Source organism: Escherichia sp. WS1118 (genome assembly GCF_046487695.1).
Classification (GTDB): Bacteria; Pseudomonadota; Gammaproteobacteria; order Enterobacterales; family Enterobacteriaceae; genus Escherichia; species Escherichia coli.
The window spans coordinates 1-56,597 of record NZ_JBJQIZ010000011.1; the positions used below are offsets into that span (position 1 = coordinate 1).

The window sequence follows — 56,597 nt, forward strand, 5'->3', positions numbered from 1 at the left end:
ACCGCGTTCTACACGACCGGTAACAACGGTACCACGACCGGAGATGGAGAATACGTCTTCGATCGGCAGCAGGAACGGCTTGTCAATCGCACGCTCTGGTTCCGGAATGTAAGAATCCAGGAAGCCAGCCAGTTCCAGGATTTTCGCTTCCCACTCTGCGTCGCCTTCCAGCGCTTTCAGAGCAGAACCACGAACGATCGGAGTGTCGTCGCCCGGGAAGTCGTACTGAGACAGAAGTTCACGAACTTCCATTTCAACCAGTTCCAGCAGCTCTTCGTCATCAACCATGTCGCATTTGTTCAGGAACACGATGATGTACGGAACGCCTACCTGACGACCCAGCAGGATGTGCTCACGAGTCTGCGGCATCGGGCCGTCAGTCGCAGCAACTACCAGGATCGCGCCGTCCATCTGAGCAGCACCGGTGATCATGTTTTTAACATAGTCGGCGTGCCCCGGGCAGTCTACGTGCGCGTAGTGACGGGTCGGGGTGTCGTATTCAACGTGAGAAGTGTTGATGGTGATACCACGAGCTTTTTCTTCCGGCGCGTTATCGATCTGGTCGAATGCACGAGCAGCACCGCCGTAGGTTTTAGCCAGTACGGTGGTGATTGCAGCGGTCAGAGTAGTTTTACCGTGGTCAACGTGGCCGATAGTACCAACGTTAACGTGCGGTTTTGTACGTTCAAATTTTTCTTTAGACACGGCTATATTCCTTACTATAGTGCTCTCCCCTTCAGGAGAGAGCACGGGACTTTGGTATTAACCCTTAGGCTTATTTACCACGGGCTTCAATTACGGCCTGAGCAACGTTACTCGGCGCTTCATCATACTTCAGGAATTCCATAGTGTATGATGCGCGACCTTTGGTCAGAGAACGCAGCTGAGTTGCATATCCGAACATTTCAGACAGCGGTACTTCAGCGTGGATCTTAACGCCAGTAACTTCAGATTCCTGACCTTTGAGCATACCACGACGACGGCTCAAGTCACCGATAACGTCACCGGTGTTCTCTTCAGGAGTTTCTACTTCAACCTTCATGATCGGCTCAAGCAGAACTGGTTTCGCTTTCTTAAAGCCTTCTTTAAAGGCGATAGAAGCAGCCAGTTTAAACGCCAGTTCAGAGGAGTCAACGTCATGGTAAGAACCGAAGTGCAGACGAATACCCATGTCTACTACCGGGTAGCCTGCCAGCGGACCTGCTTTCAGCTGTTCCTGGATACCTTTATCAACGGCCGGGATGTATTCGCCAGGGATTACACCACCTTTAATGTCGTTGATGAACTCGTAGCCTTTCGGGTTTGAACCCGGCTCCAGCGGGTACATGTCGATAACAACATGACCATACTGACCACGACCACCAGACTGTTTCGCGTGTTTACCTTCAACATCGGTAACTTTCTGGCGGATAGTTTCACGGTAAGCAACCTGCGGTTTACCTACGTTCGCTTCAACGTTGAATTCACGCTTCATACGGTCAACGATGATGTCGAGGTGCAGTTCGCCCATACCCGCGATGATGGTCTGGTTAGATTCTTCGTCAGTCCATACACGGAAAGACGGGTCTTCTTTAGCCAGACGGCCCAGAGCCAGACCCATTTTTTCCTGGTCAGCTTTGGTTTTCGGTTCAACTGCGATGGAGATTACCGGCTCAGGGAATTCCATACGTTCCAGAATGATCGGCGCATCCGGGTCACACAGGGTGTCACCAGTGGTTACGTCTTTCAGACCGATTGCAGCTGCGATGTCGCCCGCGCGAACTTCTTTGATCTCTTCACGTTTGTTAGCGTGCATCTGAACGATACGACCGAAACGCTCACGTGCAGCTTTCACGGAGTTCAGTACGGTATCACCAGAGTTAACCACACCGGAGTACACACGGAAGAAGGTCAGGTTACCAACAAACGGGTCGGTAGCGATTTTGAACGCCAGTGCAGAGAACGGCTCGTCATCACTTGCGTGACGCTCAGCCGGAGTGTCTTTACCGTCGTCCAGGATACCGTTGATCGCAGGTACGTCAACCGGGGATGGCAGGTAATCAATTACCGCATCCAGCATCGCCTGAACACCTTTGTTCTTGAACGCAGAACCACAGGTTACCAGGATGATTTCGTTGTTCAGAACGCGCTGACGCAGAGCACCTTTGATTTCTGCTTCAGTCAGTTCTTCACCACCCAGGTATTTTTCCATCAGCTCTTCAGAAGCTTCAGCTGCGGATTCGATCAGGTTCTGGTGCCATTCGTTAGCCAGTTCAACCATGTCTGCCGGGATATCTTCGTATTCGAAGGTTACGCCCTGGTCAGCGTCGTTCCAGTTGATAGCTTTCATTTTCACCAGGTCAACAACACCGGTGAAATGTTCTTCAGCACCAATCGCCAGCTGCAGCGGAACCGGGTTCGCGCCCAGACGGGTTTTGATCTGGTTAACAACTTTCAGGAAGTTCGCACCCATGCGGTCCATTTTGTTAACGAACGCAATACGCGGAACTTTATATTTGTTTGCCTGACGCCATACGGTTTCAGACTGCGGCTGAACACCACCAACTGCGCAGTAAACCATTACCGCACCATCGAGAACACGCATGGAACGTTCTACTTCGATTGTGAAGTCAACGTGCCCCGGGGTGTCGATGATGTTGATGCGATGCGGCTCATACTGCTTAGCCATACCAGACCAGAATGCAGTAGTCGCAGCGGAAGTGATGGTAATACCACGTTCCTGCTCCTGCTCCATCCAGTCCATGGTTGCAGCGCCGTCATGAACTTCACCGATTTTATGGTTTACACCGGTGTAGAACAGAATACGTTCGGTAGTAGTGGTTTTACCGGCGTCGATGTGCGCACTGATACCGATGTTACGGTAGCGTGCGATGGGTGTTGTACGAGCCATTTGTTTCCTCGTTTATCTTTTAGGCGTTCAATTTAAGTAGCCCAAAGCGGGCTGCTTACTGGAAGCGCCCGCCTGGTGACTAAAACTCCGAAGGGATTACCAACGGTAGTGTGCGAACGCCTTGTTGGCTTCGGCCATACGGTGAACGTCTTCACGTTTCTTAACTGCAGTACCTTTGTTTTCTGCAGCATCAGAAAGTTCGTTCGCCAGGCGCAGAGCCATGGATTTATCACCGCGTTTACGAGCAGCTTCAACGATCCAACGCATTGCCAGAGCATTACGACGAACCGGACGGACTTCAACTGGTACCTGATAAGTAGAACCACCAACGCGGCGAGACTTAACTTCTACAGTCGGGCGCACGTTTTCGAGAGCTACTTCGAATGCTTCCAGTTCAGATTTACCAGAGCGCTGAGCCAGGGTCTCCAGCGCGCTGTATACGATAGATTCAGCAGTAGATTTTTTACCATCTACCATCAGGATATTTACAAATTTAGCCAGCAGTTCTGATCCGAACTTCGGATCCGGCAGAATTTTACGCTGACCAATGACGCGACGACGTGGCATGGAAATACTCCGTTGTTAATTCAGGATTGTCCAAAACTCTACGAGTTTAGTTTGACATTTAAGTTAAAACGTTTGGCCTTACTTAACGGAGAACCATTAAGCCTTAGGACGCTTCACGCCATACTTGGAACGAGCCTGCTTACGGTCTTTAACGCCGGAGCAGTCAAGCGCACCACGTACGGTGTGGTAACGAACACCCGGGAGGTCTTTAACACGACCACCACGGATCAGGATCACGGAGTGCTCCTGCAGGTTGTGACCTTCACCACCGATGTAGGAAGTCACTTCGAAACCGTTAGTCAGACGAACACGGCATACTTTACGCAGCGCGGAGTTCGGTTTTTTAGGAGTGGTAGTATATACACGAGTACATACGCCACGTTTTTGCGGGCATGCTTCCAGCGCAGGCACGTTGCTTTTCGCAACTTTGCGAGCACGTGGTTTGCGTACCAGCTGGTTAACTGTTGCCATTAAATAGCTCCTGGTTTTAGCTTTTGCTTCGTAAACACGTAATAAAACGTCCTCACACAATATGAGGACGCCGAATTTTAGGGCGATGCCGAAAAGGTGTCAAGAAATATACAACGATCCCGCCATCACCAGGCCATCTGGCTGGAGTGCTTAACCGTAAGTCTGACGAAATCAGTATAGTCAATGGGAATGATGTCGTTCGAAATTCGACCAGTCAAACCGCGGGCAATAAGGTCTTCGTTCAGAGCATAGACCTTAATGGGGGCATTACGCAGACTTTCAAGGTAGCGGTTGCCGTCAACTGCGGCAGTTACGCCATCTTGCAATAATAGCAGTTCGTCACCTTCACTGAGCAGACGCAGCAGCGCAGCAAAATCCGTCAGCCAGGGTGAACGATGTAATGTGTGCAGCATAACGCCTCAAAACCTCAAAATAACATCGTAGTTGGCGAGTTCGCGGCGTAAGGCATCTGCTTCGAGCGGCGTGGCTTCGACAACAAAAGGTGTCTGCGGATCTAACCCGCGTTCGCGCAGTGAAGCCGCACAAACCCAGCACTGTTCAATGTCATACAGACCCAACAATTTAAAAGTGGCAATGTAATCACGCGCCAGCACTGCATCGGGCTTTTGTCCTGGCAGCAGCTGAAAAACGCCATCAGCAATAAAGAAGACGGCCAGATCGTCAGTTAATGCGGAAGTTGCGAGTAAAGCATCTAATCCCTCGCGGCCAGCCGCGGTGCCATGAGGCACAGTAGAAAAAACAAACGCAATTCGTTTCATCAGAACTGTACCACCCTGTCACAGGTCAGCGAGGCTTCCGCCAGCGCGCCAAGTCCGCTTAAGGTAAATCCCGTCTGAAGGTTTGACGAAGCCAGCCCCAGTCTTCCGGCTTCCGTTTCATCAACAACGCCACGGCGTAATGCCGCCGCTACGCAGATATTCAGCGCCACACCATGTTGCATATTCAACTGTTGCCAGCTGCGCACAAGGTCAAATTCGTCGCTTGCCGGTGAGGTCAATTGGTTAGCGTTATAGACCCCTTCCCGATAGAAAAAAACGCTGCTTAACTCATGGCCTTCTGCTATTAGCGCCTGCGCAAACTGAAAAGCACTACTCGCCTGTTGCGTACCGTATGCTGGCCCGGTCACCACGATGGCAAAACGCATTACTTATCTTGCCCCTGGAAATCACCGCTCTTGAACTGGCGGATGTAGAGATAGACAGTGTGTTTGGAGATGTTCAGGCGGTCAGCAACCTGGTTGATCGCGTCTTTAATATCGAAGATCCCTTTCTCGTAGAGATTTAGCACGATCTGACGATTTTTGGCGTTATTAGAAACATTGCGATCGGCATTCACTTCTTCGATGGTAAACTCCAGCGTTTGGGTAACCAGATCTTCAACAGAAGAGGCAAAGTTGACGCTTGAACCGACATCCGGAGTTTCCGGCGGCACAAAAGTGCTCATAATCTGCGAGAAGGGAACATCAAGATTCATATTGATGCACAGCAGACCAATTACACGCTGTTCGCGGTTACGAATCGCGATAGTCAGGGACTTCATTAATACGCCGCTTTTGGCGCGAGTAAAGTAGCATTTAGAAACGCTGCTATCCGCTCCCGTCATATCGTGCAGCATACGTAGCGCCAGGTCAGTAATTGGCGAACCAATCTTCCGGCCTGTATGTTCACCGTTAGCAATGCGAATGGCTGAACATTTTAGATCCTGCAAAGAGTGCAAAACGATTTCACAGTGGGAGCCAATAAGCATCGCTAACCCGTCCACCACCGCTTCGTAGGATTTCAGAATATCAAAATCGGTCTGGTCAAAAGGACGTTGATCCAGTAAATCCAACTCACTGGTTTCGTTGGTTAAAAGCGACCTGGACATGAAAAAAAACACTCCTTTTCAGGAGCCTGTCGTTAACTTTTCAGGGCAGGCTCATTAATGATGCGGGTAACTAAATTAATACAGCGGAGGTTCCGCTTTCCAGCACTAATTATATCCGGCCTGTAATAAAAAAACCGCCGCCTGGTCAGGCGGCGGTTCTTAGTGCTTATTTTTTAGCAGAGTCTGCGGCTTTCGCATCAGCTTCCGGCTTTGCATCAGCCTTCGGCGCTGGTTTCACATCCAGCAGCTCTACGTCAAACACCAGGGTAGAATTCGGTGGGATCCCCGGAACACCCGCTTTGCCGTAAGCCAGTTCTGGTGGAATAACCAGTTTGATCTTACCGCCTTTCTTGATGTTCTTCAGACCTTCTGTCCAACCCGGGATAACACCGTCCAGACGGAAAGAGAGCGGTTCACCACGGGTGTAAGAGTTGTCGAACTCTTTACCGTCGATCAGCGTACCTTTGTAGTTCACTACAACAGTATCGCTGTCTTTCGGGGCTTCGCCTTTACCGGCTTCTACTACCTGATAAACCAGACCAGTGGAAGAGGTTTTCACACCTTTCTCTTTGGCAAATTTCTCGCGGTACTCTTTACCTTTTGCTTCGTTATCAGCCGCGTCTTTTTCCATCTTCGCCTGAGCAGAAGACTTCACGCGAGCTTCGAATGCTTGCAGAGTCTGTTCGATCTCTTGGTCGGAAAGTTTGCTCTTATCAGCAAATGCATCCTGAACACCAGCGATCAGCTGATCTTTATCCAGTTTGATGCCCAGTTTTTCTTGTTCTTTAAGAGAGTTTTCCATGTAACGACCCAGCGAAGCACCCAGTGCATAAGCTGATTTCTGATCGTCATTTTTGAACGCTGCTTTGCTGTCAGCAGTTGTAGCAGGTTTTGCAGCTTCAGCAGCAAAAGTGATTGGTGCATGCAGGGCAACGGCCATTGTGGTCGCCAGCAGCGTTACTTTAAACAGTGATTTCATCCATATCTCCAGGATCGGGGCATCTCACCCCAGGGTTAACTATTATCAGAAGGGTACTATAAAGCGTTGTCGAACAAATCTACATACAGACACGCCCTATTATCATCTATTTTCAGACTCTTTTTGTTTAAATTAGTTTCGATGACCGCGAAATGAGTGCTGTCTCGGGCAGCAAAGTTAAGTAGAATCCGCGGCGACCATTCGACAAAAGAGGTGAATCATGCAGGATTTATCATTGGAAGCACGCCTGGCAGAGCTGGAGAGCCGACTGGCTTTTCAGGAAATCACCATTGAAGAACTGAACGTCACGGTGACCGCTCATGAAATGGAGATGGCGAAACTGCGCGATCATCTGCGTCTGCTGACCGAGAAGTTAAAAGCCAGCCAGCCGTCGAACATCGCGTCGCAGGCTGAAGAAACGCCTCCGCCACATTATTGAGGCGTAAAAAAAGCGGGGATTCCCCGCTTTTTTGTCACCTTTTCGATATTAGTGGCAACCGCAACCGCCGTTGCCTTTACCGCCACAGCAGCCTTCGCCACCGTGTTCATGACCGTGATCGTGGCCATGACCACCGCAGCAACCGTCGTGGTCGTGATCGTGGTGGTGATCGTGCGCGCCGTGAACGTGACCATGAGCCAGTTCTTCTTCGGTCGCTTCGCGAATCGCCACAACTTCAACGTTGAATTTCAGGTTCTGACCAGCCAGCATGTGGTTACCATCAACCACTACGTGATCGTCTTCAACCGCAGTGATTTCAACCGGTACCGGACCCTGGTCGGTTTCAGCCAGGAAACGCATACCTACCTGCAGTTCATCAACGCCCATAAATACGTCTTTAGGAACGCGCTGCACCAGGTTTTCGTCGTACTGACCGTAAGCGTCGTTCGCGCCAACAGCGACATCAAATTTGTCGCCAACTTCATGACCTTCCAGCGCTGTTTCCAGGCCAGAGATCAGGGAACCGTGACCATGCAGGTAGTCCAGCGGCGCACTCACCGGAGACTCATCAACCAACACACCGTCTTCTGTACGTACCTGATAGGCCAGGCTGACCACCAGGTCTTTTGCTACTTTCATGATATCTCCTGAGCATGGGAAGAATAGTGGCGCAGATTGTAGCGGAATTCTGCAGCCGTGTACTCACTAGCTTAAAAAAACTCGGCGCATATCGCTAGTCCGGATGAAAAATCCCGATCACTTGCTCATCTTTGCGAACGTGATCGCGGGCTTCTTTGTCTGCTTCTCGCATCTGATGTCCACACTTAACACATTCAACGATATCAATATTATTTTCGCGCCACATCGCCATTGAATCCTGTGCCTGACAGGCCGGGCATTTTGCGCCCGCAATAAAACGTTTTCGGATTGCCATCTTTACCCTCTACTCAAATTCATCCCAGCCGTCCAGCTGGCGTCGTTCTTGTTGCATTTCACGCTGGAAAATCTCTTCCAGTTCGCGTCGGGCTTCCCTGGCGCGAGAAATTTGTACGGTATCAGCATGCATCGGGATTAACTCCCGCAGCATTCGCATATCCAGGCGGCGAAAATGCAGTTGCGCGCGCTGCGCCTGATGCGGATGCATGCCAAGCGTGACCAGCGTCTTGCGCCCCAGCTCTAACGCACTGGAGAATGTTTCACGGGAAAACTGCGTCACCCCTGCCTGTAATAACTCATGCGCTTCCACACGTCCGCGCGCTCGCGCAAGAATATGCAAATGCGGAAAGTGCTGCTGGCATATTTCCACCAGCTTCATAGTGTCTTCCGGCTCGTTACAGGTAATGACGATAGACTCAGCGGCCTCTGCACCCGCAGAACGTAAAAGATCTACCTGCGTGGCGTCGCCGTAATAAACTTTGTAGCCATATTTGCGCATCAGGTTAACGGCACTGATATCCCGCTCCAGTACAGTAATGCGCATTTTATTTGCCATCAGCAAACGACCAATCACCTGACCAAAACGCCCAAAGCCCACGACAATGACCTGCGGTTTATCATCGTTGACCCATGGTTTTTCGTCTTCTTCTTCCGGTCCGTTAAACTGGCGGGATAGCCATTTATCGACCAGCTTCATCAGCAGCGGCGTGGTCATCATGGAAAGCGTCACCGTCACCAGCAACAGCGCCATCTGGTCGCCCTGGAATAAGCGTTGTGAAGAAGCGGTAGAAAAGAGGACAAAGGCAAACTCACCGCCCTGACTCAACACGCCAGCAAACTGCATCCGCTCAGAACTGCGCACGCCATACAATCGCGCCAGCAGATACAGCACGAGAATTTTCACCGCCACCAGCACAACCACACTTATCACTACCCACAACAGATGGGTATAAAGCACCCCGAGGTTGAGCGACATGCCGACAGAGATAAAGAACAAACCAAGCAGCAAGCCTTTGAAGGGATCGATAGCCGTTTCCAGTTCATGGCGATATTCACTTTCCGCCAGTAGCACACCCGCAATAAACGTACCGAGCGCCATCGACAACCCCAGCGCATCCATAAACAATGCGGAACCCAACACCAGCAGCAGCGTCGCGGCGGTGAACACTTCCCGCACACCAGAAGCTGCAATAAAACGGAATACCGGACGCAGTAAATAGCGCCCGCCAATCAGCATGCCGACAAACGCCAGCACCTTCATGCCGATCTTCATCCAGTCGAAATGTTCGTCTGCCGAACCCGCCAACAACGGCACTAACGCCAGTGCCGGGATCACCGCCAGATCCTGAAACAGCAGTACCGAGAAACCTAACTGGCCGGATTCGCTGCGATTCATCCCTTTCTCACGCATCAATTGCAACGCCATTGCAGTTGAAGACATCGCAAGGCCAATGCCACCGACCACCGCCGCCTGCCATGAGAAATGGGTCAGCATCAATAATCCTGCCAGCAACGCCGCGCTTAACAGCACCTGTGCCGCGCCTACGCCAAAAATCGAACGCCGCAGTTGCCAAAGCTTGGAGGGATTCAACTCAAGGCCGATGATAAACATCAGGAATACCACGCCGAGTTCCGAAAAGTGGAGGATCTCATCGACGTCGCTAATAAACCCCAGCCCCCACGGGCCAATCGCAATCCCCGCCAGCAAATATCCCAACACTGCACCAATACCCAGCCGCGATGCCAGCGGCACCGCAGCCACCGCCGCGAAGAGAAACAGCACTCCTGCGAGTAAAAAATCAGAACCTTCCATCAGCAGCCTCCTGGAGACAGCGGATTTGCCAGCCAGTCACCGTAGGCTCTGGCGTGGCTCGCCAGCTCCTGTGCGCTTTGCCGTCTCGCCCAGTAAATAATGATGGGGCTTAACCAATGCATCCGGCACATGCCCGCCGCCAGTTCAAAGGGGCGCAGAACATCGCTCATCGGGTAGCGATTCAACGCGTCATAACGGTAAGCACTTTCCGGCTCCCCGGTGGTAATCACGCTACGCCAGTACTTTCCCGCCAGTTGGTTTCCCCCCGGTCCGCTGGCAAAACCACGGCTTAATACCCGGTCCAGCCACTCTTTCAGTAGCGCCGGGCAGCTATAGGTATAAAGAGGATGCTGAAAGACAATCACCTCGTGCTCGCGCAGTAATGCCTGCTCACGAGGGATATCAATAAAAAAGTCGGGATAGTGCGCGTAAAGGTCGTGCACGGTAACATTGCTGAGCTGCGTGGCCGGTTTAAGCAGAACCCGGTTTGCCACCGAGTCCTGAGATTCCGGATGGGCATACAGCAGCAAAACTTTCGCTGGCTGAGACATCATCCCCCTCCCGGTATGGTTTTTGTGTATAGTCGCTGTTTTGGGCTACCATTGCGCCCGGTGCGGCAGCTCGCCCATACATTACATTATCATAATGATAAGTTAACATAGTCTGAACATACGGCGCCTTATGATTGTTTTTTCCTCGTTACAAATTCGTCGCGGCGTGCGCGTCCTGCTGGATAATGCCACCGCCACCATCAACCCTGGGCAGAAAGTCGGCCTGGTGGGTAAAAACGGCTGTGGTAAATCTACCCTGCTGGCATTGCTGAAAAATGAAATCAGCGCCGACGGCGGCAGCTACACCTTTCCGGGAAGCTGGCAACTGGCGTGGGTGAATCAGGAAACACCGGCGTTACCGCAAGCGGCGCTGGAATATGTCATTGACGGCGACCGTGAATATCGTCAACTGGAAGCGCAGCTACACGACGCCAACGAACGTAACGACGGGCACGCCATTGCGACCATTCATGGCAAGCTGGATGCTATTGACGCATGGAGTATTCGCTCCCGTGCCGCCAGCCTGCTGCACGGCCTCGGTTTCAGCAATGAACAACTGGAGCGCCCGGTAAGTGATTTCTCCGGTGGCTGGCGTATGCGTCTTAACCTTGCCCAGGCGCTGATTTGCCGTTCAGACTTGCTGCTGCTCGACGAACCGACTAACCACCTCGATCTCGATGCCGTTATCTGGCTGGAAAAATGGCTGAAGAACTATCAGGGCACGCTGATCCTGATCTCTCACGATCGCGATTTCCTCGATCCGATCGTTGATAAAATTATTCATATCGAACAACAAAGCATGTTCGAGTACACCGGCAACTACAGTTCGTTTGAAGTACAGCGCGCCACCCGTCTGGCGCAGCAACAAGCGATGTATGAAAGCCAGCAGGAACGCGTAGCGCATCTGCAAAGTTATATCGACCGTTTCCGTGCCAAAGCCACCAAAGCGAAGCAGGCCCAGAGCCGCATTAAGATGCTTGAGCGTATGGAGCTGATTGCCCCCGCGCACGTCGACAACCCGTTCCGCTTTAGCTTCCGCGCGCCGGAAAGCCTGCCAAATCCGTTACTGAAGATGGAAAAAGTCAGCGCAGGCTATGGCGATCGCATTATTCTCGACTCGATTAAACTGAATCTGGTCCCCGGCTCGCGCATTGGTCTGCTAGGCCGCAACGGCGCGGGTAAATCGACATTAATCAAACTGTTAGCCGGCGAACTTGCGCCAGTCAGCGGTGAAATTGGTCTGGCGAAAGGGATCAAGCTCGGCTACTTCGCCCAGCATCAACTGGAATACCTGCGCGCCGACGAATCGCCTATTCAACATCTGGCACGTTTAGCGCCGCAGGAGCTGGAGCAAAAACTGCGTGACTACCTCGGCGGCTTTGGTTTCCAGGGCGATAAAGTAACCGAAGAAACGCGCCGCTTCTCCGGTGGGGAAAAAGCCCGCCTGGTGCTGGCATTAATTGTCTGGCAGCGTCCGAATCTGCTGCTGCTCGACGAACCGACCAACCACCTTGACCTCGACATGCGTCAGGCACTCACCGAAGCATTAATCGAGTTCGAAGGCGCGCTGGTTGTCGTCTCGCACGACCGTCATTTGCTGCGTTCCACCACTGACGATCTCTACCTGGTTCACGATCGTAAAGTCGAACCGTTCGACGGCGATCTGGAAGATTATCAACAGTGGTTGAGCGACGTACAAAAGCAGGAAAACCAGACCGACGAAGCGCCAAAAGAGAACGCGAACAGCGCCCAGGCACGTAAAGATCAGAAGCGTCGGGAAGCGGAGCTGCGTGCGCAAACCCAGCCACTGCGTAAAGAGATTGCCCGTCTGGAAAAAGAGATGGAGAAGCTGAACGCGCAACTGGCGCAGGCGGAAGAGAAACTCGGCGACAGCGAACTGTACGATCAAAGCCGTAAAGCGGAGTTGACCGCCTGCCTGCAACAGCAAGCCAGCGCCAAATCCGGCCTGGAAGAGTGCGAAATGGCATGGCTGGAAGCCCAGGAGCAGCTTGAGCAGATGCTGCTGGAAGGCCAAAGCAACTGATGGCGCAGATAACAACGACCGATGCCAATGAATTTAGCAGCAGTGCTAAATTCACCCCTATGCGCGGCTTTAGCAATTGTCATCTACAAACCATGCTGCCGCGTCTGTTCCGTCGCAAGGTGAAATTCACCCCGTACTGGCAGCGGCTGGAGTTGCCCGACGGCGATTTTGTCGATCTCGCGTGGAGTGAAGATCCTGCACAGGCGCGGCATAAACCGCGTTTAGTGGTATTTCACGGGCTGGAAGGCAGTCTCAATAGCCCTTACGCTCACGGTCTGGTTGAGGCGGCGCAAAAGCGCGGCTGGCTGGGCGTGGTGATGCATTTTCGCGGATGCAGCGGTGAACCAAACCGTATGCACCGCATTTACCATTCGGGCGAAACCGAAGACGCCAGTTGGTTTTTACGCTGGCTGCAACGCGAGTTTGGTCATGCGCCAACGGCTGCCGTCGGCTATTCGCTCGGCGGTAATATGCTGGCCTGTTTGCTGGCAAAAGAAGGCAATGATCTCCCGATTGATGCGGCAGTGATTGTCTCTGCGCCGTTTATGCTGGAGGCCTGTAGTTACCATATGGAAAAGGGCTTTTCCCGCATTTATCAGCGTTACTTGCTGAACCTGTTAAAAGCCAATGCCGCGCGCAAGCTGGCAGCCTACCCCGGAACACTGCCGATTAATCTCACGCAGTTAAAATCGGTACGTCGCATCCGTGAATTTGACGATCTCATCACCGCCAGAATTCACGGCTACGCTGACGCTATCGACTATTATCGTCAGTGTAGCGCCATGCCGATGCTCAATCGGATAGCCAAACCGACACTGATTATTCACGCCAAAGACGATCCGTTTATGGATCATCAGGTGATCCCGAAACCGGAAAGTCTCCCCCCGCAGGTGGAGTATCAGCTGACTGAACATGGCGGTCATGTTGGCTTTATTGGCGGTACATTACTTCATCCGCAAATGTGGCTGGAGTCACGCATTCCTGACTGGTTAACAACGTATCTGGAGGCGAAATCATGTTGATTCCGTGGCAAGACCTCTCCCCCGAAACGCTGGAAAATTTAATTGAAAGCTTTGTGTTACGTGAAGGCACCGATTATGGTGAACATGAGCGTACACTTGAACAGAAAGTCGCCGACGTCAAACGCCAGCTACAGTGCGGAGAAGCGGTGCTGGTATGGTCGGAGCTGCACGAAACGGTCAATATCATGCCGCGCAGTCAGTTTCGCGAATAACCTGCAACCGTCGGCGGACGAGATAATAATGATAGCTAAGTCATGGAGTTACTATGTCTGCCAAACATCCGGTCATTGCGGTAACAGGATCCAGCGGTGCGGGGACCACCACCACCAGCCTCGCGTTTCGTAAAATATTCGCACAGTTAAATCTGCATGCAGCCGAGGTGGAAGGCGACAGTTTTCACCGTTATACCCGCCCGGAAATGGACATGGCGATCCGCAAAGCGCGCGACGCCGGGCGGCATATCAGCTACTTCGGCCCCGAAGCGAACGACTTCGGCCTTCTGGAACAAACCTTCATTGAATACGGTCAGAGCGGCAAAGGGAAATCTCGCAAATATCTGCATACCTACGATGAAGCCGTACCGTGGAATCAGGTACCGGGGACATTCACCCCCTGGCAATCTTTACCGGAACCCACTGATGTACTGTTTTATGAAGGTTTACACGGCGGCGTAGTCACGCCACAGCATAACGTTGCGCAGCATGTGGACTTACTGGTCGGCGTGGTGCCTATCGTTAACCTTGAGTGGATTCAAAAACTGATCCGCGACACCAGCGAGCGCGGGCACTCACGAGAAGCAGTGATGGACTCGGTAGTGCGTTCAATGGAAGACTATATCAACTACATCACACCGCAGTTTTCCCGCACCCATCTTAACTTCCAGCGCGTTCCCACCGTCGACACCTCAAACCCGTTCGCGGCAAAAGGTATCCCGTCGCTGGATGAAAGCTTTGTGGTGATCCATTTTCGTAATCTGGAAGGGATCGATTTCCCCTGGCTGCTGGCGATGTTGCAAGGCTCATTCATTTCCCACATCAATACGTTAGTGGTGCCTGGCGGCAAAATGGGTCTGGCAATGGAATTAATTATGCTGCCGCTGGTGCAACGATTGATGGAAGGAAAGAAAATCGAGTAACGCTGCTATTACGCCGGATAAAATACTATCCGGCTTCACAACGGGATAGTTAAATCACGCGGCAACCACTTCATACGAGTGAGTAATATTCACCGCTTTTTCCAGCATCAGCGCCACTGAACAATATTTCTCGGCAGAGAGATCAACCGCACGCGCAACCGCTGCGTCTTTCAGGTCACGACCGGTGACGATAAAATGCAGATTAATGTGCGTAAACAGGCGTGGTGCCTCTTCGCGGCGCTCAGAGGTCAATTTTACTTCACAATCGACCACATCCTGACGCCCTTTTTGCAGGATAGAAACCACATCGATGGCACTGCAACCACCCGCTGCCATCAACACCATTTCCATCGGGCTTGGTGCTTTATCGCCTGAGTTGCCGTCCATTAAAATCTGGTGACCAGAGGCGGATTCGCCCAGAAAAGTTAACCCTTCGACCCACTTCACTCGCGCTTGCATTTTTGCTACTCCACTGCGTCAATTTTCCTGACAGAGTACGCGTACTAACCAAATCGCGCAACGGAAGGCGACCTGGGTCATGCTGAAGCGAGACACCAGGAGACACAAAGCGAAAGCTATGCTAAAACAGTCAGGATGCTACAGTAATATATTGATGTACTGCATGTATGCAAAGGACGCCACATTACCGTGCAGTACAGTTGATAGCCCCTTCCCAGGTAGCGGGAAGCATATTTCGGCAATCCAGAGACAGCGGCGTTATCTGGCTCTGGAGAAAGCTTATAACAGAGGATAACCGCGCATGGTGCTTGGCAAACCGCAAACAGACCCGACTCTCGAATGGTTCTTGTCTCATTGCCACATTCATAAGTACCCATCCAAGAGCACGCTTATTCACCAGGGTGAAAAAGCGGAAACGCTGTACTACATCGTTAAAGGCTCTGTGGCAGTGCTGATCAAAGACGAAGAGGGTAAAGAAATGATCCTCTCCTATCTGAATCAGGGTGATTTTATTGGCGAACTGGGCCTGTTTGAAGAGGGCCAGGAACGTAGCGCATGGGTACGTGCGAAAACCGCCTGTGAAGTGGCTGAAATTTCGTACAAAAAATTTCGCCAATTGATTCAGGTAAACCCGGACATTCTGATGCGTCTGTCTGCACAGATGGCGCGTCGTCTGCAAGTCACTTCAGAGAAAGTAGGCAACCTGGCGTTCCTCGACGTGACGGGCCGCATTGCACAGACTCTGCTGAATCTGGCAAAACAACCGGATGCTATGACTCACCCGGACGGTATGCAAATCAAAATTACCCGTCAGGAAATCGGTCAGATTGTCGGCTGTTCTCGTGAAACCGTGGGACGCATTCTGAAGATGCTGGAAGATCAGAACCTGATCTCCGCACACGGTAAAACCATCGTCGTTTACGGCACTCGTTAATCCCGTCAGAGTGGCGCGTTACCTGGTAGCGCGCCATTTTGTTTCCCCCGATGTGGCGCAGACTGATTTATCACCCCGATATCAACTATGCACTTCGACAAACGCTGGTGCTATGTTTGCCCGTGGCCGTTGGGTTAATGCTTGGCGAATTACGATTCGGCCTGCTCTTCTCCCTCGTTCCTGCCTGTTGCAATATTGCGGGCCTTGATACGCCTCATAAACGTTTTTTCAAACGCTTAATCATTGGTGCGTCGCTGTTTGCCACCTGTAGCTTGCTGACACAGGTGCTACTGGCAAAAGATGTTCCCCTGCCCTTTTTGCTGACCGGATTAACGCTGGTACTTGGCGTCACTGCTGAACTGGGGCCATTGCACGCAAAATTGCTTCCCGCATCGCTGCTCGCTGCCATTTTTACCCTCAGTCTGGCGGGATACATGCCGGTCTGGGAACCGTTGCTCATCTATGCGCTGGGCACTTTGTGGTACGGATTGTTTAACTGGTTTTGGTTCTGGATCTGGCGCGAACAACCGCTACGCGAGTCACTAAGTCTGCTGTACCGTGAACTGGCAGATTACTGTGAAGCCAAATACAGCCTGCTTACCCAGCACACCGACCCTGATAAAGCGCTGCCGCCGCTGCTGGTGCGCCAGCAAAAAGCGGTCGATCTAATTACCCAGTGCTATCAGCAAATGCATATGCTTTCCGCGCAAAATAATACCGATTACAAGCGGATGCTGCGTATTTTCCAGGAGGCGCTGGATTTGCAGGAACATATTTCGGTCAGTTTGCATCAGCCGGAAGAGGTGCAAAAGCTGGTCGAGCGTAGCCATGCGGAAGAAGTTATCCGCTGGAATGCGCAAACCGTCGCCGCTCGCCTGCGCGTGCTGGCTGATGACATTCTTTACCATCGCCTGCCAACGCGTTTTACGATGGAAAAGCAAATTGGCGCACTGGAAAAAATCGCCCGCCAACACCCGGATAATCCGGTTGGGCAATTCTGCTACTGGCATTTCAGCCGCATTGCTCGTGTGCTGCGCACCCAAAAACCGCTCTATGCCCGTGACTTACTGGCCGATAAACAGCGGCGAATGCCATTACTTCCGGCGCTGAAAAGTTATCTGTCACTAAAGTCTCCAGCGCTACGCAATGCCGGACGACTCAGTGTGATGTTAAGCGTTGCCAGCCTGATGGGCACCGCGCTTCATCTGCCGAAGTCGTACTGGATCCTGATGACAGTATTGCTGGTGACGCAAAATGGCTATGGCGCAACCCGTCTGAGGATTGTAAATCGCTCCGTGGGAACCGTGGTCGGGTTAATCATTGCAGGCGTGACGCTACACTTTAAAATTCCCGAAGGTTACACCCTGACCTTGATGCTGATTACCACCCTCGCCAGCTACCTGATATTGCGCAAAAACTACGGCTGGGCGACGGTCGGTTTTACTATTACCGCAGTGTATACCCTGCAACTGTTGTGGCTGAACGGTGAGCAGTACATCCTTCCGCGTCTTATCGATACCATTATTGGTTGTTTAATTGCTTTCGGCGGTACTGTCTGGCTGTGGCCGCAGTGGCAGAGCGGGTTATTGCGTAAGAACGCCCATGACGCTTTAGAAGCCTATCAGGACGCGATTCGCTTGATTCTGAGCGAGGACCCGCAACCTACGCCACTGGCCTGGCAGCGAATGCGGGTAAATCAGGCGCATAACACTCTGTATAACTCATTGAATCAGGCGATGCAGGAACCGGCGTTTAACAGCCATTATCTGGCAGATATGAAACTGTGGGTAACGCACAGCCAGTTTATTGTTGAGCATATTAATGCCATGACCACGCTGGCGCGGGAACACCGGGCATTGCCACCGGAACTGGCACAAGAGTATTTACAGTCTTGTGAAATCGCCATTCAGCGTTGTCAGCAGCGACTGGAGTATGACGAACCGGGTAGTTCTGGCGATGCCAATATCATGGATGCGCCGGAGATGCAGCCGCACGAAGGCGCGGCAGGTACGCTGGAGCAGCATTTACAACGGGTTATTGGTCATCTGAACACCATGCACACCATTTCGTCGATGGCATGGCGGCAGCGACCGCATCACGGGATTTGGCTGAGTCGCAAGTTGCGGGATTCGAAGGCGTAATGCAGGCTAAACCATCGGATACAGCGTTCACGCCGCATCCGACATCTTTTGCCTGATGCGTCTTATTTACCCCCAATCACCTTCGCCATCGCGTGGGCGAAACGATGCATCCCTTCATCGATATCCGCATCTTCCACCACCAGCGACGGCGCAAAACGCATCACATCAGGCCCGGCATTCAGCACCATTACGCCTTCCTCTGCACCCGCATACAGGAAATCACGCGCCTGACCTTTGTACTGTGGTTTCAGCTCTGCGCCAATCAACAGCCCCATACCGCGAATATCGCTAAACACATCGTACTGCTGATCGATCTTCTGCAAATGGTCAACAAAACGCTGGCGTTTCGCCTGAATGCCTTCCAGCACTTCAGGGGTATTGATGATATCAAACGCCGCGCCCGCTACTGCACAGGCCAGAGGATTACCGCCGTAGGTGGAACCGTGAGAACCAGGATGAAACGCGGAAGCAATCTCCGCCGTGGTCAGCATGGCGCTAATCGGGAAACCGCCACCTAACGCTTTCGCAGAGGTCAGAATATCCGGCGTCACGCCGTAGTGCATATAGGCAAACAGATCGCCGGTCCGCCCCATCCCGCACTGCACTTCATCAAACACCAATAATGCCTGATGTTGATCGCACAGCTCGCGCAAGCCCTGCAAAAACTCTGGCGTCGCTGCCGTCACGCCGCCCTCGCCCTGAATCGGCTCAACCACCACCGCACAGGTATGGTCATCCATCACGGCTTTTACTGCGTGAAGATCGTTAAAAGGCACGTGGATGATGTCTGCCGGTTTTGGCCCAAAGCCGTCGGAATATTTTGGCTGCCCACCCACCGAAACGGTAAACAGCGAGCGACCATGAAAAGCGTTATGGAAGGCAATAATTTTGGTTTTGAACGGGCTATGACGCACACAGGCGTAATGGCGTGCCAGTTTAAAGGCGGTTTCGTTAGCTTCCGTGCCGGAGTTCATAAACACCACGCGTTCGGCAAACGTTGCCTCAATCAGTTTACGACCAAGACGCAGCGCCGGTTCATTGGTGAAAACGTTACTGATATGCCACAGAGTTTCGCCCTGGGTTTTTAACGCGTTCACCAGCGCAGGATGGCAATGGCCCAACGCCGTAACTGCAATGCCACCCGCGAAATCGACATACTCCTTGCCTTGCTGATCCCAGATTCGGCTCCCCTGACCTTTTACCGGAATAAACTCTGCCGGAGCATAAATCGGCAGAATCACTTCATCGAAAGTCGCGCGTGTAATTGCTGTTTGTTCAATTGCCATCTCATGATCACCCTGTTACGCATAAATAAATATGAAATTATAATCACAAAATATGCATAAAAAATCACTGAATGGCAATCAGAAATCAGCGATGCAGAAAATTAGCCAGCAGTTGATGTCCTTGTTCGCTAAGAATACTTTCTGGATGGAATTGCACACCTTCCAGATCCCACTGGCGATGGCGAATCCCCATAATCTCGCGGGTTTCGCTCCAGGCCGTCACTTCAAAGCACTCCGGTAATGAGTCAGGTTCCACCACCAGCGAATGGTAGCGTGTCACGGTGAGTGGATTTGCCAGCCCCTTAAATACGCCCACACCATTATGTGTAATCGGCGAGGTTTTGCCGTGCATGACCTTTGCGGCGCGCACAACTTTGCCGCCAAATGCCTGCGCCATTGCCTGATGACCGAGGCAGACGCCAAGAATCGGCAAGCGTCCGGCATAGTGACGAATAACGTCAAGGGAGATCCCGGCTTCATCTGGCGTACAGGGGCCGGGTGAGATGACAATTTTTTGTGGTTTAAGGGCGTCGATATCCGCCAACGTCAACGCATCGTTGCGCTTAACCAACACATCCGCCCCCAGTTCACAAAAGTACTGGTAGAGGTTCCAGGTAAAAGAATCGTAGTTATCAATAAGCAGGATCATGGCGGCTCCGGTACGAAAGAACCGCGCTATTTTACTCAGATTCCCCGGCTTCGCTTACCACTTTGCTAAATATCATCTGCAGCGCGGTGAGATCCCCCATTGCCCCATTCTGATTTGCCTGATTCCAGGCCTCTTTTTCGATACCCTGCCAGCTCAGTTGATATCCGGCATGAATCGCCAGTTGCTCGAAGAAGATCCGCTGTGCCAAACCACTTCCCACCCGGAAGGGATGCAGCACGTTGATTTCACAATAGTAATGCGCCAGCCGCTCGACGAACTTCGCTTTCTCCAGGCCAACCAGATAACCTTCTTCCTCCAGATCCTGCATCAGGGCATTGCCCTCTTTTTCGATATAAGCAAAGTGGCAGAACGGCGTATCGCCCTGATAAATATCGACTTCGCGCAGTTGCCCCGCCCAGTCGAAAATATCCTGATACAGCTGGCGATGGATAGTGCGCAAATGCGGTAAACCCCGAACCAACGGGCCAAGTTCAATGGTCGCAGCACGCAGCGCCGTCATTTCGTAAGCGGCCTGTTCCAGCCGCTGCTGCTGGCGGATGTTCAGCCGGTTACGCATGATATCAAGGCCTGGATAAAGATACGGATCGCGCCCTTCGCCGAATTTATCGCTCATAGTGCCTCCTCAGCGCTTCAAGACGCGCTAAAGCCTCTGCGGCAGTAAGAGTGACTAAAGGCATCTCGACGCCTTCAAGACGGCGACTGGCCTGGAAATTACGATTACGCTGAAGCTCCCAGAGACGGGACTTTTGCTTATCGGTGAGTTTCTTCACTTGATGCCTCCCTGAACGTGTCCATTTGCCACAAGTATAAGCGGCAAATCCGGGTTACGCCGGGAGAGCAGAAGCGCGGGCAAGATTGCCCGCGCGAGAAATCATTACGGCAGGACTTTAGCGGAAAGGATAACTACCGGTTTTGACGGCACATTCTGGTACGGACCAACGTCATGAGTCGGCACCTGGGAAATCTTATCGGCAACGTCCATGCCTTTCACCACTTTACCAAATACCGCGTAACCGAAATCACGCTGACCGTGGTCAAGGAAGGCGTTATCGGCAACGTTGATAAAGAACTGGCTGGTGGCGCTGTCTTTGTCAGCGGTACGCGCCATCGCGATGGTGCCACGCGTGTTGCGCAGGCCGTTATCAGCTTCATTTTTGATTGGCGGGTTTGGTTTTTTCTGCTGCATCTGCTCGGTGAAACCGCCGCCCTGAATCATAAAGCCAGGAATGACGCGGTGAAAGGTCGTGTTGTTATAAAAACCACTGTTCACATAATCGACAAAGTTTTGCACAGACACTGGCGCTTTTTGTTTATCCAGCTCCAGTTCGATGTTACCAGCTGAGGTTGTCAACAATACGTGCGGGTCCCCTTTCGCTGCCATTGCTGCGGGAGAAAGAGCAGAAAGGGCGAAAACAGCAGCCATCGCCGCCAGGGTCGATTTGAACATGAGATTTCCTTAACAAACAGAGCAGAAAAAAAGCAAGTGAAGAGATTCTAAATAGCCTTCAAGAACAAGGCCATCCCTTTACCTAATTTTACGTATCTGAAATATATGTAACCTGAGGATAACTTTTTATTCCGTGACCAAAATCACCTCTTAAAATGCAATTTAGCAACCGATTGCAATAAAACATTTAATCAGATCACAAAATCGCCTAAAATCGCCCGCTCGCGGCATAGCCCGCTATGCCATTTTATTTTTGAACGCAGGCCAATCATGACTAACAGCAATCGCATCAAGCTCACATGGATTAGCTTTCTTTCCTACGCACTGACCGGTGCGTTGGTTATTGTCACCGGGATGGTGATGGGAAATATCGCCGATTATTTCAATCTGCCTGTTTCCAGCATGAGTAACACCTTCACCTTCCTCAATGCCGGCATTTTAATCTCTATCTTCCTCAACGCCTGGCTGATGGAAATCGTCCCGTTGAAAACGCAGTTACGTTTTGGCTTTCTCCTGATGGTGCTGGCGGTTGCCGGTTTGATGTTCAGCCACAGCCTGGCGCTGTTCTCGGCGGCGATGTTCATTCTCGGGGTGGTCAGCGGCATCACCATGTCGATTGGTACATTCCTGGTAACACAAATGTATGAAGGACGTCAGCGCGGTTCACGCCTGTTATTTACCGACTCCTTCTTCAGTATGGCCGGGATGATTTTCCCAATGATCGCCGCGTTTCTGCTGGCACGTAGCATTGAGTGGTACTGGGTTTATGCCTGCATCGGGCTGGTATATGTCGCTATTTTTATTCTGACCTTCGGCTGTGAGTTCCCGGCGCTGGGCAAACATGCGCCAAAAACGGATGCTCCGGTAGAGAAAGAAAAGTGGGGGATCGGCGTACTGTTTCTCTCTGTTGCGGCGCTGTGCTACATCCTCGGTCAGTTAGGTTTTATCTCCTGGGTGCCAGAATATGCCAAAGGTCTGGGTATGAGCCTGAATGACGCTGGCACGCTGGTAAGTAACTTCTGGATGTCGTACATGGTCGGCATGTGGGCGTTCAGCTTTATTCTTCGCTTCTTTGATTTGCAGCGCATTCTGACCGTACTGGCTGGTCTGGCTGCGATTCTGATGTACGTCTTTAACACCGGAACACCGGCACATATGGCGTGGTCAATTCTCGCCCTGGGCTTCTTCTCCAGCGCGATCTATACCACCATCATCACCCTGGGTTCACAGCAGACCAAAGTACCGTCGCCAAAACTGGTTAACTTTGTCCTGACCTGCGGGACCATCGGTACTATGTTGACCTTTGTGGTTACCGGCCCGATTGTTGAACATAGTGGTCCGCAGGCGGCGCTGCTGACGGCAAACGGTCTGTACGCTGTCGTCTTTGTGATGTGCTTCCTGTTAGGTTTCGTCAGCCGTCACCGTCAGCATAACACCCTGACCTCTCATTAATTGTTCATGCCGGGCGGCACTATCGTCGTCCGGCCTTTTCCTCTCTTACTCTGCTACGTACATCTATTTCTATAAATCCGTTCAATTTGTCTGTTTTTTGCACAAACATGAAATATCAGACAATTCCGTGACTTAAGAAAATTTATACAAATCAGCAATATACCCCTTAAGGAGTATATAAAGGTGAATTTGATTTACATCAATAAGCGGGGTTGCTGAATCGTTAAGGTAGGCGGTAATAGAAAAGAAATCGAGGCAAAAATGAGCAAAGTCAGACTCGCAATTATCGGTAACGGTATGGTCGGCCATCGCTTTATCGAAGATCTTCTTGATAAATCTGATGCGGCCAACTTTGATATTACCGTTTTCTGTGAAGAACCGCGCATCGCTTATGACCGCGTACACCTCTCGTCTTACTTCTCTCACCACACCGCCGAAGAGCTGTCGCTGGTGCGCGAAGGCTTCTACGAGAAACACGGCATCAAAGTTCTGGTCGGCGAACGCGCTATCACCATCAACCGTCAGGAGAAGGTGATTCACTCCAGCGCCGGACGTACCGTTTTTTATGACAAGCTGATCATGGCGACCGGTTCCTACCCGTGGATCCCGCCAATTAAAGGTTCTGATACTCAGGACTGCTTTGTCTATCGCACCATTGAAGACCTCAACGCCATTGAATCCTGCGCTCGTCGCAGCAAGCGCGGTGCCGTTGTTGGTGGCGGCCTGTTAGGTCTGGAAGCTGCTGGCGCGCTGAAAAACTTAGGCATTGAAACCCACGTTATCGAATTTGCCCCTATGCTGATGGCGGAACAGCTTGATCAGATGGGCGGCGAGCAGCTGCGTCGCAAAATCGAAAGTATGGGCGTGCGCGTTCACACCAGCAAAAACACTCTTGAGATTGTGCAGGAAGGTGTTGAAGCGCGTAAAACCATGCGTTTTGCCGACGGCAGCGAACTGGAAGTCGACTTTATCGTCTTCTCTACCGGTATCCGTCCGCGCGATAAGCTGGCAACCCAGTGTGGTCTGGACGTTGCTCCGCGTGGGGGTATCGTCATAAATGATTCCTGCCAGACTTCCGATCCGGATATCTACGCCATCGGTGAATGCGCAAGCTGGAACAACCGTGTATTTGGTCTGGTAGCACCAGGCTACAAAATGGCGCAGGTCGCCGTTGACCATATTCTTGGTAGCGAAAACGCCTTTGAAGGTGCAGACCTTAGCGCCAAGCTGAAACTGCTGGGCGTAGACGTAGGCGGTATTGGTGATGCGCACGGTCGCACGCCTGGCGCACGTAGCTACGTTTACCTCGACGAAAGCAAAGAGATCTACAAACGCCTGATTGTCAGCGAAGACAACAAAACCCTGCTCGGTGCGGTACTGGTGGGCGATACCAGCGACTACGGCAACCTGCTGCAACTGGTGCTGAACGCTATCGAGCTGCCGGAAAACCCGGATTCCCTGATCCTGCCAGCGCACTCGGGTAGCGGTAAGCCGTCTATCGGTGTTGATAAACTGCCGGACAGCGCGCAAATCTGCTCCTGCTTCGACGTCACCAAAGGCGACCTGATTGCTGCTATCAACAAAGGCTGCCACACCGTTGCGGCGCTGAAAGCCGAAACCAAAGCCGGTACGGGCTGCGGCGGTTGTATTCCGCTGGTCACTCAGGTACTGAACGCGGAACTGGCGAAACAGGGTATCGAAGTTAACAACAACCTGTGTGAACACTTTGCTTATTCGCGTCAGGAACTGTTCCATTTGATCCGCGTTGAAGGCATTAAAACCTTCGAAGAACTGCTGGCGAAACACGGCAAAGGTTACGGTTGTGAAGTTTGTAAACCGACCGTCGGTTCGCTGTTGGCCTCCTGCTGGAACGAATACATTCTGAAGCCGGAACATACTCCGCTGCAGGATTCTAACGACAACTTCCTCGCGAACATCCAGAAAGACGGCACCTACTCGGTGATCCCGCGTTCTCCGGGCGGTGAAATCACCCCGGAAGGGCTGATGGCAGTGGGTCGTATCGCGCGTGAATTTAATCTCTACACCAAAATCACCGGCTCTCAGCGCCTGGCGATGTTTGGCGCACAGAAAGACGATCTGCCAGAGATCTGGCGTCAACTGATTGAAGCCGGCTTCGAAACCGGTCATGCCTATGCGAAAGCACTGCGTATGGCGAAAACCTGCGTGGGAAGCACCTGGTGCCGCTACGGTGTTGGCGACAGCGTCGGCCTCGGCGTGGAACTGGAAAACCGTTACAAAGGCATCCGTACGCCGCACAAAATGAAGTTCGGTGTCTCCGGCTGTACCCGTGAATGTTCAGAAGCTCAGGGTAAAGACGTGGGTATTATCGCCACCGAAAAAGGCTGGAACCTGTACGTTTGCGGTAACGGCGGCATGAAACCGCGTCATGCGGATCTGCTGGCAGCGGATATCGATCGCGAAACGCTGATCAAATATCTCGACCGCTTCATGATGTTCTACATCCGTACTGCCGACAAACTGACGCGTACCGCGCCGTGGTTAGAAAACCTCGAAGGTGGCATCGATTACCTGAAAGCGGTGATCATTGACGACAAACTGGGGCTGAACGCTCATCTGGAAGAAGAGATGGCGCGCCTGCGGGAAGCGGTAGTGTGCGAATGGACTGAAACGGTCAATACGCCGTCTGCGCAGACTCGCTTCAAACACTTCATCAACAGCGACAAGCGTGACCCGAACGTGCAGATGGTGCCAGAGCGCGAACAGCACCGTCCGGCAACGCCGTATGAACGTATCCCGGTAACTCTGGTGGAGGACAACGCATGAGCCAGTGGAAAGACATCTGCAAAATCGATGACATCCTGCCTGAAACCGGCGTCTGCGCGCTGTTAGGTGACGAACAAGTAGCAATTTTCCGCCCGTATCACAGCGATCAGGTGTTTGCGATCAGCAACATCGACCCGTTCTTCGAGTCCAGCGTGCTGTCACGCGGGTTGATTGCGGAACACCAGGGCGAGCTGTGGGTCGCCAGTCCGCTGAAAAAGCAGCGTTTTCGCTTAAGCGACGGCTTGTGCATGGAAGACGAACAGTTTTCCGTCAAGCATTACGACGCGCGAGTGAAAGACGGCGTGGTACAGCTGCGCGGTTAATATTTTAACGGGAGGCGCAATGCCTCCCCTTTTTGCATGGTCCTGTAATAACCTTCGGTATATTGCAGGACATTTTTTAAACTTTTTGTTTTATTTTTTGTTTTTATTTTTTAAAGGATAATCAAATGTTTACAGACACTATTACTAAGTGTGCGGCTAACGCTGCGCGCATTGCACGCCTGTCGGCAAATAACCCGCTCGGCTTTTGGGTCAGCTCCGCCATGGCGGGCGCGTATGTGGGTCTTGGGATCATCCTGATTTTCACGCTCGGTAATTTGCTCGACCCGTCCGTACGTCCTCTGGTGATGGGCGCGACCTTTGGTATCGCCTTAACGCTGGTGATTATCGCCGGTTCTGAATTGTTCACCGGACACACCATGTTCCTCACCTTTGGGGTGAAAGCGGGCACCATCAGCCACGGGCAAATGTGGGCAATCCTGCCGCAAACCTGGCTGGGTAACCTGGTCGGTTCCGTCTTCGTTGCCATGCTTTATAGCTGGGGCGGCGGTAGCCTGCTGCCGGTAGATACCAGCATCGTTCACTCCGTCGCGCTGGCTAAAACCACCGCACCGGCAATGGTATTATTCTTCAAAGGCGCATTGTGTAACTGGCTGGTTTGTCTGGCTATCTGGATGGCATTGCGTACAGAAGGCGCGGCGAAATTTATCGCAATCTGGTGGTGTCTGCTGGCATTTATCGCGTCCGGCTACGAGCACTCCATCGCTAACATGACGCTGTTCGCACTCTCCTGGTTCGGCAACCACAGCGAAGCCTACACGCTGGCGGGCATTGGTCATAACCTGCTGTGGGTGACGCTGGGTAATACTTTATCGGGTGCCGTATTCATGGGATTGGGTTATTGGTATGCTACGCCGAAAGCGAATCGTCCGGTTGCGGACAAATTTAATCAAACTGAAACGGCTGCCGGTTAATTACTAAGGGGTTTTTACGTGGATCATTTGCCTATATTTTGCCAATTACGCGATCGCGACTGTCTGATTGTCGGCGGTGGTGATGTCGCGGAACGCAAAGCAAGGTTGCTGTTAGACGCAGGCGCTCGCTTAACGGTGAATGCATTAGCGTTTATTCCACAGTTCACCGCATGGGCAGATGCAGGCATGTTAACCCTCGTCGAAGGGCCATTTGATGAAAGCCTTCTCGACACCTGCTGGCTGGCGATTGCAGCGACAGATGATGACGCGCTTAACCAGCGCGTCAGCGAAGCCGCTGAAGCTCGTCGCATCTTCTGTAACGTGGTCGATGCGCCGAAAGCCGCCAGCTTTATTATGCCGTCGATTATTGACCGCTCGCCGCTCATGGTAGCGGTCTCCTCTGGCGGCACCTCTCCGGTTCTGGCGCGCCTGTTGCGCGAAAAACTCGAATCACTGCTGCCGTTACATCTGGGCCAGGTAGCGAAATACGCCGGGCAATTACGCGGGCGAGTGAAACAACAGTTCGCCACGATGGGTGAGCGTCGCCGTTTCTGGGAGAAATTGTTCGTTAACGACCGCCTGGCGCAGTCGCTGGCCAACAACGATCAGAAAGCCATTACTGAAACCACCGAACAGTTAATCAATGAACCGCTCGACCATCGCGGTGAAGTGGTGCTAGTTGGTGCAGGTCCGGGCGATGCCGGGCTGCTGACACTGAAAGGTCTGCAACAAATTCAGCAGGCAGATGTGGTGGTCTACGACCGTCTGGTTTCTGACGATATTATGAATCTGGTACGCCGCGATGCTGATCGCGTTTTCGTCGGCAAACGCGCGGGATACCACTGCGTACCGCAGGAAGAGATTAACCAGATCCTGCTGCGGGAAGCGCAAAAAGGTAAACGCGTGGTGCGTCTGAAAGGCGGCGATCCGTTTATTTTCGGGCGTGGCGGAGAAGAGCTGGAAACACTGTGCAACGCGGGTATTCCATTCTCGGTGGTTCCGGGTATTACCGCAGCTTCTGGTTGCTCTGCCTATTCGGGTATTCCGCTCACGCATCGCGATTATGCCCAGAGCGTACGCTTAATTACTGGACACTTAAAAACCGGTGGCGAGCTGGACTGGGAAAACCTGGCGGCAGAAAAACAGACGCTGGTGTTTTATATGGGGCTGAATCAGGCTGCAACTATTCAGCAAAAGCTGATTGAATACGGTATGCCTGGTGAAATGCCGGTGGCAATTGTCGAAAACGGAACGGCAGTCACGCAGCGCGTGATTGACGGTACGCTCACGCAGCTGGGCGAACTGGCGCAGCAAATGAACAGTCCATCGCTAATTATTATTGGTCGGGTTGTTGGCCTGCGCGATAAATTGAACTGGTTCTCTAACCATTAATTTAACCAAGGCCAGAGAAGTCTGGCCTTTTTCGTTTACAACTCTCTTTATATATTCAGCAGATAAAAACATAACCCCTTAATAAATATTGTCTGCTAATGGGTTATATTCACCGTTACAGCGACTTACAAAATTAAATCAATCGCTCACTGACGCTAATTGAATATTCCTGTATCGTTCTTAATGAGCAGTCTGCTTATATTCATATAATCAATGAATATTAATTAATATATAATACATAGGGAATGTAAATGAACAAATTTATTAAAGTTGCACTGGTAGGCGCAGTACTGGCTACGTTAACTGCATGTACTGGTCATATTGAAAACCGTGATAAGAACTGCTCTTACGACTACCTGCTGCACCCGGCTATTTCTATTTCTAAAATCATTGGCGGTTGCGGTCCGACTGCACAGTAAGCCATTGACAGAAATCGGCTAACGCCGGTTTAATTGCCTGACGCCCTCGAGATTACCCGAGGGCGTATTTGTTTCTGCATTCTTTTCAAAAATATCGTTTACAACGATTAAATGCTGGCAATACTTTCACGCAAGATCCGCAATATCGTCTCTTCACCGCTGCGATTTGGGTTAATGCGAATCGCGCAATGTTCTAACTGCGGATTCGCCTGGCGAAACGTTCCGGAAAGTCGATAAAAGAGCGGCGGGATTTCATATTTCGACTCTGCACCAACCGGGTAAGGCAAGGCACCGAGTTTCTGCGCCTCTTCCAGCACTCTGGCGGCAATCGGCTGATGAAACTCCACAATCAATACCTTCGACTGTGCATTGGCAATGACGGCGCTTTTCACTTCCGCCACCGCGCCGCCGTTAAGCAAAGCCAGCAACCGTTCAGATACCCCCGCCTGCACCGCGTGCATCACTGGCGCGAGCACCAGACCACGCAACACCTCTAATGCCTGCGCCCCCTGAATCTGACTGCCGCCGGAATAGAGCGTGGCGCGAATCCGGCTAATAACATCGGCATCGCCTACCACCGCACCAACGCCCTCTGGCCCAAACAGCTTGAAGCAGGAAAATGTCGACACATTCGCCCCGCATTCGCAGCCGATTCGCGCTACCTTCATCACCGCATAGTTGTCATCGGTTAACGCTGGAACACCTGCCGCGCGCAACGTTGCCAGCACGTCTGCCAGCACATAGCGGTCCTGCGGCTGCTGGCGCGTATGCTGCACCAGCGCGGCATCAGGTTGTTGCTCGTCAACAACCTGCTTCAGTGCCGACAGATCATTGAAATCAGCCGTAATGAGCGTTAGCCCCATCTGCTCAATAATAACCCGTGTCGTCGGGTAAACAGGCGCATCATGCACCAGAAGACGCTGCCCCGATTTGAGCAAAGCCGCCAGTGCCGCACGGATCGCGCCAGTACCCGCGCCCTGTACCAGCGCCGCGGCCTGTGCGTGAAACGCGTCAGCCAGCACCTGTTCCACACGCTGGGTAATGCGGGGCTGATTTAGCCCCGGCGTTAAGCCCAAATCACCGCAGGTAAGAAACTCGCAGCCAGGAAAATGACGGCAAATCGTGTCCACCAGCGCAAACTGCTTTTGCTGCGCCTCAATAAGCGTCAGGCTTTGCAGAGGAAACGTCTTCATAGGTGCCTTCCTTAAGCCGGAACGAACAGGCCAAGCCAGTAAAGAACATTCAGCAGGATGCCGGTGATCATTACTGCTACGACCGGTGCCGCCATTTTCTGTACCGGACGGCCCAGGGATTCGTTGAGGAAGTAAATGGCAACCGCGATAGAGAATCCGGTATAGCCCGCCATTTTGATTGCTGCAAAGATCGAACCGACCAGCAACGCCACTTCCATCAGCATATTCATGGCGTTACGGATGTTATCCGACGCATTACGTACCGACGGGTAGCGCCCCAACCATTTGCCGATCGAACGAAGCAGCAAGACTTCCGCCGAAATAACCACTGCGCCTAATACCGCTGCAACCATCGGATTCGGCGAGAGATAGCCCACCGCATAAACAAAGGTAAAGCCCGCAACTGCATACACACCGGTGGCTAACGCGGTGGTGGCAATCAACGGCACAAAACCCAGCCCGCGCATAAATTCTGCCAGTGCCGCCTGGTTGATTAGTGTTTGCGATTGTTCCGGCGTTACGCCTGCGGAGTACGCTTTCTCCAGTGTGAAGATCGACACTTCACTACCGGCGAAAATCTTCATGCTGGCAACGGCAGCAATCAATGCACCCACGATGGCGATATACGGTAAGTTTTTGATAATCCGTGATGTACGCTCTTCAAACACCGACATACCGCTGGCATCGATATCATTTTCATCACGATGGCGCAGGTCATGAGTTATTGCGATCCCCAGCAGCATCACCATGCCAATAAAGATTTCGATGGATTCAGGGTTAAGATGTGGGAAATAGCGCACTACCACCACACGAGTCATCAGTACCACCACGGCGGCGATCAGACTTTGCTTCCAGCCAAACTGGTAGAAAATCGCCACCAACGGGAACAGTGCAAAAGCTGAAACCACCGGCGAGCTTAATTCCCCCAGGCTACCTAATACATCCACCGGTAGCGCGGTCAGCAGCTGGTTTACTGGCAACAGACAGGTGAGGATCAATATTCCCCAGATAGCACCAAGACCAAACGCCATCAGGCTGTTTATCGCCAGTACGCCGAGGATATCGGTAGGAAGAAAGAGTAACCATGCGTTGAGCAGCCCGGTTTTCAGGGTAAAAGAGATCCCCACCGAGGCCACAAAACCAATGCTCAGACCAAAAGCGATACTCCCCGCCTCGCGACGGTTCATATAGCCTTCAATCAGTTGTGGCAGGATCGGGCGGATACCGTCATGAAAAACGGCCGCCGAGCGATGCGCCAGAAGCGATGTCATACCCGTCAGGCACGCCACCACGATAATCTGAATATACAGATCCATAGTCGTGCCTTTTATTTCAGATGGTTAATCAGCATCGGAATCGCGTGTTCAACGTGCTCAACGGAAAGGCCAAACGCCACTTTTCCTTCAGCGATCATTTTGGCGATATGTTCGTCTTTCGCTTTAATGCCCGGCTTGGCAATGGTGCAACTTTTGTTATAGCCAATCACCGCGATAGCAATCGACAAGGCCGCGCCCGCACCGGTATTACACGCGCCGATGTAGTAATCCAGTTGCCCGGATTTCACTTTCATTGCCGCTTCCATGTCGTTGTGAATGAAAACTTCAAAACAGCCAGGAGCCGTCGCTTCAATGGTTTTTTTAATCTGCTCACGCTGTAAGCCTGCAACGCCAATCTTTTTCATGAGTCTGTCCTTATTGGAAAAATTGAGAGGGATTTTCACGTAACATCACATCCACATCGGCCTGACTGAATCCTGACTGGCGCAATTGCGGAATAAAGGTGGTCAATAAAAAGTCATAGCCATAACCACCGTTGGCTTTTAAATGAGAGCGCCGCGTAATATCCATCGACAGCATGACGCGGTTCAGCAACCCACGGTCACGTAGCGCATGGAGCATCGCAATGCGCTTTTCGTCCGGGTAGTAACTGTTCTTGCCGATGGTGTCGAACTGCACATACGCGCCGAGATCGATCATCTTCAAAATGTTGTCGAGATTGTCTTTCAGATCGCAGTGGCCGACGGTGACGCGCGAAAGATCAACTCCGTGGGCTTGCAACAGAGCCAGTTGCTCTAGCCCCATCGTGCTGAACGACGTATGCGTGGAGATCGGGCGTCCGGTCTGGTTATGTGCCAGCGCGGCGGCAATAAACACCTTCTCTTCCAGCGGCGTAATCTTCCCTTCGCTGGAGCCAATCTCCGCGATGATCCCGGCTTTCAGGTCAGTGCCATCGATACCCTGCTCAATTTCATCGACCATCTCCTGCGCCAGTTCCTGCACGCTGCGGGTCGCCACATGTTCCGGGAAAAACGCGTCCTGGTAATAACCGGTACAGGCCACCACGTTGATCCCGGTTTCGCGCATTACATCGAGCATAAATTGCGCATTGCGCCCCATGTAACGGTTGGTCATCTCAATCACATTACGCACGCCCCGGGCCATCAGGTCGTTCATCTCCTGGCAAATGAACGCATACTGATCAAGGCGGCAGTCCACGTTGTTTTTAAAGCCGGAAAGATCAATATGCAGATGCTCATGGGCGAGCGTGTAGCCCGTCGGATCAAAACTCATAGGGTGTCTCCTGCAAACCGGAAGGAGGAAAGAAAAGAGCGACCATTTTGTGGTGGTGGCGCACGGAAAAATTCACACACGGTAGCCCCCACATCAGAAAGCGTGGTGCGCACACCGAGCTGCGTAGCGACCAGTCCTTGCTGATAAACCAGCACTGGCACCACTTCGCGGGTATGGTGGCTGTGACCAATGGTCGGATCGTTACCGTGATCCGCCATCACGACCAGGCAATCATCTGGCTGCATCGCCTCAACAAGCCGGGCAAGGTTACGGTCAACGACCTGCAAACGTTCGGCATAACGTGCGACGTCTTCTGCATGACCAGCGAGGTCGGTTTCCTGGATATTGGTACAAATAAACGCCGTCGGATAGGTGTTAAATTCGTTGAGGGTGATATCCATAATCCGCTGGCTATCCACCAGGTTTTGCCAGCTCACGCCATAAGGATTGCTGACGATATCTGCCACCTTACCCACCAGCACGGTTGGCACGCCCGCTTCATACAGTTTTTGCGGTACCTGCACTTTTTCATCGACACCGTAGCCCATATGTACGACCTGGAAACCGTTGTCATAGGCGCCAGAACGCGGCGCATTGATGCCAATAAAGCGCCCTTCTTTGCTTTCTGCGGCATCGAGGATGCACTGGCTGTCGGTTAACAGGCCACCAAATGTAATGACCCGACCGACCTGTACCTGCTCACGCACGATACGACCCATTTTGATTGCGTCGTCAAAAGAGATCACAGAGAGATTGGCGGTGATGTTATAGACCTGGCCTAAATCCGCCTCGAGATTATCGCCAATCGCAACCGCCTGATTGACCCACAGAAATTGCAGATCATCGCCACGACGCTCAACCTGCCAGCCAGCGGAAACTAATGCCTGCTCAACACGGTCAATCACATCACGAAAGGGCATCCGCAGCGGCGGTAATGGGCGCGTACCTAAAATCTCCTGATGCCCCATAAAGGTATCGCCACCTTCATGTTGCAGCTCTGCCACGCCCCAGGTTGCGGAGTCTGACGGCTGCATATCGCCAGGCGCATAACCCAATGCGTTGATTAGCCCCAGCGTCTCCAGCGTTGGTAGCTGCAAATGCGGCAACTGGCTCAGGATATGACCACAGGTATTCGCCCCGGCATCCTGCGGACGCACCAACGTGACATCTTTCATTGCCCCTACGCCAAAGCTATCAATCACTAACACCACAAATCGCGCCATTTACGCCTCCAGAGGGTTGCCAAGGCTGTCATAACGACCAACTATTTCTGGTTCGCCATGGTGAATACCGGACACCAGCACCACATCGCTACGGGTGATAAAAATCTGCGTGCGAAAACAGAGCACCACTGCACTACTTACCGGATGCTCGCCTGCCAGCGGCAGGGTGTAGTCGATACTGCTGTCATCCACGGCGTTGAGATATGTTTCAGTAATTCTTTGATTTTCTGGCGTAAACACCAGCGCATGTTGCGCGTGACCACGACGGTAGTAACCGCCGCCGTAGCAGTAGCTGTCGCCACGGAAATGATGGGAGATTTCACTTAACCAGAGCATCGCGATACGTTCAGGCTGATCGCCCTGTTGATTTGCCGGAATAGTGCCCGTCAGCGCATGACCGGGTTCGGTATGAGTCACACCGTATTCCGCCAGCAATGGCAGCGACGTGCAGCTGGTCGCTGAAGGTGCGTTCAGTTGCTCAATCGCAATACCAGATTTCGCCAGTTGATCCCGTGCTTGTACCAGCGTGTGAAGATTCGGTGTCGGCAAAACTTTCCCGGCAGCCTCATCCCAAAGCAGGCAAGGGAAATGGGTAAGTCCCGCCAAATGTAGCCCCGGCAGATTCTGGATTTCAGCAACCACCTCGTGCAGCGAATGCTGTACAAAACCGCTCTCCTGCCCCGGATAAAGAAAATCATCGTCGCTATAAACTTTGAGCAGCACAGACTGCACACGTCCGGCCTCCACCGCTGCCGCAGAAACTTCCCGCGCTTTGTCGAGAGTAAACACGGTGATGACGTCGGTTCCCTGTGCAACGGCGTCAACCACCTGATGACAAGGGATTTGTACCAAATGCCCCTGATGCGCTACCGGCAAACAGGCGCGGCGCATGACTCGCGCCTCTTTGTAATCCACCGCCACAATGCCGCTGTAGCCCAGAGCCAACAGTTTTTCTGCCAGCCACGGATTACGACCGAATTGTTTGGTCATCAGATACAGTTCAATGCCGTAAAGCCGCGCCGTCTCAATCAGCCGCTTGCCGTTTTCCAGAACTTGATCCACGTCGATCACCCAACTGTCCGGGGCGATCTTGCCCTGCTGCCACAAACTTAGTGCGGCGGAAATCAGCGCCGGGTTCTGGCGTTTCAATGCTTCTACAAACATCTTGTTGCCTCGTTTCTGTTCCTTGAATTAAATATTCATTTTTTTGAATATTTAGGTTGTACGACGTGGATTTATCGGGAGCTTCAAACCTCTTCGTTAGCAGCCATCCATAATCCATAAAGGTTGGCCAGCAAATAGCCTTCTTCACACGGGTTAACTTCCAGTGCAAATTCCTTCAACAACACCTGATGCAATTGCACAACGGCTTGCCAGTGGCTGGATTGCGCCAGTTCCGCCAGCAATTCGTCATCCAGCGGCTCTATTTCTTCACCACGGCGACTGCGCATCAGTGCACTCGCCATATGTGTCATCGCCATCGTTCCTTGCTCACTGCGCACCGGTAGATGGCACTCTGTTTCCAGTACATTGACGACCTGCATCATGCCTTTGCAGATGTCCTTATCAATAACGCCTGCATCGCAAAGCAGGTTGAGTCTGGTTTCCATATCAGATGCCTTTCGTTTAATAACTGGGTTCCTGTTCCCCACTGACTACTCGCTGTTGATGAGCAAGCAGGGCATGTTTATCAACAACTGCACGCAGCAGTTGTTGCATTGGGTAATCATCGACTCGCGTCAGGACCACGGCTTCGGTGGCCTGTAAAAATCGCGGATCGTCTGTGAGCGGCGTCGCTTCTAATCCCAGCATGGTCAGTTCGTTTTCCGCCACTACGTTCCAGATAACCGCATCAACATCGCCTTTAACAATGCGTTGTAAACTCTCGTGATAAGAGAGATCGACTCGTTCCACATCACTATCGCCAAAAAAGACATCGGTCATGATTTTCTGATCTGCCGAACGGTTATCCAGCCCCACGCGCTTCACGTTTGCGGACTCGCCTTTACGGCAAATCAACTGGTGCTCGCCAACGTAGGTATGCGGTCCCAACTCCAGCGCGAGGCATAATCCTTTTTGCGTGAGATAACTTTCCGCCGCCAGTCGCGAAACCACCGCCATGTCATACACGCCGTTAAGTAAACACTCCACGCGAATATCCGCGCCGCGCATATGCGCATAGTAAAAAGGAATGCCATCAAACTGGGCTTTCAATCCGCTCGCCAGGCCTTCGTACAAACGGGTATAGGGCAAGGGCATCGCACATACCACGTTGTTGATATCCACATGAGTCAGCAATGCTTTGTTATCCATCTCGACCAGATAACTGCCATTGCGCCCACGGCGTTCAATCCGTATCGCTCCGCTTGATTCCAGCGTTTTCAACGCGGCCTGCGTCAGGCCAACCGATGAACGGCATTCAGTTGCCAGCTCATCTATGGTTTTCAGTCGATTACCGCACTTTTCACCCAACAAATAACGGGCCAGTGTCGTGATAACGACGCCTTCTTTTTTGATAAACGTTCGACGCATAATATATTTTCAATAAAATGAATGTTTATATCTTCAGGAATTTGAAGATAAGGCGCAACAACGAGATGTGGAAACGGCGAGGCGCTTCACATTTTTTCGGATTATTGCAAATGAGGATAAAAAAACCGGGTTTCCCCGGTTTTTGGCATTAATGTTAAATTACGGCTTCGCCACAAAACCAATCGCTTCGTACACCGCTTTTAGCGTACGGGAAGCGTGTGCGCTGGCTTTTTCTGCGCCGTCTTTCATCACCTGTTGCAGGAAGGCTTCATCGTTGCGGAAACGGTGGTAACGTTCCTGCAATTCAGTCAGCATACCGGAAACGGCATCAGCCACTTCACCTTTCAGATGACCATACATCTTGCCTTCGAACTGTTTTTCCAGTTCCGGGATGCTCTGGCCCGTTACCGCAGAAAGGATATCCAGCAGGTTGGAAACGCCCGCTTTGTTCTGCACATCGTAGCGAACTACCGGCGGCTCGTCGGAGTCAGTGACCGCGCGTTTGATTTTCTTCACTACCGATTTCGGATCTTCCAGCAGGCCGATAACGTTATTGCGGTTATCGTCAGACTTGGACATTTTCTTGGTCGGCTCCAGTAGCGACATTACGCGCGCGCCAGATTTCGGAATAAACGGCTCTGGCACCTTAAAGATATCGCCGTACAACGCGTTGAAACGCTGGGCGATATCGCGGCTCAGTTCCAGGTGCTGTTTCTGGTCTTCACCCACCGGCACCAGATTAGTTTGATACAGCAGGATGTCCGCAGCCATCAGCACCGGATAGTCAAACAGACCAGCGTTGATGTTCTCGGCATAACGCGCAGATTTATCTTTAAACTGCGTCATGCGGCTCAGTTCGCCGAAGTAGGTATAGCAGTTCAGTGCCCAGCCTAACTGCGCATGTTCCGGCACGTGGGACTGAACAAAAATGGTGCTTTTCTCAGGATCGATACCACAAGCCAGATACAACGCCAGCGTATCCAGCGTCGCTTTACGCAGCTTCTGCGCATCCTGGCGCACGGTGATCGCGTGTTGGTCAACGATACAGTAAATGCAATGGTAGTCATCCTGCATGTTTACCCACTGACGCAGCGCACCCATGTAGTTACCAATGGTCAATTCACCTGAGGGCTGTGCGCCACTAAAAACGATGGGCTTAGTCATTTTTCGATTCCTGATTTTCGCTATGCGGAAGCCCTAATGCGGGCAGAAGGTCATTTAGAGACTGATAAATTACATCAGGCTGGCTGAGATCGATAGCCTCGCCGTAGTTATATCCGTAGGTTAAGCCAACTGATGGACAACCTGCCGCTTTTGCCGCCTGAATATCATTGCGTGAGTCGCCGACAAACAGCATCTGTTGTGGAGCAATGCCCATCCGCTCAGCCACCAGTAGCAGCGGGTCCGGGTGCGGTTTTTTATTTTGCACATCATCACCACCAATCACCACGCTGAAGTATTTGGCGATATCTAAGGCTTCGAGCAGCGGCGCGACGAACGGCGTCGGTTTGTTGGTGACCAGGCCTAGCGGCAGGCCTTTAGCCTGCAACGCGCCCAACGTATCGGCAACGTGCGGGAACAAAAACGTCCCCTCTTCGGCAACCTCGCCATAGTAGCGATCGAACAGTTTACGCAGGATACGTACCTGTTCTTCTGCCGGAATGTCGTCATCAACGGGCGGTTTACCCATTGTTTTACGCAGAGTCGCACGTTCCTGACGCGCCCAGGTCAATGCGCGCTCCATCAGAATATCTGCGCCGTTACCAATCCAGGTAATAACGCGTTCTTCACCTGCGACAGGCAACTCCAGCGCATACAGCGCCATATCTACCGCAGCAGCAAGACCGGGAGCACTGTCAACCAGCGTACCGTCGAGATCAAAAGCGACGCCGCGAATATCTTCAAACTTATTCATGACTTACCTTTGCCAGTTCACTGCGCATTTCATCAATGACTTTTTTGTAGTCTGGCTGGTCGAAGATTGCCGAACCAGCAACAAACATATCCGCGCCCGCCGCAGCGATTTCGCCAATGTTGTTCACCTTCACGCCACCGTCCACTTCCAGTCGAATGTCAAAGCCAGACTCGTCGATACGACGACGTACTTCGCGCAGTTTATCCAGTGTTTGAGGAATGAAAGACTGACCGCCGAAACCAGGATTGACGGACATCAGCAGGATCACATCCAGCTTATCCATCACGTAATCCAGATAACTCAGAGGTGTCGCCGGGTTAAATACCAAACCCGCTTTACAGCCATTTTCTTTAATCAGTTGCAGCGTGCGGTCAACATGCTCGGAGGCTTCTGGATGAAAGGTAATGATGCTGGCACCAGCGGCAGCGAAATCAGGCACAATGCGATCGACGGGTTTCACCATCAGATGTACGTCGATAGGGGCGGTAATGCCGTAGTTACGCAAGGATTTCAGCACCATTGGCCCAATCGTCAGATTGGGAACATAGTGGTTATCCATGACGTCAAAATGCACGACATCAGCGCCAGCTGCCAGGGCTTTTGCGGTATCTTCACCCAGGCGGGCAAAATCAGCCGACAGAATTGAGGGGGCAATCAAATACTGTTTCATCCGCTTCTCCTTGAGAATTATTTTTTCGCGGGTGAAACGACTCCTGGTTTGTACAAAGCCAGCAGTTCGTCCACCTTTTTACGTGTGCCGCCGTTGCTGCTTATACTGCGTCGAACTTTGACGACATGCAATTTTGCGCGCTGATACCACTCACGCGTTAACATCGTATCGTGATTGGAGATCAGCACCGGAATATGGCGATCAACCAGACCTTCAGCGATCTCCGCCAGATGCGCTTGTTGTTCAAGCGTAAAACTGTTTGTGTGATACGCCGTAAAGTTGGCAGTCGCAGACAGCGGCGCATAAGGCGGATCGCAATAGACGACAGATGCATCATCTGCGCGCGCCATGCTATCGGCGTAAGACTCACAATAGAAAAAGGCATTCTGCGCTTTTTCAGCGAAGTGATACAACTCTGCTTCCGGGAAATAGGGTTTTTTGTAGCGGCCAAACGGCACGTTAAACTCACCGCGCAGATTGTAACGACACAGGCCGTTGTAACCGTAGCGGTTCAAATATAAAAACAGTACCGCCCGACGGAACGGATCTTGGCTTTTGTTGAACTCTTCGCGGAACTGATAGTAAACCTCAGCGCAATTTGTTTCGGGAACAAACAGCTCGCGTGCGGCCTGTACGTACTCATCAGTACGCATCTTCACAATGTTATAGAGACTGATCAGGTCGCTATTGATATCGGCAAGGATATAACGAGAAAAGTCGGTGTTGAGAAACACCGACCCGGCACCTACAAAAGGCTCAACCAGACATTCGCCCTTGGGCAAATGCCGTTTAATATCATCAAGCAGGGGATACTTGCCCCCTGCCCACTTCAAAAAAGCGCGATTTTTCTTCATGCTGACTAACTAATTACACCTTCTCCGGCTGTGGAGAAAGCTCCGACAGCATCCAGCGCTTCAGGCAACGCCCGCAATGATAAACCATTGCGGGAGATAACCTTGATTACTTCAGGTCGGCCTGTACCTGACGCAGCGGTTTCGCCCACGGGTTTTTGGCCTGGACATCTGCTGGCAATGTAGATACCGCTTTTTTCGCCTCTTCTTTCGAAGCATACACGCCAGAAACCAGGACATACCACGGCTGACCATTACGCGTCGTTTCATAGACAACGTAGTTTTTCAGATTCTCTTTCTTCGCCCAACCGTTCAGGTTGTCGTAGTTAGAGGAACTGCTCAGCTGCAGAGTGTAATGGCTGGACGGTGCCGATTTCAACGAACCAACATTACCTGCGGTCTTCCCTCCAGCGGCTGGTGTTGCCGTGGTTTGCGCCGGGGATGCCGTCTGTACTGGAGCCGTAGTCGCCGTCTCTTTTGGTGCTGGCGTAGAAGTCGCAGCCGGTGCCTTTGTGCTCGCCACAGGGGCAGCTGGTTCAGTTCGCTTCGGCGTCTGTGCGACTGGCTTCGGTTCCGTTTTCACGGTTGCTTGCGGTTTTTTCGGTTCAATCACCGCCTGCTGACGAGCCGGGCGCGTAGTGGCCGGACGTTCAGCGGTTTGCGTTTTCGCCGTGTCACGCGATGCATTGCCATTGCGAACAGGCGCGACAGTCGCGGGTTCAGTCGGCAATGTAGAATTGACCGCCACATTGTTCAACTGTTGCTGATTTTGTGGCTGGGTCAGCGCATTGTTCAGGTCACCCTGCACTTCAACACGTTGTTGACCATCCGTTGCCGCCGGGGTTTGCCCTTGAGTCGGCGTAGAAGAGATCGGCGGCAGAGAAACATCCTGCTGAGTATTTTCCGCAGACGTGGTTCCCGGCGCTGGCTGCACGCCATTGGCCTGATCGGTCGCATTGCCTGCAAGATCAATACTCTTCTCGCCAGACGCGGTTTGATCGCTGGAAGAGGTCGAGGGGGCTTTTAGCGCAGAACCGATACCGATGATCAACAGCAGGAGAACCAGAATGCCGACACCCATCATCATATACTGACGAGAAGCGGGTTTACTGGCTGCTTTTTTGCGCTTACGCGGACGACGCTCTACGCGCTCTTCATCCACGGTTTCATCTTCGGATTCGTCAATTTCTTCTTCGATTTCCGGTTCCTCATTACGCGCTTTTTGCGCACGAGTCGGACGGCGATCGTCAGTGTCATCAAGTTCAATATCATCAAAATTGATCTGCGGTTCGCCACGTTCAGTACGCTCAGAACGTTCAGAAGATTGACGAGAACGACCAGTACGACGATCGCTGGGATCGGGTTTCAGCTCGTCTTCTGGTTTGAATTCATCCATTTAACACCCCACTAAAAGGTTAATGCTTACCACGTTGCAATTAACCTGAAGCTAATAGACCGCTTGATAAGCGGCCTGACCTTTCTTGTTGTTACGCTGATTGACAATCGGCAATGGCGTTAAGAACAAGCTCGTGCGAAACGCCGCTGCGAACTTCACTCTTACCAATTGCCAACGGAAGAATTAAGCGCATCTCTCCCGCAAGGACTTTCTTGTCACGCAGCATATGCGGTAAATACGCCTGCGCGGACATTTCGCGCGGCCCATTGACCGGTAACCCAGCCCGCGTGAGCAGGGTTATAATACGCTGCGTTTCGGCAGAACTAAACTGCCCGAGACGTTCCGACGTCCGCGCCGCCATCACCATACCCGCAGCGACCGCTTCACCATGTAACCAATTGCCATACCCCATTTCAGCTTCAATGGCATGACCAAAGGTGTGTCCCAGATTCAGTAAAGCACGTAACCCGGTTTCGCGCTCGTCGGCGGCGACAACTTCTGCTTTCAGCTCACAACAACGGCGAATACAGTACGCCATTGCCGGACCGTCCAGACGCAACAACGCATCCAGATTCTCTTCCAGCCAGTTAAAAAACGCACCGTCAAGAATAATGCCGTATTTGATGACTTCTGCCAGCCCCGACGCTAACTCACGCGGGGGAAGCGTTTTCAGACAGTCGAGATCCACCACCACTGAAGCGGGCTGGTAGAACGCGCCAATCATGTTTTTACCGAGGGGATGGTTGACCGCAGTTTTGCCGCCAACGGAGGAGTCGACCTGAGACAGTAACGTCGTCGGGACTTGAATGAAACGTACACCGCGCTGATAACTCGCCGCCGCGAAGCCGGTCAGATCACCCACTACGCCGCCGCCAAGCGCCACCAGAGTAGTATCGCGACCATGCGGCTTTTGTAACAATGCCGTAAAGACGGTATCGAGTACAGCCAGGCTTTTATACTGCTCGCCGTCAGGGAGGATAACGCTATCGACGTTAACACCCGCCTGTTCAAGTACGCCGCGGACCTTATCGAGATACAGAGGAGCCAGGGTTTCGTTGGTGACCAACATGACCTGCTCGCCCGATTTCAGCGGTAAGAATGAAGCTGGTTCATTAAACAAACCAGATGCGATGGTAATTGGGTAACTACGTTCCCCGAGAGTAACGACAATCCTCTCCATAACGCGACATCCACCTTAATTACTGTACCCGCAGACGAGTGTATATAAAGCCAGAATTAGTTGCTTTCCAGCATGTGAATAATCTGGTTTGCAACCACTTTAGCGCTTTGATCATCAGTACGAATGGTCACGTCGGCAATCTCTTCATACAGCGGATTGCGTTCATTGGCCAACGCTTCCAGAACTTCACGCGGCGGTGTTTCAACGTGCAGCAACGGGCGTTTTTTATCACGCTGCGTGCGTGCAAGTTGCTTTTCGATGGTCGTTTCAAGATAAACGACAACGCCACGAGCGGAAAGACGGTTACGCGTTTCACGGGATTTCACAGAGCCGCCGCCAGTAGCCAGCACAATACCCTGTTTCTCGGTCAACTCATTGATGACCTTTTCTTCGCGATCGCGGAAGCCTTCTTCGCCTTCTAAATCGAAAACCCAGCCCACATCAGCTCCGGTTCGTTTCTCAATCTCTTGATCGGAATCGTAAAATTCCATATTGAGTTGTTGAGCTAACTGGCGCCCAATAGTGCTTTTTCCGGCACCCATAGGCCCAACCAGAAAGATATTGCGTTTCTCTGCCATTTTTTCGGTACTACTAAGACTATTCGTTAATGATAAACCCGCTTCGCTCAGAGAGCGCCGCAGGACATGAACTGAAACCTCATAAGATATTGCGAGAGTCAGACTGAAAATTATCTCAATACTCCAGCGGGTTTGGCAACTGAATAAATCACCCATCCCTCTGCATATCTGGTCGCTGCAAGCGCGCTGCCTTGCTACCACCGCTCTGGCGATAAATCACCGGGTAAGATTAGCGTAAAAAAGACAGCAAAATGCCGCCTGAATGATAAATCATCATCATGGAACGCAGGCAGCGAAGAGCACCAACTCTCAAATCGGTACTCCTTGTATGCTAAATACCTGCGCGCGTCAAATAGATGAAACACGTTCAGCGTAAAAACATTACCGCTTTTACGGCTGTTTACTCACTGGAAACCAGTCGTGGCGTGATAAACACCACTAACTCGCGTCGTTCATCTTCTTTTCCGTCATGACGAAATAATTGCCCGAACCAGGGAATGTCGCCAAGCAACGGTACGCTATCCTGACCCGATTTATTTTTACGGGTAAAAATGCCGCCCAGCGCCAACGTTTCTCCGCTTTTGACCTCGACCTGCGTTTCGATCTCCTGCTTATCAATCGCCAGCACTTCGCCATCTGCCTGCTGTAGCACCTGCCCCGGAACGTTCTGGCTGATGTGTAATTTCAGCCGGATGCGACCTTTTTGTAACACCGTGGGCGTGACTTCCATCCCCAGGACGGCCTCTTTAAATTCTACCGACGTCGCGCCACTTTCCCCGCTGGAAACCTGATATGGAATTTCGCTCCCTTGTTTAATGCTGGCAGGCTGAAGATGTGAGGCCAGCAGACGCGGACTGGCGATAATATCCAGCTGCTGTTTTTGTTCGAGCGCGGAAAGCTCAAGATCCAGTAAACGTCCGTTGATGCGTCCAATGTTAAAACCGATATGCGTTGTCGCCGTCGCTACGGAGAGGTCGCTGCCAAGCGTAGTGACTTGCCCAACGCCACCACCTTGTTGCGCATCGGCCAACGTCCATTTCACACCTAACTCACGCAAACTTTTTTCATTAATGGTGACAATATGCGCCGACAGCTCAACCTGCCCGACCGGCAGATCCATTTGCGATACCCACTGTTCAAGCGTGCTTAACGCCGTTTTGTTATCTCGCAGCAAAAGGCGATTGGTGCGTTTATCGACGGTCATACTCCCTTTGGCACTCAGTAGCTTCTCCCCCGCTTTCGCCAGCTCTCCGGCGTCGGCGTATTGCAGAGTAATATTGCGATTTTCCAGCGGCAGATTTGCCTGCGCCCGCGTCTGCTCCGCCTCCTGGCGGGCGATATTGTCATTCTGCCAGGCAACGGAATGCACCGAGAGAATGTTGCCCTCCTGGCGCGTTATCAATCCGGCGCTTTTCACTACAGTTTGTAGTGCCTGCTTCCAGGGAACGTCAGTTAAATGTAACGACACCGTACCGCTGACGTCTGGCGAAACCACCAGGTTCAACTTCTCCTGTTCAGCCAGCGCCTGCAACACCTGAGCTACCGGAACGTCATCCACCATCAGCGTCACTTTTTGCGGCTTTGCCGCCTGTACGCCGGGTATAAGCATCAACAGTAGTGCGGCTATCCATTGCTTCATTTGTATCTCCTTGCCGTTGCCACAACCAGTGTGGCGGTTCGCAGTTTGTCCCGGTTCCCAGCGTTAGTGCGTCTGGCGTCAGCTGTAAGATCGTCCAGCCGTTTTCCAGCACATCGTTTTGCTGCACCCGTCGCCATTTTTTTTGCCCATCTTTTATTACACCGATGATGCGCTCGCCTCGCCCTACCATCCCCTGATAGCGCCACTGGCTAAGTTCGCTAATCCGGCATAGATCTTCCGGCGGTTTAAAAGGGTCACGCATACCGGTTAAAAGGCACAATGCAATGCCTGCTAACAACCAGCGTTTAACCCTCATGCGGCGTCTCCAGTTGTAGCGTGAACAAAAGGTCATCACCTTCCACGCTTAACAAAAAACGGCTCACGCTGACGTTGCGCTCTGCCAGCCGTGTAAATGCCGACGGCACTGCTTCCCACAGCGTTTTCAACGCCAACTCACCTCCCTGCGCGGATGGATGCCAGTAAACCAGTTGCGCGCCGGATAACTGAAAATCCAGTGGCGAAAAGGGCAGCGTTTTTTCCTCGCTGAAGGGAGTGGTGTCTACCAGGCGATACAGTGCAGCCCACTGCTGGTGATGATTTGCCCGTAGTCGAATTAATGCGTCGCTCTCTTCATGGTGTGTCAATGACAGAAAAATGAGCGTAACTAACACCAGCAACCAGACTGCCCAGCAAAACTGGCGGAGGCGGAGTGATGTGGCGAACCACCAGTCAAAGAACATGTTCATCGCTAACCTTCCTTGTTAACTGATACTCAAATTGCCAGCGTCCCTGCGCATCCTGCTGCGTGGCCCCCCGCTGATTGAGATGAAAAGAAGCATCCTGGCGGAGTGACGTTTCCAGCGCGTTTAACGCGGCAATGCTTGTTGTCAGCCCCTTGATCTCCAGCGTTCCCTGCTGCCAGCTTATCGTTGTCAGCCAGGCATGTTCGGGTAAAAGCGCCGCCAGTGCTTCCAGAGCAGATTGCCAGTCGCGGGTAAATTGTCGTTGGCGCTGCCGTTGCAAACGCTGTTCGCGTAACTGCTGGCGTTCCAGCAAACGTGGTTTCGTTATCTGTAAGCTGCGGGCGAGTTGTTGTTCCGCCTGAAGCAAAACGGCGTTTACGCGTGCTTCGGCATTGCTTGTCAGACGCAGTATTAGCGTTATCCCGATGGCCAGCAGCAGAGGCGCAACGAACATCAGCAACCAGAAACGAAGAAAAGCGGTCCGGCGTTGCTGTCGCCAGGGCAAAAAATTAATTGGCGGGTTCATCAGTACACCTTCCCAAGCGCCAGCCCCAGCGCGATGGCAAAGTCTCCACCTGGTGGCGGTAGCGGCGGCTGACGAACAGAAACCGCCTCCCAGGGGTCAAATCCGCCTTCGCCACATAGCGCGACGCTTTCGGGATCAACAGATAACGCTGCCGCCAGCTCCTTCGCGCTAGTCATCCCCACCGCCAGTTTGCGCCCCCAGCTATAGCGCGTCGCCCACAGCCACTGTTCGTTATCACGCCAGGCCAGACATTGCTGATGAGAAGGTAAAAAAGGCAGGAATCGCTGTAATGCACTGGCATCCGGAGTGATCGCGCTAACATGAACACGCAACCTTTCTGCCAGAGTAAGCAGCGTTGCCAGCTCTTTGCTTTGCGCGGCAGTCACGTTATAGGCGGGACTGAGTGAGTCTTCGCTGTAATCGAAGCGCAGGGAGTCCGGATCCATATCCAGCTCACGGGCCATCGTCCCGGACAGCCAGGCCATTTGCTCCCGCTCACCGAGGGACATCGACGGGCGTGGAAATGACCGCTGTAATGTGCGACTGGCGGGAAACGCCAACATAATGTGATGACGCTGCGGCAGTTCACGACTCCACGGTAACAACGTGTTAGCCAGCCGCTGCACATCAACAATCCGCCCATCTTTGATAATGTCGTTCTCCAGTGGCAACCGCCACCAGCGGTGCAATAAGCATTCTTTTGCGCTCCGCACGATAGCAACCGCTACCGCTTCTTGCTGTTGTAAATGCAAACCAATTTGCCAGTTCTTAAATGCCATTGTGATGATCTCCTTATCACCCGTCACTCTGACGGGTATATCAATGCGTCTGGCTTGCCTTTATACTACCGCGCGTTTGTTTATAAACTGCCCAAATGAAACTAAATGGGAAATTTCCAGTGAAGTTCGTAAAGTATTTTTTGATCCTTGCAGTCTGTTGCATTCTGCTGGGAGCAGGCTCGATTTATGGCCTATACCGCTACATCGAGCCACAACTGCCGGATGTGGCGACATTAAAAGATGTTCGCCTGCAAATTCCGATGCAGATTTACAGCGCCGATGGCGAGCTGATTGCTCAATACGGTGAGAAACGTCGTATTCCGGTTACGTTGGATCAAATCCCGCCGGAGATGGTTAAAGCCTTTATCGCGACGGAAGACAGCCGCTTCTACGAGCATCACGGCGTTGACCCGGTGGGGATCTTCCGTGCGGCAAGCGTGGCGCTGTTCTCCGGTCACGCGTCACAAGGGGCGAGTACCATTACCCAGCAGCTGGCGAGAAACTTCTTCCTCAGTCCAGAACGCACGCTGATGCGCAAGATTAAGGAAGTCTTCCTCGCGATTCGCATTGAACAGTTGCTGACGAAAGACGAGATCCTCGAGCTTTATCTGAACAAGATTTACCTCGGTTACCGCGCCTATGGTGTCGGTGCTGCGGCACAAGTCTATTTCGGTAAAACTGTCGACCAACTGACGTTGAACGAAATGGCGGTGATAGCCGGGCTGCCGAAAGCGCCTTCCACCTTCAACCCGCTCTACTCAATGGATCGTGCCGTCGCGCGGCGTAACGTCGTGCTGTCGCGGATGCTGGATGAAGGGTATATCACCCAACAACAGTTCGATCAGACACGCACTGAGGCGATTAACGCTAACTATCACGCGCCGGAGATTGCTTTCTCTGCGCCATACCTGAGCGAAATGGTGCGCCAGGAGATGTATAACCGTTATGGCGAAAGTGCCTATGAAGACGGTTATCGCATTTACACCACCATCACCCGCAAAGTGCAGCAGGCCGCACAGCAGGCGGTACGTAATAACGTGCTGGACTACGACATGCGCCACGGCTATCGCGGCCCGGCAAATGTGCTGTGGAAAGTGGGCGAATCGGCGTGGGACAACAACAAAATTACCGATACGCTGAAGGCGCTGCCGACCTATGGTCCGCTGCTGCCTGCCGCAGTCACCAGCGCCAATCCTCAGGAAGCAACGGCGATGCTGGCAGACGGGTCGACCGTCGTATTGAGTATGGAAGGTGTTCGCTGGGCGCGTCCTTACCGTTCGGATACTCAGCAGGGACCGACGCCGCGTAAAGTGACCGATGTTCTGCAAACGGGTCAGCAAATCTGGGTTCGTCAAGTTGGCGATGCATGGTGGCTGGCGCAAGTGCCGGAAGTGAACTCGGCGCTGGTGTCGATCAATCCGCAAAACGGTGCCGTTATGGCGCTGGTCGGTGGCTTTGATTTCAATCAGAGCAAGTTTAACCGCGCCACCCAGGCACTGCGTCAGGTGGGTTCCAACATCAAACCGTTCCTCTACACCGCGGCGATGGATAAAGGTCTAACGCTGGCAAGTATGTTGAACGATGTGCCAATTTCCCGCTGGGATGCAGGTGCCGGTTCTGACTGGCAGCCGAAGAACTCACCACCGCAGTATGCCGGTCCAATTCGCTTACGTCAGGGGCTGGGTCAGTCGAAAAACGTGGTGATGGTACGCGCAATGCGGGCGATGGGCGTCGACTACGCTGCAGAATATCTGCAACGCTTCGGCTTCCCGGCACAAAACATTGTCCACACCGAATCGCTGGCGCTGGGTTCAGCTTCCTTCACCCCAATGCAGGTGGCGCGCGGCTACGCGGTCATGGCGAACGGCGGCTTCCTGGTGGACCCGTGGTTTATCAGCAAAATTGAAAACGATCAGGGCGGCGTAATTTTCGAAGCGAAACCGAAAGTAGCCTGCCCGGAATGCGATATTCCGGTGATTTACGGTGATACGCAGAAATCGAACGTGCTGGAAAATAACGATGTTGAAGATGTCGCTATCTCCCGCGAGCAGCAGAATGTTTCTGTACCAATGCCGCAGCTGGAGCAGGCAAATCAGGCGTTAGTGGCGAAGACCGGCGCGCAGGAGTACGCACCGCACGTCATCAACACTCCGCTGGCATTCCTGATTAAGAGTGCCTTGAACACCAATATTTTTGGTGAACCAGGCTGGCAGGGTACTGGCTGGCGAGCAGGTCGTGATTTACAACGGCATGATATAGGCGGAAAAACGGGTACCACTAACAGTTCGAAAGATGCGTGGTTCTCGGGTTACGGTCCGGGCGTTGTGACCTCGGTCTGGATTGGCTTTGATGATCACCGTCGTAATCTCGGTCATACAACGGCTTCCGGAGCGATTAAAGATCAGATCTCAGGTTACGAAGGCGGTGCCAAGAGTGCCCAGCCTGCATGGGACGCTTATATGAAAGCCGTTCTTGAAGGTGTACCGGAACAGCCGCTGACGCCGCCACCGGGTATTGTGACGGTGAATATCGATCGCAGCACCGGGCAATTAGCTAATGGTGGCAACAGCCGCGAAGAGTATTTCATCGAAGGTACGCAGCCGACACAACAGGCGGTGCACGAGGTGGGAACGACCATTATCGATAATGGCGAGGCACAGGAATTGTTCTGATTAAAAAGGCGCTTCGGCGCCTTTTTCAGTTTGCTGACAAAGTGCACTTGTTTATGCCGGATGCGGGTGAACGTTATCCGGCCAACAAAAATTGAAAATTCAATAAATTGCAGGAACTTCGTAAGCCTGATAAGCATTATGCATCAGGCAAACTTCACGCATTTACACTCGCCCCTGCCCTTTCAACCATTCGCGCACGAGGAACAGCGCGCTGACATTACGCGCTTCGTTGAAGTCAGGGGCTTCCAGCAAATCCATCATATGCGCCAGCGGCCAGCGCACCTGTGGTAGCGGCTCTGGCTCATCGCCTTCCAGTGATTCCGGGTAGAGATCTTGCGCTACCACGATATTCATTTTGCTGGAAAAGTAAGACGGTGCCATGCTGATCTTCTTCAAAAAAGTCAGATCGTTCGCACCAAATCCAACCTCTTCTTTTAGCTCGCGGTTAGCGGCTTCAAAGACGCTTTCACCCGGATCAATTAATCCTTTCGAAAAACCTAATTCGTAGGATTCAGTTCCCACTGCGTATTCGCGGATCAGGATCAGGTGATCGTCCACAATCGGCACAATCATCACTGCTTCCCGGTTGGTTGGACGCATTCGTTCATAAACACGCCGCACGCCATTGCTGAACTCCAGATCCACGCTTTCGACGGTAAACAGTCGGGAACGGGCTACAGTTTCAACATTCAGAATGGTGGGTTTTTGTAATGATTTGCTCATCGTGGGATCTATGCTGTGAAATCAGCGGTTATTGTGCGATATCGGACACGCTTTCGGCAATGTGAATTGCATGTTATTTACATTTATGTAACTTAATAAATAATCGTCCTCAAATCAAATTAAAAGTCAATAGGTTGAAATAACTCCAGGAATTTGCTGATATTCCGCCTTCAGAGGGTTTGCTATGATCAGCGGTTACTGTGATGTGCTTAATGATGCTCAAGTTAAACTCCACGCTTGCCGATAGCCAACCGCAGAATCATGTATTGTGTCCGGTGCGACTGACCACGCCTGACAGACTAAGTAAGATGGGGAAAGCATGAGCACCATTGTGATTTTTTTAGCTGCTTTGCTGGCCTGCTCACTACTTGCGGGATGGCTGATAAAAGTGCGATCCAGACGGCGTCAGCTGCCCTGGACCAACGCCTTCGTGGATGCGCAAACGCGTAAACTCACATCTGAAGAACGTAGCGCCGTTGAAAATTATCTTGAGAGCCTGACGCAGGTATTACAGGTGCCTGGCCCAACGGGAGCCAGCGCGGCACCGATCTCTCTGGCGCTGAATGCCGAAAGCAACAACGTCATGATGCTGACACACGCTATCACGCGTTATGGCATCTCTACCGACGATCCGAATAAATGGCGTTACTACCTCGATTCGGTAGAAGTCCACCTGCCGCCTTTCTGGGAACAGTACATCAACGATGAGAATACCGTTGAACTGATTCATACCGATTCGCTGCCGCTGGTTATTTCACTCAACGGTCATACGCTGCAGGAGTACATGCAGGAAATTCGCGGCTATGCTTTGCAACCTGTTCCGTCAACGCAGGCGTCGATTCGCGGGGAAGAGAGCGAGCAAATAGAGCTGCTCAATATTCGCAAAGAAACGCACGAAGAGTATGCGCTGAGTCGTCCGCGCGGGCTGCGCGAAGCGTTGCTGATTGTCGCCTCCTTCCTGATGTTCTTTTTCTGCCTGATTACCCCGGATGTCTTTGTTCCGTGGCTGGCAGGCGGCGCGTTACTGCTGCTGGGCGCAGGTCTGTGGGGGCTATTCGCGCCCCCGGCAAAATCCTCCCTGCGGGAAATTCATTGTCTGCGCGGTACACCCCGTCGTTGGGGATTGTTTGGCGAAAACGATCAGGAACAGATCAACAATATTTCACTCGGTATTATCGACCTGGTCTATCCCGCACACTGGCAGCCATACATTGCTCAGGATCTTGGTCAACAAACCGATATCGATATCTATCTCGACCGCCACGTAGTGCGTCAGGGGCGATATCTTTCGCTGCATGATGAAGTAAAAAACTTTCCGTTACAGCACTGGCTGCGCAGTACGATTATTGCTGCGGGCTCGCTATTGGTGCTGTTTATGCTGTTATTCTGGATCCCGCTGGATATGCCGCTGAAATTCACCCTCTCGTGGATGAAAGGCGCACAGACCATTGAAGCCACTAGCGTAAAACAACTGGCTGACGCTGGCGTGCGGGTTGGCGATACATTGCGTATTAGCGGTACGGGAATGTGTAATATTCGCACTTCCGGTACCTGGAGCGCGAAAACCAACTCACCTTTTTTACCGTTTGACTGCTCGCAGATCATCTGGAATGACGCCCGCTCATTGCCATTACCAGAATCTGAATTGGTCAACAAAGCGACGGCATTGACCGAAGCAGTTAATCGCCAGCTGCACCCTAAACCGGAAGATGAATCTCGCGTCAGTGCCTCATTACGTTCAGCAATTCAAAAATCCGGTATGGTATTGCTTGATGATTTTGGCGACATTGTTCTGAAGACAGCAGATCTGTGTTCTGCCAAAGATGACTGTGTGCGACTGAAAAATGCGCTGGTCAATCTCGGCAACAGTAAAGACTGGGACGCGCTGGTAAAACGCGCCAACGCCGGGAAACTCGATGGCGTGAATGTGTTATTACGCCCGGTGAGTGCGGAATCGCTGGATAACCTGGTGGCCACCTCTACCGCGCCGTTTATCACGCATGAAACGGCGCGAGCGGCACAATCACTAAACAGTCCGGCCCCCGGCGGATTCCTGATTGTCAGCGACGAAGGCAGCGATTTTGTTGATCAGCCCTGGCCTTCGGCATCACTTTACGACTATCCGCCGCAAGAACAGTGGAACGCTTTCCAGAAACTGGCACAAATGCTGATGCATACGCCGTTTAACGCCGAAGGTATCGTCACAAAAATCTTCACTGACGCCAATGGTACGCAGCATATTGGCCTTCATCCGATCCCGGATCGTTCCGGTCTGTGGCGCTATCTCAGCACCACGCTGCTGCTACTGACGATGCTGGGTAGCGCCATTTATAATGGCGTACAGGCCTGGCGTCGTTACCAGCGCCATCGTACTCGCATGATGAAGATTCAGGCCTATTATGAAAGCTGCCTGAACCCGCAGCTGATCACCCCTTCAGAAAGCCTTATCGAATAACACGTTTGCGCGGCAGGTTATGCTATCCTGTCGCGCAAATTGCTTCACTCTGGAGATTTCCCTCATGCATATCAACATTGCCTGGCAGGACGTAGATACCGTTCTGCTGGATATGGACGGCACGTTGCTCGACCTCGCCTTCGATAACTATTTCTGGCAAAAGCTGGTGCCTGAAACATGGGGCGCGAAAAACGGAGTTACGCCACAGGAAGCGATGGAATATATGCGCCAGCAATATCACGACGTACAGCATACGCTAAACTGGTACTGTCTTGATTACTGGAGTGAGCAACTGGGTCTGGATATCTGTGCGATGACCACCGAGATGGGACCGCGTGCCGTACTGCGTGAAGATACCATTCCGTTTCTTGAGGCACTGAAAGCCAGCGGTAAACAGCGAATTTTGCTCACCAATGCGCATCCGCACAACCTGGCGGTAAAACTTGAGCATACCGGTCTGGACGCACACCTTGATTTATTACTTTCCACCCACACATTTGGTTATCCGAAAGAGGATCAGCGGTTATGGCATGCGGTGGCCGAAGCTACGGATCTTAAAGCTGAAAGAACGCTGTTTATTGATGACAGCGAAGCGATTCTCGATGCTGCCGCGCAATTTGGTATTCGTTACTGCCTCGGTGTGACTAATCCTGACTCCGGGATTGCCGAGAAACAGTATCAACGCCATCCGTCACTGAATGACTACCGCCGCCTGATCCCCTCGCTAATGTGAAGGAGATGCCATGAAAGAAAAACCTGCTGTTGAGGTTCGACTGGATAAATGGCTATGGGCTGCCCGTTTTTATAAAACCCGCGCGCTGGCCCGTGAAATGATTGAAGGCGGTAAGGTGCATTACAACGGGCAGCGCAGCAAGCCAAGCAAAATCGTCGAGCTGAATGCCACGCTCACTCTGCGCCAGGGAAATGACGAACGCACGGTGATTGTAAAGGCGATTACTGAACAGCGTCGCCCCGCCAGCGAGGCAGCCTTGCTGTATGAAGAGACTGCGGAAAGTGTAGAGAAACGCGAAAAAATGGCGCTGGCACGTAAACTTAATGCCTTAACCATGCCGCATCCGGACCGACGCCCGGACAAAAAAGAGCGCCGCGACCTGTTACGATTTAAACACGGCGACAGTGAATAACTGTCACCTGCAAGAGAGATGATTATGCCGCAACATGACCAATTACATCGCTATCTGTTTGAAAACTTTGCCGTTCGCGGCGAACTGGTAACCGTTTCGGAAACCCTGCAACAGATCCTTGAGAATCACGATTATCCGCAGCCCGTTAAGAACGTGCTGGCAGAACTGCTGGTTGCGACCAGCCTGTTAACCGCTACGTTGAAGTTTGATGGTGATATCACCGTACAGCTGCAAGGCGACGGTCCGATGAATCTGGCGGTTATTAACGGTAACAACAACCAGCAGATGCGCGGTGTGGCGCGCGTGCAGGGCGAAATTCCAGAAAATGCCGACCTGAAAACGCTGGTCGGCAATGGTTACGTGGTGATCACCATCACCCCGAGCGAAGGCGAACGCTATCAGGGCGTGGTTGGTCTGGAAGGTGATACCCTGGCTGCCTGCCTGGAAGATTACTTTATGCGTTCTGAACAGCTGCCGACGCGCCTGTTTATTCGCACCGGCGACGTAGACGGCAAACCGGCTGCAGGCGGAATGTTGTTGCAGGTAATGCCTGCGCAAAATGCCCAGCAGGACGACTTTGACCACCTGGCGACGCTAACCGAAACCATCAAAACCGAAGAACTGCTGACTTTACCGGCAAACGAAGTGTTGTGGCGTTTGTATCACGAAGAAGAGGTGACGGTTTACGATCCGCAGGATGTGGAGTTCAAATGCACCTGCTCGCGTGAACGTTGCGCCGATGCGCTGAAAACGCTGCCTGATGAAGAAGTCGATAGCATCCTGGCGGAAGATGGCGAAATTGACATGCATTGTGATTACTGCGGTAACCACTATCTGTTCAATGCGATGGATATTGCCGAGATCCGCAACAACGCGTCTCCGGCAGATCCGCAAGTTCATTAATGAGTATGTCCGGCAGAGAGGACTCTGCCGGATTTTACGACGTAATGGCCTGATGCGCTTATCAGACCTACGGATTCAATGCAATTTATCGCAGGTAAGATAATGTGCCGAATCCAATAAAAATCAGATATGCGCTGTCATTCATTCAGATTCAAATCCAGTCTTTCGCCATCCACCGTAAGATCGCGCCACACTTTAGGCTTCGTCCCCAGTTTTCCATCCTCCGCAGCCATGAGTAATTTTTCTTTCGTTATTACAGCCGGGAGTGAATTCATCGTAATCTCTTTCCATTCTTTCCCAGCAGGATCAATACCATAGACAATGTATCTTTCATCATTAAAGGCAAACAGGATCCGCTCTGCCCTGCCATCACTATTCAGATCTTGCTCTACCAGCACGCAGGCATCTTTTTCAATGCATATCATTGCGTTATAGCGATTTTTCATCACTGCCGACCAGAATATCGTATCCGGTTTTCCAGAACCTGAGGCAATAAATACATTATCTGCTAATGCTTTTTCCGATATCTGCTGCTGAAGACGTTGTACTCCATCAAAAGCCATCAGCAGACCCCGCCTGCGTTTCGGGTCTTTCATATACTCGGCATCGCTTTTCAGCGACTCAAGCGCCGCACGTCCATAGCGACCGCTCTGTTCGAGCATATAGAGACTTACCTGGTCTGGCGTGTTTTTGCCGCTCTGATAACGCGCCATATGACTGTTCACGCTAATGCGCATACTGTCCAGCACCGGAGAATTAAGAAGCACCAGTATTACCAACACCAATAACGAAACCGCAAGGTTCACTTTGCCCTGAAGAACAAGGGGGTTTTGCCCTTTACGCCAGACGATACTGACAAAATACCCCAGCGACCATACCAGTAACACCAGCACCGCCAGCGCGCCCTGCAAGCGGTCGACAGTCCAGCCGTACTGAGCGACCCGCATCCATAACGCCCAGGCGGCGACGAACACATACAGCGGAGCAACCAGCAAAGCGGTTTTAATCAGGCAACGCAACGGCCCCGTCCAGGGAAGTGACGCTTTTTGCGGATCGCGGACAATAGCCATTAAGATCAATTGCAAAAAGGCCAGCGTCAACAGCAACCCGGCGGCGGAAATGTGGCGAGAAATCGCGCTCAGGCCCGTAAACGGCAGGGTGATGATAAACGTCAGGGTTAGCAATGATACTAACGGCAGCAACCCCGTGGCGATTAACGTGAACAACTTTTGAATAGAGTCGATTAAACGTGACTGTGTACGCGCGAGGATCACCGCCAGTGCGGTAACCAGACCTAACGTGAGATAAATAAACCCGTCGGTTGCAAAAAAGAGCGTTTTGAAAAACGTGATGCCAACAAGTTTAAACAACTCTCCCCACAGTAAAAGTACCAGCCACGTCAGGCCATTGGCGAGAAAAATCACCAGTAATATAAGTACGTTATGCCATACTGACTGGTAAAAATAGCGATAGCGGCTACTGTCATTGCGGATGCGAAGGCTTTGTTGTATCCACGGTAGCAACAACATTGCCATCAGCAGCAGATAGCAGCCAAAATCCCAAAGCGCCTTTTCTGCTCTCCAGTGGTTCATGCCATCAATTTGCCACTTTAGCCAACCGCTCATTCCCAGCGTGGCAATAAACACCAGCGCCAGCCATCCCCAAAGGCGCTTCTGTTTAAAGGAGATCACGGAGAAGAGTAAAACGGATGAAAACGCGACGGTCGCAGGCACGCCATAAACAATCCAACTGTGATTTTTTCCGGCAAGCCAGGCGATCAGCAGGTAGCAAACCAGCCCCTGAAGTAATCCGGTAGCAATCATCCCCCAGCGTGTTGCCGGTGAAAGTTCAACGTTATCCATGTTGGTTATCCAGAATCAAAAGGTGGGTTAATTATCGCATCCGGGCAG

General features: G+C 52.1%; 59 protein-coding genes. 18 read left to right on the forward strand and 41 right to left on the reverse strand.

Going from position 1 to position 56,597, the window contains the following annotated elements:
• The 9 genes from ACJHYO_RS18200 to fkpA form a co-directional block, all read right to left on the reverse strand.
• The coding region (locus ACJHYO_RS18200) for an elongation factor Tu (RefSeq protein ID WP_094284229.1) at positions 1-705 on the reverse strand (705 nt) is incomplete at its 3' end.
• Positions 706-775: 70 nt separating this feature from the next.
• The gene (fusA, locus tag ACJHYO_RS18205; protein ID WP_000124700.1) at positions 776-2,890 is read right to left on the reverse strand and encodes an elongation factor G; all 2,115 of its coding nucleotides are present in this window, start codon (positions 2,888-2,890) and stop codon (positions 776-778) included.
• A 96-nt stretch (positions 2,891-2,986) separates the two neighbouring features.
• Positions 2,987-3,457 (reverse strand): 30S ribosomal protein S7, encoded by a 471-nt coding sequence (gene rpsG, locus ACJHYO_RS18210; protein WP_001138043.1) that lies wholly within the window; start codon positions 3,455-3,457, stop codon positions 2,987-2,989.
• Between the two features lie 96 nt (positions 3,458-3,553).
• Positions 3,554-3,928: a 30S ribosomal protein S12 gene (gene rpsL, locus ACJHYO_RS18215; RefSeq protein WP_000246815.1), complete on the reverse strand. Its 375-nt coding sequence runs from the start codon at positions 3,926-3,928 to the stop codon at positions 3,554-3,556.
• Positions 3,929-4,053: 125 nt separating this feature from the next.
• Positions 4,054-4,341, reverse strand: a complete 288-nt coding sequence (gene tusB, locus ACJHYO_RS18220) for a sulfurtransferase complex subunit TusB (RefSeq protein WP_000903381.1) — start codon at positions 4,339-4,341, stop codon at positions 4,054-4,056.
• A 6-nt stretch (positions 4,342-4,347) separates the two neighbouring features.
• Positions 4,348-4,707 (reverse strand): sulfurtransferase complex subunit TusC, encoded by a 360-nt coding sequence (gene tusC, locus ACJHYO_RS18225; protein ID WP_000820734.1) that lies wholly within the window; start codon positions 4,705-4,707, stop codon positions 4,348-4,350.
• Positions 4,707-5,093, reverse strand: a complete 387-nt coding sequence (gene tusD / locus ACJHYO_RS18230) for a sulfurtransferase complex subunit TusD (RefSeq protein ID WP_001209702.1) — start codon at positions 5,091-5,093, stop codon at positions 4,707-4,709. The genes tusC and tusD overlap by 1 nt, the downstream gene beginning before the upstream one ends.
• Positions 5,093-5,815 (reverse strand): transcriptional regulator, encoded by a 723-nt coding sequence (locus tag ACJHYO_RS18235; protein ID WP_000091466.1) that lies wholly within the window; start codon positions 5,813-5,815, stop codon positions 5,093-5,095. The genes tusD and ACJHYO_RS18235 overlap by 1 nt, the downstream gene beginning before the upstream one ends.
• 166 nt (positions 5,816-5,981) lie before the next feature.
• Complete coding sequence (gene fkpA, locus ACJHYO_RS18240; RefSeq protein ID WP_000838261.1) at positions 5,982-6,794, reverse strand: FKBP-type peptidyl-prolyl cis-trans isomerase; 813 nt, start codon at positions 6,792-6,794, stop codon at positions 5,982-5,984.
• A 220-nt stretch (positions 6,795-7,014) separates the two neighbouring features.
• Between fkpA and ACJHYO_RS18245 the strand changes: the two genes are divergently transcribed.
• Positions 7,015-7,233: a protein SlyX gene (locus ACJHYO_RS18245; RefSeq protein ID WP_001153615.1), complete on the forward strand. Its 219-nt coding sequence runs from the start codon at positions 7,015-7,017 to the stop codon at positions 7,231-7,233.
• A 48-nt stretch (positions 7,234-7,281) separates the two neighbouring features.
• Here ACJHYO_RS18245 and slyD read toward each other — a convergent pair whose 3' ends face one another.
• The 4 genes from slyD to kefG all read right to left on the reverse strand — a co-directional run bounded on the left by slyD (position 7,282) and on the right by kefG (position 10,533).
• Complete coding sequence (gene slyD / locus ACJHYO_RS18250; protein WP_000861334.1) at positions 7,282-7,872, reverse strand: peptidylprolyl isomerase; 591 nt, start codon at positions 7,870-7,872, stop codon at positions 7,282-7,284.
• Between the two features lie 94 nt (positions 7,873-7,966).
• Positions 7,967-8,167 (reverse strand): YheV family putative zinc ribbon protein, encoded by a 201-nt coding sequence (locus ACJHYO_RS18255; RefSeq protein ID WP_001007730.1) that lies wholly within the window; start codon positions 8,165-8,167, stop codon positions 7,967-7,969.
• Positions 8,168-8,176: 9 nt separating this feature from the next.
• Entirely contained in the window at positions 8,177-9,982 is a 1,806-nt protein-coding gene (kefB, locus tag ACJHYO_RS18260) for a glutathione-regulated potassium-efflux system protein KefB (protein ID WP_000399162.1), read from the reverse strand.
• Positions 9,982-10,533, reverse strand: a complete 552-nt coding sequence (gene kefG, locus ACJHYO_RS18265; RefSeq protein ID WP_000081823.1) for a glutathione-regulated potassium-efflux system ancillary protein KefG — start codon at positions 10,531-10,533, stop codon at positions 9,982-9,984. Before kefG ends, kefB begins: the two co-directional genes overlap by 1 nt.
• Before the next feature lie 130 nt (positions 10,534-10,663).
• Between kefG and ACJHYO_RS18270 the strand changes: the two genes are divergently transcribed.
• From ACJHYO_RS18270 to ACJHYO_RS18285, 4 genes are read left to right on the forward strand one after another with little or no spacing between them, the layout of a single operon-like run.
• Entirely contained in the window at positions 10,664-12,577 is a 1,914-nt protein-coding gene (locus ACJHYO_RS18270) for an ABC transporter ATP-binding protein (RefSeq protein WP_085455578.1), read from the forward strand.
• Positions 12,577-13,599: a hydrolase gene (locus tag ACJHYO_RS18275; protein ID WP_000057415.1), complete on the forward strand. Its 1,023-nt coding sequence runs from the start codon at positions 12,577-12,579 to the stop codon at positions 13,597-13,599. The genes ACJHYO_RS18270 and ACJHYO_RS18275 overlap by 1 nt, the downstream gene beginning before the upstream one ends.
• Positions 13,593-13,811, forward strand: coding sequence for a YheU family protein (locus ACJHYO_RS18280; RefSeq protein WP_000907085.1), 219 nt, complete (start codon positions 13,593-13,595; stop codon positions 13,809-13,811). Before ACJHYO_RS18275 ends, ACJHYO_RS18280 begins: the two co-directional genes overlap by 7 nt.
• A 53-nt stretch (positions 13,812-13,864) precedes the next feature.
• Positions 13,865-14,734, forward strand: a complete 870-nt coding sequence (locus tag ACJHYO_RS18285) for a phosphoribulokinase (RefSeq protein ID WP_001274684.1) — start codon at positions 13,865-13,867, stop codon at positions 14,732-14,734.
• 54 nt (positions 14,735-14,788) lie between these two features.
• On the opposite strand, the gene ACJHYO_RS18290 is transcribed toward ACJHYO_RS18285, so the two are convergent.
• Positions 14,789-15,193: an OsmC family protein gene (locus tag ACJHYO_RS18290; protein WP_001148908.1), complete on the reverse strand. Its 405-nt coding sequence runs from the start codon at positions 15,191-15,193 to the stop codon at positions 14,789-14,791.
• A 301-nt stretch (positions 15,194-15,494) separates the two neighbouring features.
• Here ACJHYO_RS18290 and crp point away from each other — a divergent pair, with 301 nt between their 5' ends.
• The gene (crp, locus tag ACJHYO_RS18295) at positions 15,495-16,127 is read left to right on the forward strand and encodes a cAMP-activated global transcriptional regulator CRP (RefSeq protein ID WP_000242755.1); all 633 of its coding nucleotides are present in this window, start codon (positions 15,495-15,497) and stop codon (positions 16,125-16,127) included.
• Positions 16,128-16,177: 50 nt separating this feature from the next.
• The gene (locus ACJHYO_RS18300; RefSeq protein WP_001304921.1) at positions 16,178-18,268 is read left to right on the forward strand and encodes a YccS/YhfK family putative transporter; all 2,091 of its coding nucleotides are present in this window, start codon (positions 16,178-16,180) and stop codon (positions 18,266-18,268) included.
• A 62-nt stretch (positions 18,269-18,330) separates the two neighbouring features.
• Here the strand turns inward: ACJHYO_RS18300 and argD are convergent, their stop codons facing one another.
• The 5 genes from argD to ppiA form a co-directional block, all read right to left on the reverse strand.
• Positions 18,331-19,554 carry a bifunctional acetylornithine/succinyldiaminopimelate transaminase gene (gene argD, locus ACJHYO_RS18305; RefSeq protein ID WP_016233602.1) on the reverse strand — a complete coding sequence of 408 codons (1,224 nt, stop codon included), beginning with the start codon at positions 19,552-19,554 and terminating at the stop codon, positions 18,331-18,333.
• An 85-nt stretch (positions 19,555-19,639) separates the two neighbouring features.
• Positions 19,640-20,203 (reverse strand): aminodeoxychorismate synthase component 2, encoded by a 564-nt coding sequence (pabA, locus tag ACJHYO_RS18310; RefSeq protein WP_000601853.1) that lies wholly within the window; start codon positions 20,201-20,203, stop codon positions 19,640-19,642.
• Between the two features lie 31 nt (positions 20,204-20,234).
• Positions 20,235-20,837: a putative adenosine monophosphate-protein transferase Fic gene (locus ACJHYO_RS18315; protein ID WP_001280638.1), complete on the reverse strand. Its 603-nt coding sequence runs from the start codon at positions 20,835-20,837 to the stop codon at positions 20,235-20,237.
• A complete protein-coding gene (locus ACJHYO_RS18320) occupies positions 20,827-20,994 on the reverse strand; it encodes a YhfG family protein (RefSeq protein ID WP_000736858.1) in 168 nt (55 codons plus the stop codon). Before ACJHYO_RS18320 ends, ACJHYO_RS18315 begins: the two co-directional genes overlap by 11 nt.
• Before the next feature lie 104 nt (positions 20,995-21,098).
• On the reverse strand, positions 21,099-21,671 hold the full coding sequence (ppiA, locus tag ACJHYO_RS18325) for a peptidylprolyl isomerase A (protein ID WP_000477225.1): 573 nt from the start codon (positions 21,669-21,671) through the stop codon (positions 21,099-21,101).
• Between the two features lie 270 nt (positions 21,672-21,941).
• Between ppiA and tsgA the strand changes: the two genes are divergently transcribed.
• The 6 genes from tsgA to ACJHYO_RS18355 all read left to right on the forward strand — a co-directional run bounded on the left by tsgA (position 21,942) and on the right by ACJHYO_RS18355 (position 28,994).
• A complete protein-coding gene (tsgA, locus tag ACJHYO_RS18330) occupies positions 21,942-23,123 on the forward strand; it encodes an MFS transporter TsgA (protein WP_000185247.1) in 1,182 nt (393 codons plus the stop codon).
• Positions 23,124-23,384: 261 nt separating this feature from the next.
• Positions 23,385-25,928 carry an NADPH-nitrite reductase large subunit gene (gene nirB / locus ACJHYO_RS18335; protein WP_000049213.1) on the forward strand — a complete coding sequence of 848 codons (2,544 nt, stop codon included), beginning with the start codon at positions 23,385-23,387 and terminating at the stop codon, positions 25,926-25,928.
• Positions 25,925-26,251 carry a nitrite reductase small subunit NirD gene (gene nirD / locus ACJHYO_RS18340; RefSeq protein WP_000084762.1) on the forward strand — a complete coding sequence of 109 codons (327 nt, stop codon included), beginning with the start codon at positions 25,925-25,927 and terminating at the stop codon, positions 26,249-26,251. Before nirB ends, nirD begins: the two co-directional genes overlap by 4 nt.
• A gap of 125 nt (positions 26,252-26,376) precedes the next feature.
• Positions 26,377-27,183: a nitrite transporter NirC gene (gene nirC, locus ACJHYO_RS18345; RefSeq protein ID WP_000493588.1), complete on the forward strand. Its 807-nt coding sequence runs from the start codon at positions 26,377-26,379 to the stop codon at positions 27,181-27,183.
• A gap of 18 nt (positions 27,184-27,201) precedes the next feature.
• Positions 27,202-28,575 carry a siroheme synthase CysG gene (gene cysG / locus ACJHYO_RS18350; protein ID WP_000349860.1) on the forward strand — a complete coding sequence of 458 codons (1,374 nt, stop codon included), beginning with the start codon at positions 27,202-27,204 and terminating at the stop codon, positions 28,573-28,575.
• A gap of 251 nt (positions 28,576-28,826) precedes the next feature.
• Positions 28,827-28,994: a YhfL family protein gene (locus ACJHYO_RS18355; protein ID WP_001031834.1), complete on the forward strand. Its 168-nt coding sequence runs from the start codon at positions 28,827-28,829 to the stop codon at positions 28,992-28,994.
• Positions 28,995-29,101: 107 nt separating this feature from the next.
• Here the strand turns inward: ACJHYO_RS18355 and ACJHYO_RS18360 are convergent, their stop codons facing one another.
• The 20 genes from ACJHYO_RS18360 to hofM form a co-directional block, all read right to left on the reverse strand.
• Positions 29,102-30,187 carry an aminotransferase class I/II-fold pyridoxal phosphate-dependent enzyme gene (locus ACJHYO_RS18360; protein WP_000847184.1) on the reverse strand — a complete coding sequence of 362 codons (1,086 nt, stop codon included), beginning with the start codon at positions 30,185-30,187 and terminating at the stop codon, positions 29,102-29,104.
• Positions 30,188-30,198: 11 nt separating this feature from the next.
• Complete coding sequence (locus ACJHYO_RS18365) at positions 30,199-31,503, reverse strand: YhfT family protein (RefSeq protein ID WP_000366847.1); 1,305 nt, start codon at positions 31,501-31,503, stop codon at positions 30,199-30,201.
• Positions 31,504-31,514: 11 nt separating this feature from the next.
• Positions 31,515-31,868, reverse strand: coding sequence for a DUF2620 domain-containing protein (locus ACJHYO_RS18370; protein ID WP_000719728.1), 354 nt, complete (start codon positions 31,866-31,868; stop codon positions 31,515-31,517).
• Between the two features lie 10 nt (positions 31,869-31,878).
• A complete protein-coding gene (locus ACJHYO_RS18375) occupies positions 31,879-32,757 on the reverse strand; it encodes a phosphotriesterase-related protein (RefSeq protein ID WP_000006983.1) in 879 nt (292 codons plus the stop codon).
• Positions 32,754-33,980, reverse strand: a complete 1,227-nt coding sequence (locus ACJHYO_RS18380; RefSeq protein ID WP_000090646.1) for a phosphopentomutase — start codon at positions 33,978-33,980, stop codon at positions 32,754-32,756. The genes ACJHYO_RS18375 and ACJHYO_RS18380 overlap by 4 nt, the downstream gene beginning before the upstream one ends.
• Complete coding sequence (locus tag ACJHYO_RS18385; RefSeq protein WP_001356900.1) at positions 33,981-35,144, reverse strand: YhfX family PLP-dependent enzyme; 1,164 nt, start codon at positions 35,142-35,144, stop codon at positions 33,981-33,983. It lies immediately after the preceding gene.
• An 83-nt stretch (positions 35,145-35,227) separates the two neighbouring features.
• Positions 35,228-35,590 (reverse strand): hypothetical protein, encoded by a 363-nt coding sequence (locus tag ACJHYO_RS18390; RefSeq protein ID WP_001296472.1) that lies wholly within the window; start codon positions 35,588-35,590, stop codon positions 35,228-35,230.
• A gap of 16 nt (positions 35,591-35,606) precedes the next feature.
• Complete coding sequence (yhfZ, locus tag ACJHYO_RS18395; RefSeq protein ID WP_001254831.1) at positions 35,607-36,512, reverse strand: GntR family transcriptional regulator YhfZ; 906 nt, start codon at positions 36,510-36,512, stop codon at positions 35,607-35,609.
• Positions 36,513-36,671: 159 nt separating this feature from the next.
• Complete coding sequence (gene trpS / locus ACJHYO_RS18400) at positions 36,672-37,676, reverse strand: tryptophan--tRNA ligase (protein ID WP_000165543.1); 1,005 nt, start codon at positions 37,674-37,676, stop codon at positions 36,672-36,674.
• On the reverse strand, positions 37,669-38,427 hold the full coding sequence (gph, locus tag ACJHYO_RS18405; protein ID WP_001031712.1) for a phosphoglycolate phosphatase: 759 nt from the start codon (positions 38,425-38,427) through the stop codon (positions 37,669-37,671). Before gph ends, trpS begins: the two co-directional genes overlap by 8 nt.
• A complete protein-coding gene (rpe, locus tag ACJHYO_RS18410; protein WP_000816280.1) occupies positions 38,420-39,097 on the reverse strand; it encodes a ribulose-phosphate 3-epimerase in 678 nt (225 codons plus the stop codon). Before rpe ends, gph begins: the two co-directional genes overlap by 8 nt.
• Positions 39,098-39,114: 17 nt before the next feature.
• Positions 39,115-39,951 carry an adenine-specific DNA-methyltransferase gene (gene dam, locus ACJHYO_RS18415; protein ID WP_000742141.1) on the reverse strand — a complete coding sequence of 279 codons (837 nt, stop codon included), beginning with the start codon at positions 39,949-39,951 and terminating at the stop codon, positions 39,115-39,117.
• A gap of 106 nt (positions 39,952-40,057) precedes the next feature.
• The gene (gene damX / locus ACJHYO_RS18420; protein WP_000343172.1) at positions 40,058-41,344 is read right to left on the reverse strand and encodes a cell division protein DamX; all 1,287 of its coding nucleotides are present in this window, start codon (positions 41,342-41,344) and stop codon (positions 40,058-40,060) included.
• 91 nt (positions 41,345-41,435) lie between these two features.
• On the reverse strand, positions 41,436-42,524 hold the full coding sequence (gene aroB / locus ACJHYO_RS18425) for a 3-dehydroquinate synthase (protein WP_000439850.1): 1,089 nt from the start codon (positions 42,522-42,524) through the stop codon (positions 41,436-41,438).
• Positions 42,525-42,580: 56 nt separating this feature from the next.
• Complete coding sequence (gene aroK / locus ACJHYO_RS18430; RefSeq protein WP_000818618.1) at positions 42,581-43,102, reverse strand: shikimate kinase AroK; 522 nt, start codon at positions 43,100-43,102, stop codon at positions 42,581-42,583.
• A gap of 400 nt (positions 43,103-43,502) precedes the next feature.
• On the reverse strand, positions 43,503-44,741 hold the full coding sequence (hofQ, locus tag ACJHYO_RS18435) for a DNA uptake porin HofQ (protein ID WP_000816006.1): 1,239 nt from the start codon (positions 44,739-44,741) through the stop codon (positions 43,503-43,505).
• Entirely contained in the window at positions 44,653-45,057 is a 405-nt protein-coding gene (hofP, locus tag ACJHYO_RS18440; RefSeq protein WP_001264138.1) for a DNA utilization protein HofP, read from the reverse strand. Before hofP ends, hofQ begins: the two co-directional genes overlap by 89 nt.
• Positions 45,047-45,487, reverse strand: a complete 441-nt coding sequence (gene hofO, locus ACJHYO_RS18445; protein ID WP_001055744.1) for a DNA utilization protein HofO — start codon at positions 45,485-45,487, stop codon at positions 45,047-45,049. The genes hofP and hofO overlap by 11 nt, the downstream gene beginning before the upstream one ends.
• Entirely contained in the window at positions 45,471-46,010 is a 540-nt protein-coding gene (gene hofN, locus ACJHYO_RS18450; RefSeq protein ID WP_001069307.1) for a DNA utilization protein HofN, read from the reverse strand. The genes hofO and hofN overlap by 17 nt, the downstream gene beginning before the upstream one ends.
• A complete protein-coding gene (gene hofM / locus ACJHYO_RS18455; RefSeq protein ID WP_001296474.1) occupies positions 46,010-46,789 on the reverse strand; it encodes a DNA utilization protein HofM in 780 nt (259 codons plus the stop codon). The genes hofN and hofM overlap by 1 nt, the downstream gene beginning before the upstream one ends.
• Positions 46,790-46,908: 119 nt before the next feature.
• Here hofM and mrcA point away from each other — a divergent pair, with 119 nt between their 5' ends.
• Complete coding sequence (gene mrcA / locus ACJHYO_RS18460; protein ID WP_001298208.1) at positions 46,909-49,461, forward strand: peptidoglycan glycosyltransferase/peptidoglycan DD-transpeptidase MrcA; 2,553 nt, start codon at positions 46,909-46,911, stop codon at positions 49,459-49,461.
• Positions 49,462-49,623: 162 nt separating this feature from the next.
• Here mrcA and nudE read toward each other — a convergent pair whose 3' ends face one another.
• Positions 49,624-50,184, reverse strand: coding sequence for an ADP compounds hydrolase NudE (gene nudE / locus ACJHYO_RS18465; RefSeq protein WP_085455580.1), 561 nt, complete (start codon positions 50,182-50,184; stop codon positions 49,624-49,626).
• 319 nt (positions 50,185-50,503) lie between these two features.
• Between nudE and igaA the strand changes: the two genes are divergently transcribed.
• From igaA to hslO, 4 genes are all read left to right on the forward strand, one after another.
• Positions 50,504-52,639 carry an intracellular growth attenuator protein IgaA gene (igaA, locus tag ACJHYO_RS18470; RefSeq protein WP_000104575.1) on the forward strand — a complete coding sequence of 712 codons (2,136 nt, stop codon included), beginning with the start codon at positions 50,504-50,506 and terminating at the stop codon, positions 52,637-52,639.
• Between the two features lie 64 nt (positions 52,640-52,703).
• Positions 52,704-53,372: a GMP/IMP nucleotidase gene (gene yrfG / locus ACJHYO_RS18475; protein ID WP_001304924.1), complete on the forward strand. Its 669-nt coding sequence runs from the start codon at positions 52,704-52,706 to the stop codon at positions 53,370-53,372.
• A gap of 10 nt (positions 53,373-53,382) precedes the next feature.
• The gene (hslR, locus tag ACJHYO_RS18480; RefSeq protein ID WP_000660483.1) at positions 53,383-53,784 is read left to right on the forward strand and encodes a ribosome-associated heat shock protein Hsp15; all 402 of its coding nucleotides are present in this window, start codon (positions 53,383-53,385) and stop codon (positions 53,782-53,784) included.
• A gap of 24 nt (positions 53,785-53,808) precedes the next feature.
• Positions 53,809-54,687 (forward strand): Hsp33 family molecular chaperone HslO, encoded by an 879-nt coding sequence (gene hslO / locus ACJHYO_RS18485; protein WP_001135574.1) that lies wholly within the window; start codon positions 53,809-53,811, stop codon positions 54,685-54,687.
• A 137-nt stretch (positions 54,688-54,824) separates the two neighbouring features.
• Here the strand turns inward: hslO and ACJHYO_RS18490 are convergent, their stop codons facing one another.
• Positions 54,825-56,549 (reverse strand): DUF4153 domain-containing protein, encoded by a 1,725-nt coding sequence (locus ACJHYO_RS18490; protein ID WP_085455581.1) that lies wholly within the window; start codon positions 56,547-56,549, stop codon positions 54,825-54,827.
• Positions 56,550-56,597 lie beyond the last annotated feature (48 nt).

Excerpts from the sequence above, each read along its gene's own strand:
- ACJHYO_RS18245 (WP_001153615.1), top strand. The coding sequence starts at position 7,015 with ATGCAGGATTTATCATTGGAAGCACGCCTGGCAGAGCTGGAGAGCCGA.
- tsgA (WP_000185247.1), top strand. The coding sequence starts at position 21,942 with ATGACTAACAGCAATCGCATCAAGCTCACATGGATTAGCTTTCTTTCC.
- rpsL (WP_000246815.1), bottom strand. The coding sequence starts at position 3,928 with ATGGCAACAGTTAACCAGCTGGTACGCAAACCACGTGCTCGCAAAGTT.
- nirD (WP_000084762.1), top strand. The coding sequence starts at position 25,925 with ATGAGCCAGTGGAAAGACATCTGCAAAATCGATGACATCCTGCCTGAA.
- kefB (WP_000399162.1), bottom strand. The coding sequence starts at position 9,982 with ATGGAAGGTTCTGATTTTTTACTCGCAGGAGTGCTGTTTCTCTTCGCG.
- damX (WP_000343172.1), bottom strand. The coding sequence starts at position 41,344 with ATGGATGAATTCAAACCAGAAGACGAGCTGAAACCCGATCCCAGCGAT.
- hofP (WP_001264138.1), bottom strand. The coding sequence starts at position 45,057 with ATGAGGGTTAAACGCTGGTTGTTAGCAGGCATTGCATTGTGCCTTTTA.
- ACJHYO_RS18270 (WP_085455578.1), top strand. The coding sequence starts at position 10,664 with ATGATTGTTTTTTCCTCGTTACAAATTCGTCGCGGCGTGCGCGTCCTG.
- hofO (WP_001055744.1), bottom strand. The coding sequence starts at position 45,487 with ATGAACATGTTCTTTGACTGGTGGTTCGCCACATCACTCCGCCTCCGC.
- tusC (WP_000820734.1), bottom strand. The coding sequence starts at position 4,707 with ATGAAACGAATTGCGTTTGTTTTTTCTACTGTGCCTCATGGCACCGCG.
- rpsG (WP_001138043.1), bottom strand. The coding sequence starts at position 3,457 with ATGCCACGTCGTCGCGTCATTGGTCAGCGTAAAATTCTGCCGGATCCG.
- ACJHYO_RS18275 (WP_000057415.1), top strand. The coding sequence starts at position 12,577 with ATGGCGCAGATAACAACGACCGATGCCAATGAATTTAGCAGCAGTGCT.
- tusD (WP_001209702.1), bottom strand. The coding sequence starts at position 5,093 with ATGCGTTTTGCCATCGTGGTGACCGGGCCAGCATACGGTACGCAACAG.
- ppiA (WP_000477225.1), bottom strand. The coding sequence starts at position 21,671 with ATGTTCAAATCGACCCTGGCGGCGATGGCTGCTGTTTTCGCCCTTTCT.
- ACJHYO_RS18280 (WP_000907085.1), top strand. The coding sequence starts at position 13,593 with ATGTTGATTCCGTGGCAAGACCTCTCCCCCGAAACGCTGGAAAATTTA.
- nirB (WP_000049213.1), top strand. The coding sequence starts at position 23,385 with ATGAGCAAAGTCAGACTCGCAATTATCGGTAACGGTATGGTCGGCCAT.
- slyD (WP_000861334.1), bottom strand. The coding sequence starts at position 7,872 with ATGAAAGTAGCAAAAGACCTGGTGGTCAGCCTGGCCTATCAGGTACGT.
- hofN (WP_001069307.1), bottom strand. The coding sequence starts at position 46,010 with ATGAACCCGCCAATTAATTTTTTGCCCTGGCGACAGCAACGCCGGACC.
- aroK (WP_000818618.1), bottom strand. The coding sequence starts at position 43,102 with ATGGCAGAGAAACGCAATATCTTTCTGGTTGGGCCTATGGGTGCCGGA.
- fusA (WP_000124700.1), bottom strand. The coding sequence starts at position 2,890 with ATGGCTCGTACAACACCCATCGCACGCTACCGTAACATCGGTATCAGT.
- ACJHYO_RS18370 (WP_000719728.1), bottom strand. The coding sequence starts at position 31,868 with ATGAAAAAGATTGGCGTTGCAGGCTTACAGCGTGAGCAGATTAAAAAA.
- ACJHYO_RS18235 (WP_000091466.1), bottom strand. The coding sequence starts at position 5,815 with ATGTCCAGGTCGCTTTTAACCAACGAAACCAGTGAGTTGGATTTACTG.
- aroB (WP_000439850.1), bottom strand. The coding sequence starts at position 42,524 with ATGGAGAGGATTGTCGTTACTCTCGGGGAACGTAGTTACCCAATTACC.
- ACJHYO_RS18285 (WP_001274684.1), top strand. The coding sequence starts at position 13,865 with ATGTCTGCCAAACATCCGGTCATTGCGGTAACAGGATCCAGCGGTGCG.
- hslR (WP_000660483.1), top strand. The coding sequence starts at position 53,383 with ATGAAAGAAAAACCTGCTGTTGAGGTTCGACTGGATAAATGGCTATGG.
- tusB (WP_000903381.1), bottom strand. The coding sequence starts at position 4,341 with ATGCTGCACACATTACATCGTTCACCCTGGCTGACGGATTTTGCTGCG.
- gph (WP_001031712.1), bottom strand. The coding sequence starts at position 38,427 with ATGAATAAGTTTGAAGATATTCGCGGCGTCGCTTTTGATCTCGACGGT.
- yhfZ (WP_001254831.1), bottom strand. The coding sequence starts at position 36,512 with ATGCGTCGAACGTTTATCAAAAAAGAAGGCGTCGTTATCACGACACTG.
- ACJHYO_RS18385 (WP_001356900.1), bottom strand. The coding sequence starts at position 35,144 with ATGTTTGTAGAAGCATTGAAACGCCAGAACCCGGCGCTGATTTCCGCC.
- kefG (WP_000081823.1), bottom strand. The coding sequence starts at position 10,533 with ATGTCTCAGCCAGCGAAAGTTTTGCTGCTGTATGCCCATCCGGAATCT.
- igaA (WP_000104575.1), top strand. The coding sequence starts at position 50,504 with ATGAGCACCATTGTGATTTTTTTAGCTGCTTTGCTGGCCTGCTCACTA.
- ACJHYO_RS18255 (WP_001007730.1), bottom strand. The coding sequence starts at position 8,167 with ATGGCAATCCGAAAACGTTTTATTGCGGGCGCAAAATGCCCGGCCTGT.
- rpe (WP_000816280.1), bottom strand. The coding sequence starts at position 39,097 with ATGAAACAGTATTTGATTGCCCCCTCAATTCTGTCGGCTGATTTTGCC.
- ACJHYO_RS18355 (WP_001031834.1), top strand. The coding sequence starts at position 28,827 with ATGAACAAATTTATTAAAGTTGCACTGGTAGGCGCAGTACTGGCTACG.
- crp (WP_000242755.1), top strand. The coding sequence starts at position 15,495 with ATGGTGCTTGGCAAACCGCAAACAGACCCGACTCTCGAATGGTTCTTG.
- ACJHYO_RS18490 (WP_085455581.1), bottom strand. The coding sequence starts at position 56,549 with ATGGATAACGTTGAACTTTCACCGGCAACACGCTGGGGGATGATTGCT.
- ACJHYO_RS18390 (WP_001296472.1), bottom strand. The coding sequence starts at position 35,590 with ATGGAAACCAGACTCAACCTGCTTTGCGATGCAGGCGTTATTGATAAG.
- dam (WP_000742141.1), bottom strand. The coding sequence starts at position 39,951 with ATGAAGAAAAATCGCGCTTTTTTGAAGTGGGCAGGGGGCAAGTATCCC.
- ACJHYO_RS18360 (WP_000847184.1), bottom strand. The coding sequence starts at position 30,187 with ATGAAGACGTTTCCTCTGCAAAGCCTGACGCTTATTGAGGCGCAGCAA.
- nirC (WP_000493588.1), top strand. The coding sequence starts at position 26,377 with ATGTTTACAGACACTATTACTAAGTGTGCGGCTAACGCTGCGCGCATT.
- ACJHYO_RS18365 (WP_000366847.1), bottom strand. The coding sequence starts at position 31,503 with ATGGATCTGTATATTCAGATTATCGTGGTGGCGTGCCTGACGGGTATG.
- pabA (WP_000601853.1), bottom strand. The coding sequence starts at position 20,203 with ATGATCCTGCTTATTGATAACTACGATTCTTTTACCTGGAACCTCTAC.
- ACJHYO_RS18375 (WP_000006983.1), bottom strand. The coding sequence starts at position 32,757 with ATGAGTTTTGATCCGACGGGCTACACGCTCGCCCATGAGCATCTGCAT.
- hslO (WP_001135574.1), top strand. The coding sequence starts at position 53,809 with ATGCCGCAACATGACCAATTACATCGCTATCTGTTTGAAAACTTTGCC.
- hofM (WP_001296474.1), bottom strand. The coding sequence starts at position 46,789 with ATGGCATTTAAGAACTGGCAAATTGGTTTGCATTTACAACAGCAAGAA.
- yrfG (WP_001304924.1), top strand. The coding sequence starts at position 52,704 with ATGCATATCAACATTGCCTGGCAGGACGTAGATACCGTTCTGCTGGAT.
- ACJHYO_RS18290 (WP_001148908.1), bottom strand. The coding sequence starts at position 15,193 with ATGCAAGCGCGAGTGAAGTGGGTCGAAGGGTTAACTTTTCTGGGCGAA.
- fkpA (WP_000838261.1), bottom strand. The coding sequence starts at position 6,794 with ATGAAATCACTGTTTAAAGTAACGCTGCTGGCGACCACAATGGCCGTT.
- ACJHYO_RS18315 (WP_001280638.1), bottom strand. The coding sequence starts at position 20,837 with ATGAGCGATAAATTCGGCGAAGGGCGCGATCCGTATCTTTATCCAGGC.
- hofQ (WP_000816006.1), bottom strand. The coding sequence starts at position 44,741 with ATGAAGCAATGGATAGCCGCACTACTGTTGATGCTTATACCCGGCGTA.
- ACJHYO_RS18380 (WP_000090646.1), bottom strand. The coding sequence starts at position 33,980 with ATGGCGCGATTTGTGGTGTTAGTGATTGATAGCTTTGGCGTAGGGGCA.
- nudE (WP_085455580.1), bottom strand. The coding sequence starts at position 50,184 with ATGAGCAAATCATTACAAAAACCCACCATTCTGAATGTTGAAACTGTA.
- trpS (WP_000165543.1), bottom strand. The coding sequence starts at position 37,676 with ATGACTAAGCCCATCGTTTTTAGTGGCGCACAGCCCTCAGGTGAATTG.
- ACJHYO_RS18300 (WP_001304921.1), top strand. The coding sequence starts at position 16,178 with ATGTGGCGCAGACTGATTTATCACCCCGATATCAACTATGCACTTCGA.
- argD (WP_016233602.1), bottom strand. The coding sequence starts at position 19,554 with ATGGCAATTGAACAAACAGCAATTACACGCGCGACTTTCGATGAAGTG.